This window comes from Isoptericola sp. NPDC056618 (assembly GCF_042792715.1).
Taxonomy (GTDB): Bacteria; Actinomycetota; Actinomycetes; order Actinomycetales; family Cellulomonadaceae; genus Isoptericola; species Isoptericola nanjingensis.
On record NZ_JBHTVZ010000011.1, the window covers coordinates 30,108 to 84,952 of the forward strand.

Genomic DNA, 54,845 nt, shown 5'->3' on the forward strand with positions numbered 1-54,845 from the left:
CCCTTTGTTTGTCCCCGGTGCTGTTTCGGGCCCCCCCCGGCCGGGGGGGGGGGGCGGGGGGGTGGGGGGGGGGGGGGGGGCCGGGGGCGGGCCCCCGGGGGGGCCCCGCCCCGCGAGGACTCACTCGGACTTCTCGGCGGCCTGCTCGCCCTCGGCGGCAGGCGTCTCCTCGGCGGCGGGGGCCTCCTCGGCAGCCGGGGCGGCCTCGGTCGCCTCGGCGGCCGGCGCCTCCTCGGCGGCGGGGGCCTCGGCCTGCGCGGCCTCGGCACCGGCCAGGAGCTCGCGCTCCCACTCGGCCAGCGGCTCGGCCTCGGCGGTCTCCGCGGCCTCGCCCTTCTTGCCGGAGTGGCGCTGCAGCAGGCCCTCGGCCGCGGCGTCGGCGATCACGCGGGTGAGCAGCGTGACGGAGCGGATCGCGTCGTCGTTGCCCGGGATGGCGTAGTCGACGTCGTCGGGGTCGCAGTTGGTGTCGAGGATCGCGACGACGGGGATGCCCAGCTTCTTCGCCTCGTTGACGGCCAGGTGCTCCTTGTTCGTGTCCACGATCCAGACCGCCGAGGGGGTCTTGGCCATGTCACGGATGCCGCCCAGCGTGCGCGCGAGCTTGTCCTTCTCGCGACGCAGGACGAGGAGCTCCTTCTTCGTCAGCGCCGAACCGGCGACGTCGTCGAAGTCGATCTCCTCGAGCTCCTTGAGGCGCTGGAGGCGCTTGTGCACGGTGGTGAAGTTGGTGAGCATGCCACCGAGCCAGCGGTGGTTCACGTACGGCATGCCGACGCGGGCGGCCTGCTCGGCCACGGGCTCCTGCGCCTGCTTCTTGGTGCCGACGAACAGGATGCTGCCGCCGTGGGCGACGGTCTCCTTGACGAACTCGTAGGCGCGGTCGATGTACGACAGCGACTGCTGGAGGTCGACGATGTAGATGCCGTTGCGCTCCGTGAAGATGAACCGCTTCATCTTCGGGTTCCAACGGCGGGTCTGGTGTCCGAAGTGGACACCGCTCTCGAGGAGCTGGCGCATGGTCACGACGGCCATGACACGTCCTTTCGCCGCGTGCGCCGGATCCTCCGGGCTGCACGCGCGTCAGGCGACCGGGCTGCTGCTGCAGGTCTCCGGCCGCGGTACTCGGTTCGTCGGTGACGGGCATCGGGCCCGGCACCCCTGGCGTCACGCCGGGCCGGCACCGTTCCCAGGGGACCCGGGGACGGACCGCTGCCGACGCGGCCGCGCCCTGCACCCGGCGGGCCGGGTCGCGGGGCGCGTACGTGACGCGCGATGTCGACCGGTTCGCGTCCGCTCCCCCGGCCCGGCGAGACCGCAGGACGTCGAGGACGGTCCACGGGATCCACCGGGATGGTTCGGGAAGGCGAGGCACAAGCCGATCGCGGCAGCCAGTCTACCCGACGGTTCCGGGCCTCTCCGCCCACCGGCCATCGCCCGCCTGCCGCCCCGACCGACGCGCCCGGCGCAGCCCTCGTCGGACGACGCGGCGCGCGGCGCCAACGCCCCGAGCCTGCCCCCAGGAGTCCGGCGCCACGGGCGGTCCACAGCGCCTCGGCCCGCTCGCCCAGCGGCCCGCCGGCTCCGCCAGCCTGCTCCCATGAAGCTTCCCGCCTCGACCGTCCGGGCACCGGCCCGCCGTGGCCGGCAGGTCGTTCGTGCCGCCGCGTGCCCCGTCGGGTCGTCCGGCCCCGCCACGACGGTCGCCCGACCCCTCATGAGACTCGTCGTCGGGCTCGTCGCGGTCGGCGTCGTGGGCCTCCTGGCCGCGGCACCGCTCGCCGGCGCGGCGCCTCCGGCACCGGCCCCGCACGCTGACGGCCAGGGATGGACGCGTCCCGTGCCCGGCGACGTCGTGCACCCGTTCGACCCGCCCGCCGAGGAGTGGGCCGCGGGCCACCGCGGGGTGGACCTCGCCGCCGCGACGGGCGAGCGGGTGCGGGCACCGGCCGCGGGAGCGGTGTCGTTCGCCGGGCAGGTCGCGGGCAAGCCCGTCGTGGTGGTCGCGCACCCCGGCGGCCTGCGGTCCACGTTCGAGCCCGTCGCCGCCTCGGTGGGCCTCGGCGACCCGGTGGCCGCGGGCGACGTCGTGGGCACGCTCACTGGGCCGGGGCACTGCGCGCCCGCCGGGTGCGTGCACTGGGGCGTGCTGCGCGGTGAGGTCTACCTCGACCCGCTCGCCCTGCTCGGCCAGGCGCCCCCGATCGTGCTGCTGCCCGGCGGTCCGTGAGCGGAGGCTGCGCGCGGTCGGGCCGACGCCCACGAGCCTGCGCCGACGACCAGGACGGGCGACCAGGGCGTGCGAACGGAACGGGCGAACGGAACGGGCGAACGGAACGGGTGAACGGAACGGGCCAACGGAACGAGCCAACGGGCGCTCGGACCGATCAGGCGCGCGGGAACGCCTGCACGAACACCTGGCGCAGCCGCTCGTCGTCCACGTGGGTGTACCGCTGCGTGGTGCCGAGGTCGGAGTGCCCCAGCACCTCCTGGACGGACCGCAGGTCCGAGCCGCCCTGCAGCAGGTGCGTCGCCGCGGAGTGCCGCAGCGCGTGCGGGGCCACGTCCTCCACGCCCGCCCGGGCCGCGAGCTGGTGCACCGCGTCGCGGACCTGCCGCTGCCCCCAGCGGCCCCCGCGCGCCCCCAGGAGGAGCGCGGCCCCGGACGTCGGCTGCAGCAGAGCCGGCCGACCGTGCGCCAGCCACTCGGACACCGCGCGCGCCGCCGGGACGCCGAACGGCACCACCCGCTCCTTGCCGCCCTTGCCGAGCACCCGCACGAGCCGGTCCGTGAGGTCGACGGCGGGCACGTCCACCTGCACCAGCTCGCCGACGCGGATGCCGCTGCCGTACAGGAGCTCGGCCGCGGCCCACGCGCGCAGCGCCGCGGGGCGATCCTCCGGCTCCGCGGTGTGCGCGACCTCGCGGGCGGTGTCGAGGAGCGTCGCGGCCGCGTCCGCGCTCAGCACCGTCGGCAGGGTCCGCGACACCTTCGGGCTCGCCAACCGCGCCGTCGGGTCCGTCTGCACCAGCCCGACGCGGTACGCCCACCGCAGGAAGGTCCGCGCCGCGGCGCCGCGTCGGGCGATGGTCGCCCGGGCCAGGCCGCGCTCGGCCTGCGCGGCGAGCCAGCCGCGCAGCACGACCACGTCGACCCCCGGCAGGCCGTCGACCCCGTGCCGCACCGCGTACCGCAGGAGCGACCCGACGTCGGCGCGGTACGCACGTCGCGTGTGCGCCGAGTGCCCGCGCTGGACCTCGAGATACTCGTCGAAACGCGCCAGCGCCCCCGCGAGCGGCGCCGGCAGCGGCGGCAGGTCCGGATCGGTGTCCATCCAGGTCAGTGTGCCCCTGAGCCGTCTCAGGACGGGTGAGGCGCCGCGCGTGTCGAGGTCGTCCACCGCCGCGACGCCCCTCGTGCGACCCGACCCGCCACCGCCGGACGACCTCGCGCACCGGCCCGTCGCCTCAGCCGTTCGGCGTCGTCCTGCCCGCCCCGCCGTCGGCGCGTCGGACGCGGCGCCACCGGCCGGCCTCCTGGGCGGCGAGCCCGCGCAGCTCGAGGGCACCGAGCCCGGCGAGCAGCTCGCCCGGCGCGAGCCCGGCCGTCCGCGCCAGCGCGTCCACTGCGGCCGCGCCCCGTGCCGGCAGCGCGTCCCACACCTGGCACGCGCGCTCGCCGAGAGCCTCGACCTCCGCCGGGATGCGCCGGCGCGACAGCGCACGGGCGGCGCGTCCCGGCACGGGAGCCCCCTCGCGGGAGCCCGGCGCAGCGTCGCCGTCGTACGGACCGGCGAGCTCGGCCACCTCGGCGGCGCCCGTCACGCAGACCGCCGCCCCGTCCCGCAGGAGCGCGTGGCACCCGGTCGAGGCACCCGACGTCACCGGGCCGGGAACGGCACCGAGGGGGCGCAGCAGTCGCGTCGCGTGCCGTGCCGTCGACAGCGCCCCCGACCGCCAGGCGGCCTCCACCACGACGGTCGCGCACGACACGGCCGCGATGATCCGGTTACGGGCGAGGAAACGCTGCTTGAACGGCGCCGACCCGGGCGGGACCTCGCTCACCACCGCGCCCGCGCCGTCCGCCAGGCGTCGCAGCAGGTCCTGGTTGCCCGGCGGGTAGAAGCGGTCGACGCCGCCGGCGAGGACCGCCAGGGTGGGAGCACCTCCGGCGACCGCCCCGCGATGGGCCGCGGCGTCGATCCCGTACGCCCCGCCCGACACGACGGCGAAGCCACGGTCCGCGACACCGGCCGCCAGGTCCGCCGCCACGTGGTCCCCGTAGGCGCTCGACGCCCGCGCCCCGACGAGCGCGACCGACCGCTCCGTCAGCGCGGCGAGGTCGGCGTCGCCCCGCACCCACAGGGCGAAGGGCTCTTCCGGTCCCAGCGCGGCGAGCCGCGCCGGCCAGCGCGCGTCCCCGGGCACCAGCAGCGTGCCGCCGAGCCGTTCGAGGACCCGCAGCTCCCGCCGCGGGTCGAGCCGCTCGAGCCGCGGCGCCCACCGGGCGACCCCCTCCATCAGCCGGTCGGCGGCGACGTCGCTGCCCAGCGGCTCGACCGCCGACCCCCGGAGGGCGCGCGCCGGGTCGCGGACCGCGTCGACGACCCACTCCAGCGCCGCCGGAGCGCCGAGGTGCGCGACGAGGGCGCCCGCCACCGCGTCGGCCGGCTCGGCCAACCGGCTCCACGCGGCGCGGGCGAGCACCGGGTCGTCCACCGCGAAGGGCAGCCCTCCGGCGTCGAGCGACCGTGTCGCGGTCAGTGTCGACTCCACGGCCGGCTCCACGCCCGGCTCCGCGACCGGCTCACGCATGGCTCCCCCTCGTGCGCATCGTCACGGCCCTGGAGACGTCGTCGACCGTCGGTGCGGCGCGCCCCGCGAGGTCGGCGTGCGTCCACGCGATCCGCAGCACCCGGTCGGCCCCGCGCAGGCTGAGCACTCCCCGGTCGACCATCTGCTCGATCGGCTGCAGCACCCCCGGTGCTCGCGACCGCTCCCGCAACCACCGCCCGGGCACCTCCGCGTTCGTGGTCCAGGGCGTCCCGGCCAGCCGCTCGCGGGCGGCGGCCCTGGCCTGGGCGACCCGGGCCGCGACCACCGCCGACGACTCCCCCTCCGACCGTGCCGTCCGTTCCGCCCGCGTCACGGGCAGCACCTCCACCTGCAGGTCGACGCGGTCGAGCAGCGGCCCCGACAGGCGACCGAAGTACCGGCGCTTCGCCATGGGCGTGCAGGAGCAGTCCAGCCCCTTGTTCACCGACGCCATCCCGCACGGGCAGGGGTTCGCCGCCAGCACCAGCTGGAAGCGCGCCGGGTAGCGGGCGGCTCCCCCGGAACGGTGCAGCACCAGCTCCCCCTGCTCCAGCGGCTGGCGCAGCGTCTCCAGCACGCGGGACGGGAACTCGGGGGCCTCGTCCAGGAGCAGCACCCCTCGGTGCGCGCGGGAGACCGCGCCGGGCCGGGCCAGGCCGCTGCCCCCGCCGACGATCGCGGCCGGGGTGGCCGTATGGTGCGGGTCCTCGAACGGCGGACGCGTCAGGAGGCCGTTCCCGGGGTCGAACGTCCCGGCCACCGAGTGCACGGACGTCACCTCCACGGCCTCGGAGGGCGTGAGGTCCGGCAGGATGCCCGGCAGCCTGGCAGCCAGCATGGTCTTGCCCGCACCCGGCGGCCCGACCAGGAGCAGATGGTGCCCGCCGGCGGCCGCGACCTCGAGCGCCATCCGCGCCTGCACCTGCCCGACCACCTCCGCGAGGTCCCCCGGCGGCCGGCGCGGCGCGGACTGCCGCGCCGCCCGGACCGGGTCCAGCACCGGCGGCTCGGCGAGCTCGCCGCCGTGGAGCAGCACCACCTCGGCCAGGCTCGACGCCGCGTGGACGCGCGCCCCGGGGACCAGCCGGGCCTCGTCAGCGTCCCCGGTCGCGACCACGACGTCGGGGCAGCCCGCCTCGACGGCCGCGGCGACCGCAGGGAGCACCCCGCGCACGGGCTGGAGGCGCCCGTCGAGGCCGAGCTCCGCCAGGTGCACCACCCGGTCCAGCCCGGCCCGGGGTACCACGCCGTCCCCCGCGAGCACGGCGACCGCGATGGCGACGTCGAACGACGAACCGGACTTGCGCAGCGACGCGGGCGACAGGTTGACGGTGATCTTGCGGTGCGGCCACTTGATGCCGGTGGAGAGCACCGCGGCCCGCACCCGCTCGCGCGACTCGTTGAGCGCCGTGTCCGGCAGCCCCACCAGCGTGAACCCGGGGACGGACGCCGCGAGCTGCGCCTGCACCTCCACGACGTGCCCCGTCAGCCCGGTGAGGGCGACCGCCGCCGTCGTCCCGAGGCCCATCAGAGCACCCCCACGAGATGCTCGACCTGCGCGGCGCCCGCCCGCGGCAGCACCACGGCCACCACGTCGACCCGGATCTCGCGGCAGCGCACGTCCCGGTGCTCCACCAGCCACTGCCCCGTGAGCCGGCGGATCCGGGACAGCTTGGCGACCGTCACCGCCTCCGCGGGGTGGCCGAACGCGGTGCCCCGTCGAGTCTTCACCTCGATCGCGACCAGCACGTCGCCGTCGCGCGCGACGAGGTCGAGCTCGCCTCCCGTGCCGCGCCAGTTGCGCTCGAGCACCTCCATGCCCTGCGCCTCGACGTGGCGCGCGGCCACCCGTTCCCCGTACCGCCCGACGGCGTCCTTCGCCCGCATCGAACCACCTCCGCGGGGAAGCCTCGCGGCCCGGTGCAGGGCCGACGCGCACGCGGACGATGTCCTGTGGACGAGGGGCGCGGGGGGCGGCCTGTGGGCAGCCTCCACGCCTACCGGCGCCTCGTGGCGTCGACAGGGAGCGAGCTACAGGGCGAGCTCGGCCTTCGCGAGCTCCTCCACGTTGACGTCCTTGAACGTCACCACGCGCACCGACTTGACGAACCGCGCGGAGCGGTAGACGTCCCACACCCAGGCGTCGGCCAGCCGGAGCTCGAAGTAGACCTCGCCGGCGGCGGACCGCACCTGCAGGTCCACCTGGTTGGCGAGGTAGAACCGCCGCTCCGTCTCCACGACGTACGAGAACAGGCCCACCACGTCGCGGTACTCGCGGTACAGCGCGAGCTCCATCTCGGTCTCGTAGTTCTCGAGGTCTTCGGCGCTCACAGGGCCATCATCCCATCGGGCGGGTCGAGGGCGAGGGCTGCGGCGGGCGCGCCGGGCGCCGGGACCGCTCCGTCGTCCGCGAGGGCGCGCAGGTTCCACGACCGGCGGTGCTGCGGCGTCGGGCCGAGCCGGCGCAGCGCGTCCAGGTGGGCGGGCGCCGAGTACCCCTTGTTCTGGTCCCACGCGTACGCCGGGTACTGGCGCGCCAGACGCACGAGCAGCCCGTCCCGCTCCACCTTGGCGAGCACGCTCGCGGCCGCGACCGAGGAGCACTGCAGGTCCGCCTTGACGAGGGTGCGCACCCCCGGCTCGGGCGCCTCGGGCCCGAGCGGGTCGAGGGCCGCCGCCTCGAACAGGTCGACGTCGCCCCGGCTCAGCCAGTCGTGCGAGCCGTCGAGGAGCACCACGTCCACGTCGCCGCACGTCCGCCGGACCTGGGCCAGCGCCCGCCGCCCGGCGAGCCGCAGCGCGGCCACGATGCCGTGCGCGTCGATCTCCGCCGGCCCCGCGTGCCCGACGGCCCACGCGACGCCCCAGCGCTGCAGCTGCGGCACCATCGCGACCCGTGCCGCCGGGGTGAGGAGCTTCGAGTCGGTCAGCCCCTGGGGCGCCGTCCGCGTCGCCGCGTCCACGACGACGACCCCCACGCTCACGGGCCCGGCGAGGGAGCCGCGCCCCACCTCGTCCATGCCCGCGACCAGCCGTGCGCCGCCCGTGAGCAGCGCACGCTCCTGGCGCAGCGTCGGGCTCCGGCGCTGCTTGGCACCGACGCCGGCCGTGCGGCGGCGGGGCGGCGTGGGTCGGCGCACCGTCTCCGGCCCGGACGTCGCCCGGACGGGCTCGACGCCGTCCTGCCCTGCGTCCTGCCCTGCGTCCTGCGCGGGGCCGCGCTCGACCAGCGACGTCACGGCTCCGGGACCTTCGCGAAGACGTCGCCCGGGTTGCGCAGGAGCTTCGCGTCGCCCAGCGGCCACACGGTGGCGAACGCCGACCCGACGACGTTGTCCATCGGCACGAACCCGCCGCCGGGCTTGCCCGTGTTGTAGCGGGAGTCCTGCGAGTTCTGCCGGTTGTCGCCCATGACGAACAGGAAGTCGTCGGGCACGACCGTGTCGAACGGGTCCTGGCTCGGCACCGAGCCCGGCTTGATGTACGACTCCTCGTCGATCGGCTCCCCGTTGATGCTCACGCGGCCCTGGTCGTCGCAGCACGTCACGTGGTCGCCGGGCGTCCCGACGACCCGCTTGATCAGGTGGTCGCCCGTCTCCTGCGGCAGGAGCCCCACGAACGTCAGGACGTTCGTCAACGCCTGTCCCACGGGGGTCCGCTCGGGCGGCTCGTACGGCGGCAGCCAGCCGCCGGGGTCCTTGAACACCACGATGTCGCCCCGGTGGACGTCGAACACGTCCGGCACCATCCGCGAGACCATGACCCGGTCACCGATCTCCAGCGTGTCCTCCATCGACCCGCTGGGGATGTAGAACGCCTGCACCAGGAACGTCTTGATGAGCCACGACAGGACCAGCGCGCTGACCACGATGATCGCGGTCTCGCGCAGGACGCCGAGCCCTCGGCTCGGGGCCGGTCCCTCGGCGGGGGCAGGGCGGCCCGCCCCGACCACGGCGTCGAAGCCCTCGACCCCGTCGCCGGAGCCGGTGCCCGCGGGGTCGTGGGGACGGGGATCGCGCGCGCTGGGCCGGTCTGTCACGGGATCGGAGTCTGCCACGCCCTCACTCTTTCACTCGCCACCGTCCACGGCGAAACCGCGACGGGCCCCCGGTCGCGCTCCGGCGGCGGCCCCGGCCGACCCCGGGGACGACGACGGACGGACGGCCCTGCCATCGGCAGGACCGCCCGTCCGGGGGTGCGCGTCAGCGCGTCGCGACGCGGCGCATCACGCCGCGCGGCCTCACTTCGAGGTCGGCGCGGTCTCGCGCTTCTCGCGGATCTTCGCCTTCTTGCCGCGCAGGTTGCGCAGGTAGTACAGCTTCGCCCGGCGGACGACGCCGCGGGAGACGACCTCGATCGAGTCGATGGTCGGGGCGTGCAGGGGGAACGTCCGCTCCACGCCGACGCCGAAGCTGATCTTGCGGACGGTGAACGTCTCGCGGACGCCGCCGCCCTGGCGCGCGATGACGATGCCCTGGAACGCCTGGACGCGCGAGCGGTTGCCCTCGACGACCTTGACGTTGACCTTGACGGTGTCGCCGGCGCGGAAGTCCGGGACGTCGGAGCGCAGCGAGGCTGCGTCGACGGAGTCGAGCGTGTGCATGGTGGTCTCCCCGCCCTGCCACAGGTCAGGAGCAAGATCGTGGCGCGCCCGCAGGGGGCACACGGAATCTGACGTGTCGGTGGGTGCGTCGGCTCCTCGACCAGGCGGGCTGACCAGCAGCCCGTCGTGACCTCCCCTGTGGCAGAGGCCGGGTCGGCGAACGCACCAGCGCCCTATTCTGCCACACGTCCCGGCGCGGACCCCGGCTCGGGCTCCGCCGCGGGACGGAGGCGTCCGTCACGCACCTCCCAGCCGAGGCCGGCGAGGAAGGCGCGGTCCGCCTTGTCCAGCGACGCGGGGTCGAGCGCGGCCACCATGTCGGGGCGCCGTGCGGCCGTCCGCTCCAGCGCCCGGTCGCGACGCCAGCGCTCGATCCGGGCGTGGTGGCCGGACAGGAGCACCTCGGGCACCTCGAGCTCCGCCCACTCCGGCGGCTTCGTGTACACCGGGTACTCCAGCAGGCCGGCCGCGCCGTGCGACTCCTCGACCAGCGAGTGCGGGTTCCCGACGACGCCCGGCAGCAGCCGCCCGAACGCCTCGATCATCACGAGCGCGGCCACCTCCCCGCCGTTGAGCACGTAGTCGCCGATGGACAGCTCACTGACGCGGTGGCCTGCGGCGCGGGTGCGCTCCGCGACGCGCGCGTCGATGCCCTCGTACCGGCCGCACGCGATGACCACGTGCTCCTCGGCCGCGAGCGCCTCGGCGTGCCGCTGCGTGAAGACGTCGCCCGACGGCGTGGGCACGACCAGGTGCCCGCCACCGCCCGCCGGCAGGACGTCGTCGAGCGCCCGCCCCCAGACGTCCGGGCGCATGACCATGCCCGCTCCCCCGCCGAACGGGGTGTCGTCGACCGTGCGGTGCCGGTCGGTGGTCCAGTCCCGCAGGTCGTGCACCCGCAGGTCGAGCAGCCCGGCCCTGCGCGCCTTGCCGACCAGCGACAGGTCCAGCGCGGCGAGGTAGTCGGGGAAGATCGAGACGACGTCGACGCGCACGTCAGGCCTCGTCCTGGGCGCCGTCCGCCCGGTCGACGACGGCGGACTCCGCGTCGCGGGCCAGCAGCCCGCCCGGGGGCGTCAGGACGACCCGCCCGCCGGCGACGTCGACCACGGGCACGATGGCGCGGACGAACGGGACGAGCGTGCGCTCGCCGCCGGTCTCCCGCACGACGAGCGCGTCGTGCGCCGGCAGGTGCTCGAGGCCGGTCACCTCGCCGACCACGGTCCCGTCCTCGAGCTCGGCCCGCAGGCCCTGCAGCTCGTGCGGGTACCAGGCGTCCTCCTCGTCGGAGGCGTCGGCCTCGACGACGAGCTCGACGCCGCGCAGCGCCTCGGCCGCGGTGCGGTCGGCCACCTCCGCGAAGGACACGAGCCAGCGGCCCTGGTGCACCCGCGCGGCCGTCACCGTCAGCGGCCCGGCCTCGGCCGGCTCGGTCGCGAGGGTGAGGCCCACCGCGAGCCGTTCCTCGGGGTTGTCGGTGCGCAGGTCGAGGCCGACCTCGCCCCGGAGCCCGTGCGCCCGCCCGACGCGCGCCACCACCAGCTGCATGACCACTCCTGTCTCGAACTGTTCTCGTGGACCGGTGACCACCGGTCCAGCATGCCTCGCGGCAGACGACGAGGCCCGGCCCCACTCTCGGTGGGGTCGGGCCTCGTCAGTGCTACGGCAGCGGGTGCGGCACGCGTCAGCGCCGGTCGACGTCCACGACGTCGACCCGCACGGGGCCGTCCGTCGCGAGCGCGCCGACCACCGTGCGCAGCGCCTTCGCCGTCCGTCCGCCCCGACCGATCACGCGGCCGAGGTCGTCGGGGTGCACCCGCACCTCGAGCAGGTCGCCCCGGCGCTGCGTCCGCGAAGCCACCCGGACGTCGTCCGGGTTGTCCACGATGCCGCGCACCAGGTGCTCGAGGGCCTCGGCGAGCATCAGGCCTCGGCCTCAGCCTCGGTGGCCTCGGCCGCCGGCTCGTCGGCCTTCTTCTCGGCAGCCTTCGCCTTGGCCTTCTCGGCCTCGGCGGCGACGGCCTCGACCGCGGCGACGCTGTCGGCCTTCGCGGTCTTGGTCTTGAGGGTGCCCTCGGCGCCCGGAAGACCCTTGAACTTCTGCCAGTCACCGGTGATCTTGAGCAGCGCGGCGACCTGCTCGGTCGGCTGCGCGCCGACGCCGAGCCAGTACTGCGCCCGCTCGGACTTGATCTCGATGAACGACGGCTCCTCGGTCGGGTGGTACTTCCCGATCTCCTCGATGACGCGCCCGTCGCGCTTGGAGCGCGAGTCGGCCACGACGACGCGGTAGTACGGGGCCCGGATCTTGCCGAGGCGCTTCAGACGAATCTTGACGGCCACTGTGGTGGTGTCTCCTGGTTCTGGTGGGGCGACCTCACGCGCCGCCGGGTGGGGTCCTGGCGGTGTCCGGAGGTCAGGAACACGACCTGCGCAGGAGAGAGGGGCCTGGGCACGCCGAGTACCCCGCCATTGTGCCAGACCGGGCGCGCCCGCTCCAACCACGGGTGACGCACCTCTCGCGCCCGCGCGGGGAGGTCAGCCGCGGACGACCTGCCCGCGCAGCACGACGGCGGTCGGGTGCCGCAGCACCTCGATGTCCTCGCGCGGGTCGGCGGGGTACACCACCAGGTCCGCGCTGGACCCCTCGACGAGGGCGCCGAAGCCCAGGAGCTCGCGCGCCCGCCAGGTCGCCATCGCGACGACGTCGACGGCGGGGATGCCGGCCGCGACCAGCTCGGCGCACTCGTCCACGACCCGCCCGTGCCCGAGGGTGCCGCCGGCGTCCGTCCCGACGAGCAGCGGGACGCCCGCCTCGTGGAGCGCGCGCACGTGCTCGTACCGACGGGCGTGCATGCGTCGCATCCGCGCCGCGTACTCGGGGTACTTCCCCTCGGCCTGCCGGGCGATCTCCTCGAAGCGGGCCACCTGGAGCAGCGTGGGGGTCACGGGGATGCGCCGCGCCGCGACCTCGTCCACGAGCGGTCCCACGATGCCGGTGCCGTGCTCGATGCCGTCCACGCCCGCGGCGAGCAGGTCGGGCACGACCTCCTCGGAGAAGGCGTGCACCGTCACGCGCGCGGCCTCCGCGTGCGCGGCGGCGACGGCCTCCGTGAGCACGTCGCGCGGCCACAGCGGGCCGAGGTCGCCCGCCTCGCGGTCGATCCAGTCCCCGACCAGCTTGACCCAGCCGTCCGCGCCGCGCGCCTGGGCGCGCACCGCGTCGGGGAGCGCTCCCACGTCGTCGAGCTCCAGGCCGAAGCCCTGCAGGTAGCGCTTGGGGCGGGCCAGGTGCCGGCCGGCGCGCACGAGGCGCGGCAGGTCGGGGCGTTCCTGGACCCAGGACGTGTCCACGGGCGAGCCCGCGTCGCGCACGAGCAGGACGCCGGAGTCGCGATCGGCGACGGCCTGGGCCTCCGCCGTCTCCTGGTCGACCGCGCCGTCCGGGCCGAGGCCCACGTGGCAGTGCACGTCCACCAGACCCGGCAGCACCCAGCCCTCGAGCTCGCGGGTGGCGCTGCCCTGGGGCGACGGCCGCGTCAGGCTGACCCGCCCGTCGCGCACCCACATCTCGCCGACGTCGCGATCGTGACCGAGCAGGACGTGGCCGGTGACGTGCAGCGGGACGTGCGGGGCAGACATGGTCGAAGGCTACCGAGTCGGGGGGCCGGGCCGTGGACGCCGGTCCGTGCGCCTCAGCGTCCGCCGAGCAGCTTGTCGAGCCCGTCCGGCAACTGGAGCTTCGAGAGGTCCTGCTCGGCCGGCTCCGCGCCGCCCATCCCGAACGCGGAGCCCTGGGGGGACGACGTCGCGGCGGGGCCGCCGAGCGCGCGCTGCATGGCCTCGCGTTCCTGCTGCGCCCGCTTCGCGGGGTTGCCCGACTTGCCCTTGACCTTCTTCGACGGCGCCTGCTTGCCGCGCGACTTCTTGCCGCCGCCCGGCATCCCCGGCATCCCGGGGACGCCGCCGGGCATGCCCGGCATGCCGCCGCCCTTGCTCATCTGGCGCATCATCTTCTGCGCCTGCGTGAACCGCTCGAGGAGCTGGTTGACGGCCGTCGTCGTCTGGCCGGATCCCCGCGCGATGCGGGCGCGGCGCGAGCCGTTGATGATCTTGGGGTTGTCGCGCTCGGCGGGCGTCATCGACTGGATGAGGGCCTGGACGCGGTCGACCTCGCGCTCGTCGAAGTTCTCGAGCTGCTCGCGCATCTGCCCCATGCCCGGCATCATCCCGAGCATCTTCTTCATGGAGCCGAGCTTCTTCATCTGCTGCATCTGCACCAGGAAGTCGGACAGCGTGAAGTCCTCGCCCTTCTCCACCTTGGCCGCCATCTTGGCGGCCTCCTCGGCGTCGAAGGCCTTCTCGGCCTGCTCGATGAGGGTGAGCACGTCACCCATGTCGAGGATGCGCGACGCCATGCGGTCAGGGTGGAAGACCTCGAAGTCGGTGAGCTTCTCACCGGTCGAGGCGAACATGATGGGGCGGCCCGTCACCGTCGCCACCGAGAGGGCGGCGCCACCGCGCGCGTCGCCGTCGAGCTTGGACAGGACGACGCCGGTGAAGTCGACGCCCTCCTCGAAGGCCTTCGCCGTGGCGACGGCGTCCTGGCCGATCATCGCGTCGATGACGAACAGGACCTCGTCGGGCTGCACGGCGTCGCGGATGTCCGACGCCTGCTGCATGAGCACCTGGTCGACGCCCAGGCGGCCCGCGGTGTCGACGATGACGACGTCGTGCTGCTTGACCTTCGCCTCGGCGACGCCGTCGCGGGCCACGCCCACGGGGTCGCCGATGACGACGTCCGTCTCCGCACCCTGGTTGCCCGGGTGCGGCGCGTAGACCGGGACGCCGGCCCGCTCGGCGACGACGGAGAGCTGGGTCACCGCGTTGGGGCGCTGCAGGTCGGCGGCGACGAGCAGCGGGGTGTGGCCCTGCTCCTTGAGCGCCAGCGCCAGCTTGCCGGCGAGGGTCGTCTTGCCGGCGCCCTGGAGGCCGGCGAGCATGATGACCGTCGGCGGCGTCTTGGAGAGCTGCAACGGCCGGGTCTGCCCGCCGAGGATCGACACGAGCTCGTCGTTGACGATCTTCACGACCTGCTGCGCCGGGTTGAGCGCGCCGGACACCTCGGCCGACAGCGCACGCTCGCGCACCGCGGCGGTGAACTCGCGCACGACGGGCACGGCGACGTCGGCGTCGAGGAGCGCTCGACGGATCTCGCGCACGGTCGCGTCGATGTCCGCCTCGGAGAGCCGGCCCCGCCCGCGCAGGTTCTTGAACGTCGCGGTGAGCCGGTCCGACAGGGAGTTGAACACCAGGCAGGTCCTTAGGAGAGGTCGTCGTGGGGTGCGGCCACCTAGCCTACCGTCCGACGGCGAGCGCCCGACGGGCCCGCCCCATGAGGTCGTCCACGAGGCTCGCGCGCCACGCCGTCCACCCCGCCGGGCCCAGCGACGACGAGTCCGCCTCCGTGACCACGCGCACCACCTCGAGCAGGTCGCCGCGGTGCTCGAGCGCGTCGAGGAGCTCCGCCACCGTGGCCGGGTCCTCGAGGTCGGCCGTGGTGGCGAGGCGCGCGAGGGTGAGGTGGTGGCGCACGACGAGGCCGACGTCGCGCGCCATGTCGTCGCCGAACCCCGTCCGGAGCACGATGCCGGGCGCGACGCGGGCGCCCTCCACGGAGTGGTCGGGCTCGACGGCGCCGCGGCGCTTGCCGATGTCGTGCAGGAGGGCGCCGAGCAGGAGCTGCTCCGTCGGCGCCGCCGCGACGCCCCCGTCCGCCGCGACCTGGCGGCGCACCCGGACGGCGCGCGCCGCCGTCTCCACCAGGTGCCGGTCCACGGTGTGCCGGTGGACCGCGGCCCGCTGGGGGCGGTTGCGCACGGCCGCCCACTCGGGGATCCAGGTCGTGACGACGCCGGCCAGGTCGAGCGCCTCCCAGACCGGCACCTGGGCCGGCCCCGCGCCGAGCAGCGTGAGCAGCGCGGAGCGCGCGGCGGGCGGCCACGGCGCGGGCGGCGGCGGGGACTCCGCGAGCGACTGCACGGTCACGGGCGAGAGCACGAGACCGGTGCGCGCCGCGGTGGCCGCCGCCCGCAGCGGGAGCAGCGGGTCCTCGGCCGGCTGCGCCCCGACGGCCAGCACGAGCTCGCCGTCGTGCTCCACGAGGCCGTCGCCCACCGACCGCAGCCGCGGCGCGGACCGGCGCCCCCGGACCATGACGGGCCGGCGGACCGCGGGGCGCTGCAGCGCCTGCCGGGCGCGGCGCACGGTGGAGTCCAGCGCGTAGGAGATCTCCCGACCGGCCTCGGCGAGGCTGGCCAGCAGCTCGTCGGGGTCGTCGTACCCGCAGCGGGCGGCCACCTCGTCGAGGTCGGCGAGCAGCAGCTTGGTGGACCGGCGCCGCGTCACGACGTGCACCGCGTCCCGCACGTCCAGCAGGTGCGCGTACGCCCGGTCCACGCGGCCGTGCGGGCGGTCGGTGAGCCACGTGGCCGCGAGCGCCGACAGCAGGACGGCGTCGCGGATGCCGCCCCGTGACTCCTTGAGGTCCGGCTCGATGAGGTACGCCAGCTCCCCCGCGCGCTCGGCCCGGTCGCGGGCGCTGTGCAGCAGCTCGGGCAGTCGGCGGCGCGACGCCGAGCGCCAGTCGGTGAGGATCGCGGAGGCCGCGCGGTGCACGACGACGGCGTCCCCCGCCACGGGCCGCACGTCCAGCCAGCCGACGGCGGCGGGCAGGTCGGTGGACGCGAGCCGACGGGTCTGGCTCAGCGAGCGCACGGCGTGGTCGACGTCGACGCCGGAGTCCCACAGCGGGTACCAGAGCGCGTCGGCGACGCGGGCGAGCTCGTCGGGCTTGTGGGTGCGGCCGTCGTGCACGAGCACGAGGTCGAGGTCCGACAGCGGGCCGAGCTCGCCGCGGCCGAGGCTGCCGACGGCGGCCAGCGCGAGGCCCGTCGGGTCCACGTCGGCCGTGGCGGCCTGGTACAGGGGGGTGAGCCGGTCGGTGACGAGCTGCTGCAGGGCCGTGCGCCGCGCGACCCCCGATCGGCCGGGGCCGGTCAGGCCGTCGGCGGCGGCGAGCAGGTCCGCGCGCAGGGGGCCCACCGCGGGGGTCGTGGTGGGGCCGTCGTCGACGCGCGAACCCCGCACCCCGGCGTCCGGGGTGCGGGGCTCTGTCGCGCCCGGCTGGTCGTCCGGGAGCACTGTCCGCGCCTCCTAGAGGGCCGCGTCGCCGTGCTCGCCGGTGCGCACGCGCACCACGTCGTCGAGCGTCGTGGTCCACACCTTGCCGTCCCCGATCCTGCCGGTCTGGGCGGCCTTGACGACGACGTCCACGACGGTGGACGCGTCCTCGTCCGCGACGAGGACCTCCACGCGGACCTTGGGCACCAGGTCGACCGTGTACTCGGCACCCCGGTACACCTCGGTGTGGCCCTTCTGGCGTCCGTAGCCGCTGGCCTCGCTGACGGTCATCCCACGGATGCCGGCGGCCTCGAGGGCGGACTTCACGTCGTCCAGGCGGTGGGGCTGGACGACCCCGGTGACGAGCTTCATGCGCGGATCTCCCTCTTGATCTGGCCGCTGGCGGAACCCTGCGGGACGGTCTCGTACGCGGACTCGCTGTGCACCGCCAGGTCGATGCCACCGACCTCGGCCTCCTCGGAGACCCGCCAGCCCATGACCGCCTTGAGCGCGATCGCGATGAGGTAGGTGACGATGCCGGAGAAGACGATCGCGACGACGGCGATGATCGCCTGGACCGCGAGCTGGTTCAGGCCGCCGCCGTAGAACAGGCCCGTCTCGGTGGCCAGGAAGCCGATGGAGACCGTGCCCCAGAGGCCGGAGACGAGGTGCACGCCCACGACGTCGAGCGAGTCGTCGTAGCCCAGCTTGTACTTCAGGCCCACCGCGAAGGCGGAGAGCACGCCGGCGATCGCGCCGACCGCGATGGAGCCGACGGGGCTGACGGACCCGGCGGCCGGGGTGATCGCGACGAGCCCGGCCACGACACCCGACGCCGCACCGAGCGACGTCGCGGAGCCGTCGCGCAGCTTCTCCACCAGGAGCCAGCCGAGCACCGCGGCCGCGGTGGCGACCGTCGTGTTGACCCACGCGAGTCCGGCGAAGCCGTCGGCCGTGAAGGCGGAGCCGCCGTTGAAGCCGAACCAGCCGAACCACAGGAGCGCCGCGCCCAGCATGACGAGCGGCAGGTTGTGCGGGCGCATCGGCTCGGAGCCGAAGCCCTTGCGCTTGCCGACCACCAGGGCGAGGACCAGCGCGGCCACACCGGCGTTGATGTGCACCACGGTGCCCCCGGCGAAGTCGATCGGCGTCGCGATGGACGCGAACGGCCCGTCCCCGGACAGCAGGCCGCCGCCCCAGACCATGTGCGCCATCGGGAAGTAGCAGAGGGTCACCCACACGGCCACGAAGACCATCCAGGTACCGAACTTGGCGCGGTCGGCGATCGCGCCGGAGATCAGGGCGACGGTGATGATGGCGAACGTCGCCTGGAAGCCGACGCCCACGATGCCGGGCACGCCGAAGTCGTCGATCGCGAACTCGCCCGCGGCGTCGTAGATCGCGCCCGACAGCCCGAACTGGTCGAACGGGTTGCCGACGATCCCGCCGAGGTCGGCGCCGTAGGACATCGACCAGCCCCACAGCACGTAGACGACGCCGACGACGGCGATCGCGCCGAACGACATCATCATCATGTTCAGCACGGACTTGCCGCGCACCATCCCGCCGTAGAAGAGCGCGAGTCCAGGGGTCATCAGGAGCACGAGAGATGCCGACATCAGCATCCACGCGGTTGCTCCGGTGTCCAGCTCCATGAGTTGTTCCTCCCTCACCAGCCGGGCGGCCGGGTCGGGCACTACCGTGGTCGGGCGGGGTTTCGCCTGGAGTGTTCTGGTGTTTCGCGGGTGTGACAAGGCCCCGTCACGCGTCAACTTTGCGTTAACGGGGCCCTGTCGTGGGGCGCCGCGGGCCGCCGCGGGCCGCCGCGTGCGCGGCGGAGGTCAGCCCAGCAGGCCGTCCACGAACTGCTCGGGGTCGAACGGCGCCAGGTCGTCGGGGCCCTCCCCCAGCCCGACGAGCTTGACCGGCACGCCGAGCTCGCGCTGCACGGCGACGACGATGCCGCCGCGGGCGGTGCCGTCGAGCTTGGTGAGCACGATGCCGGTGACGCCCGCGACCTCGCCGAAGACGCGGGCCTGGTTGAGGCCGTTCTGCCCGGTCGTGGCGTCGAGCACGAGCAGCACCTCGGCGAGCGGCGCTTCCCGGGTGATGACGCGGGTGATCTTGCCCAGCTCGTCCATGAGGCCTGCCTTGTTCTGCAGGCGGCCCGCGGTGTCGACGAGGACGACGTCGGTGCCCTCGGCCTTGCCGCGCTTCACGGCGTCGAACGCGACGGCGGCCGGGTCGGCGCCGTCGCGGTCCGAGCGCACCGTCTCCACGCCCACGCGGGCGCCCCAGGTCTGCAGCTGGTCGGCGGCCGCCGCGCGGAACGTGTCCGCCGCGCCGAGCACCACGGACCGGTCCTCCGCGACCAGCACGCGCGCCAGCTTGCCGACCGTCGTCGTCTTGCCCGTGCCGTTGACGCCCACCACGAGCACGACGGCCGGCAGCCGCGCGCCGTCGTCGCCGACCGGGCCGGTCGTGGCGACCTCGCGGTCCAGCGCCGGGTCGACGACCTTGAGCAGCTCCTCACGCAGCAGGTCTCGCACGGTCTTCGGGTCGCGGACGCCGAGCACGCGCACGCGCGTGCGCAGGGCCTCGAGCAGCTCCTCGGCCGGTCCTGCGCCGATGTCGGCGAGCAGCAGCGTCTCCTCGAGCTCGTCCCAGTCGTCCTCGGTGAGGTGGTCGCGGGAGAGCACGCTGAGCAGCCGCGCGCCGAGCGGCGACCCCGACCGGGCGAGCCGGTCGCGCAGGCGCACCAGGCGCCCGGCCACCGGCTCCGGCGTCTCGAGCGCGGGCGCCGCCGGTTCCGCCGCGGGGGCCGCGTCGACCGACGCTCCCTCCGGCGCGGGGGCGACCGTCGTGGCGCCGTCGTCCCGCTGGTCGACCTGCTGGTCGATCCGCTGGTCGGGGCGCCGGCGGCGCGTCCTCGGGGCGAGCAGTGCGGCACCGCCGCCGACCACGACGACGACGCCGAGAAGGATCCAGAGCCAGAGCTGATCAGTCACGCGGACAGTCTCCCAGAACCGCGCGGGCGTGCCGCCCGGCGAGGATCGCCGCCGGGCCCCCGGACGAGGGGGTCACTCCGGCTTGCGGACGCTCCCCACGTGCCACGAGCTGCGCGCCTGCAGGCGCGCGCGGTGCAGTGCATCGGTGAGCTCCTCCGGGTCGACATAGCCCGGGGCGTCCTCGACCGTCGCGGCGAAGAACTCGTCCATCCCCGTCTCGACGGGGGCTGGGGGCGCGACGCGCTTGCGGCGCAGCCCGGACCGGAAGTCGCGGAGGAAGCGACCGAGGCCGGGGGCCTCATCGTCCTGACCCTCACGACGTTCCATGACGTTGGCCACGAGGAACACCACCGCGGCGAGAACGAGGGACCCGAGGACCCAGAGGACGAACGTGAGCATGGCGTTATTCTCCCCGCGCATCGACGGTCTCGCGCATCCGCTGGGAGATGACGGTCGTCACACCGTCGCCGCGCATGGTCACGCCGTACAGCGCGTCCGCGACCTCCATCGTGCGCTTCTGGTGGGTGATGACGATGAGCTGGGAGTCCTCCTGCAGCTCGCGGAAGATCTCCAGCAGTCGGCCCAGGTTCACGTCGTCGAGCGCCGCCTCGACCTCGTCCATCACGTAGAACGGGCTGGGGCGCGCCTTGAAGATCGACACGAGGAACGCGACCGCCGTGAGCGACCGCTCCCCGCCGGACAGCAGCGACAGCCGCTTGACCTTCTTGCCCGCCGGGCGCGCCTCGACCTCGATGCCCGTGGTGAGAAGATCACCCGGGTCGGTGAGCACCAGGCGCCCCTCGCCACCCGGGAAGAGCCGGCCGAAGACCCGCTCGAACTGCTCCGCGGTGTCGCGGAACGCCTCCGCGAAGACCTGCTGCACCCGCTCGTCGATCTCCTCGACGATGTGCAGCAGGTCCTGGCGCGACTTCTTGAGGTCCGCCAGCTGTTCCGTGAGGAACTGGTGCCGCTCCTCCAGGGCCGCGAACTCCTCCAGCGCGAGCGGGTTGACCGCGCCGATGCGCGCGAGCGCGCGCTCCGCCGTCGCGAGCCGCTTCTCCTGCTCCGCGCGCACGTACGGCACGGGCTCCGGGTCCGGGTCCTCCTCGGCGGCCTCGGTGGGGCGCGCCACCGGCACGTCGCGGTGCGGGCCGAACTCCTCGACCAGGACGTCGGGGTCGCTGCCCAGCTCGTCCACCGCCCGGGCCTGCAGCTGCTCGAGCCGCGCCACCTGCTGGGCGCGCGCGACCTCGTCGCGGTGCGCGACGTCGGTGAGGTCGCGCAGCTCGCGCGCGAGCCGGTCGGCGTCGGTGCGGACCGTCTCGAGCTCCCGCTGCCGCGCGCCGCGCTCCTCGTCGGCGGCCGCGCGCTCGGCCTGGGCCCGCTCGATCGAGCGGGCGAGGACGGCCAGGGCCGTGCCCGCGTCGTCGCGCACCGCGGCCGCCGTCCGCGCCTCGGCCGCGCGCTGCACCGCCCGCCGCTCCGCCTTCTCCCGCGCGGCACGCTCCTGCGCCGCGGCCCGCGCGAGGCCCTGCGCGCGGCCGGCGACGGCGCGCGCCCGCTCCTCGCTGGTGCGCAGCTCCAGCCGCGCCTCGGTCTCCGCCGCGCGCGCCGCGGTGGCGGCCTCCTGCGCCGCCTCCCGGGCCGCCTGCGCCTCGGCCACCTGCTCCTGCGACTGCGCGGGCTCGGCCTCCGCGACCTCGAGGCGCCGGGCCAGCTCGGCGAGCTCCGCCTCGTCGGCCTTCCGCCGCTCGGCGGCCTGGGCGAGCGTCGCGCGGTGCCGCTCGGCCTCCGCGAGCGCGGACCGGTGCGCCGAGCCGAGCGTGCCGAGCTGCTCCGCGACGGCGGCGAGGGCGGCGTCCGACTCGTGCAGCCGGGCGAGGGTGTCGTCGTGGGCGGCCTGCGCGGTCTCGAGACGCTCGCGCGCCCCGACCAGCTCGAAGCGGCAGCGCTCGCCGCGGGCGGCCGCGTCGTCGAGCCCCTCCTTGGCCTCGTCGAGCGCCGACGTCAGGTGCAGCACGCTCGGCGCGGCCGCGGAGCCGCCCCAGGCCCGCGCCGCGCCCAGCAGGTCGCCGGCCCGCGTCACGGCGACGACGCCGGGTGCCTTCTGGACCAAGGCGCGCGCCTGGGCCAGGTCGTCCACCACGACCACGTCGCGCAGCAGCGTGCGCAGCGGGGCGGCCGCGGGTCCGGCCACGGTGACGACGTCGGGCGCCCGGCGCGCGCCGTCGGGCAGGTCGGCGGGGACCGGGGACTCCCCCGGCGCGCCGTCGTCGGCGCCGCCCACGACGAGCCCGGCGCGGCCGGCGTCGTCGTCGCGCAGGCGTCGCAGCGCGTCGACCGCCGCGTCGAGGTCGCGCACGGCCACGGCGTCCGCGACCGGGCCGAGGGCGGCCGTCACCGCGTCCTCGTAGCCCGCCTCGACGCCGAGCAGCGCGGCGACCGAGCCGAGCACGCCGGGCGCGGCGTCCGCGAGCAGGGCGCCCGCGCCGTCCTTGCGGTCCAGGCTGAGCTCGAGGGCCTCGACCCGCGCGCTCCAGGTGGCGCGGTCGCGCTCGGCCTCGGCCGCGCGGGCCTCGAGGTCCTGCACGGCCGTCTGCGCGTCGGCGAGCGCCGTCGTCGCCTCCTCGTGCCGGGCGTCGAGGTCCTCCTCGCCCTCCTCGGCGCCCACGACCTGCACCTCGAGCGCGCCGAACTCGCGCGCTGCCTCCTCGGCCCGGCGCTCCGCCTCCGCGACGACCTCGCGCACGCGTTCCAGCTCCGCGTCACCCGCCTCGACGCGGCTGCGGCGCGCGGCCACCTGCCCGGAGAGCCGGGCGAGCCCCTCGCGACGGTCGGCCACGCCGCGGTGCAGGGTCGCGAGCTCGCGCTCCGCGGCGTCCGCGGCCTTCTCGGCGTCCGTGCGCGCGGCGACCGCGGTCTCGAGCGCGGCGCGCGCGAGCTCGACCTCGCGGGTCAGCTCCGCCTCCGTGGCCCGCGCCCGCTCGGCCTGGGCCTCCAGGGCGGCCGGGTCCTGGCCGCGGTGCTCCGGCTCGGTGGCGCCCAGCAGCCGCACCCGCTCGTCGGCGAGCGTGGCCAGCCCCCGCAGCCGCTCGCGCAGCGCGCTCAGCGCGTGGAAGGCGTCGGCCGCGCGGCCGGCGTCCGCGACCGCGGCGGACGCCGCGACCTCGAGCCTCGCCAGGTGCTCCCGCGCCCGCTCCAGCCCCTGCTCCGTCTCCTGCTGACGCTCGCGCAGCGCCGCCTCGTCGGCCCGCTCCTGGGCCATCTGGGCGGTGAGCTGGGCCAGGTCGTCGGCGAGGAGCCGGGCCTTCGCGTCCCGCAGGTCGGCCTGGACGGTCCGCGCCTTGCGCGCCGCCTCCGCCTGCCGCCCGAGCGGGCCGAGCTGGCGACGCAGCTCCGCGGTGAGGTCCGTGAGGCGGGCGAGGTTGCCCTGCATCGCCTCGAGCTTGCGCAGCGCCTTCTCCTTGCGCTTGCGGTGCTTGAGGACGCCGGCCGCCTCCTCGACGAAGCCGCGGCGGTCGTCGGGGGTGGCGCGCAGCACGGCGTCGAGCTGCCCCTGCCCCACCACGACGTGCATCTCGCGGCCGATGCCGGAGTCGCTCAGCAGCTCCTGGATGTCGAGGAGCCGGCACGAGCTGCCGTTGATCGCGTACTCCGACCCGCCGCTGCGGAACAGCGTGCGGGTGATCGTCACCTCGGTGTAGTCGATCGGCAGCGCGCCGTCGGTGTTGTCGATCGTGAGGGACACCTCGGCCCGGCCGAGCGGCGGGCGGCCGGCGGTGCCGGCGAAGATCACGTCCTCCATCTTGCCGCCGCGCAGCGACTTGGCGCCCTGCTCCCCCATCACCCACGACAGCGCGTCGACCACGTTCGACTTGCCCGAGCCGTTCGGCCCGACGACGCACGTGATGCCCGGCTCGAGGCTCAGCGTCGTCGCCGAGGCGAACGACTTGAAGCCGCGGAGCGTGAGCGTCTTGAGGTGCACCCGGCGAGCCTAACCGCCGGATCCCGCCGATCCGCGGAACTTCGCCGGTCCCGCCCGGAGACGTCCGGACACGCCGACGGCCGGGCCCGTGCGGGCCCGGCCGTGCGACGTCGTGCGTGAGGCGTGCGTGACGTACGAGCGCTCAGAGGTTCGGGAACCAGAGGCCGATCTCGCGGGCCGCGGACTCGGGCGAGTCGGAGCCGTGCACCAGGTTCTGCTGCACCTTGAGGCCCCAGTCGCGGCCCAGGTCGCCGCGGATGGTGCCGGGCGCGGCCTCGGTGGGGTTGGTCGCGCCCGCCAGCGAGCGGAACCCGGGGATGACGCCCTGGCCCTCGGCGACGACGGCGAGTGTCGGGCCCGAGAGCATGAAGTCGACGAGCGGCTGGTAGAACGGCTTGCCCTCGTGCTCCGCGTAGTGCGCGGCGAGGAGCTCGGTCGTGGCCTGCTTCAGCTCGACGGCGACGAGCGTGTAGCCCTTCGCCTCGATGCGCCGCAGCACCTCGCCGGACAGCCCGCGGCGGACGCCGTCGGGCTTGACGAGCACCAGGGTGCGCTCGATGGCGGGCTCGGCGGGCAGGGTCGTGTCTGCGGCGTCGGTCATGGCGGAGAGCCTATCGGCGCCCGCGCCCTGCCCTGTACTCCCGCCCCTCACCCTGCACTGCCTTCCAGCACGCGATCTTTCGCGTCATCGGGCCTTGTCTCGCGAGGAATCGCTTGCTGGAAGGCCAGAGTCACACCGGACGAAGACCGCCCACAGCGCGCCGTCGCGCGACGTTGTCCACAGGTCCGGGCTCGGCGGCGCGACGGGCGTCGTCGGAATGATCGCCTTGCGCGATGCGACCGCTCACCCCACCGCCTCCGGCACTCCTGACGCTGGCCGCGCGACAGGAAGGTCTCGTGACGACGCGCCAGTGCGAGACGGCCGAGATGTCCGCCGACCGGCTGGCACGCATGGCACGGCAGGGGCGCTGGGTGCGGTTGAGCACCGCCGTCTACGACACCGATCCCGTCCCCGTGGACCATCGCGAACGACGAGATCTCTTCGACCATCGCCGCCGCCGTGCCGCGTGGTTCGGGCTGCTTGCCTACGGGCCGTCGGCGATCGCCGTCGGGCAGTCCGCCCTGGCCCTGCACGAGATCCAGGGACTGCCCGTCCACATCACCCCGGAGGTGATGCTCCCGAGTGGATTCCCCAGGGTCTCCCGTGACGGCGTCGCGGTCAGGCAGTACGACGCCGGGCTTGCGACCGAGCTCGTCCGTGGTCGCCGGGTCGTCCCCGTCGTGCACGCGCTCGCCCAGGCGGTGCCACACCTCGGTCGTCGGCACGCCGTCGCCGTCCTCGACAACGCGGTGTACGCCGGCCGCGTCAGCCGTGCCGAGGTCGAGACCGCGCACGACCTCGCCCGAGGACGACGCGGGGTGGAGCGCACCCATCCGTGGTGGCGGCTGGTCGACGGGCGAGCGGAATCACCGCTGGAGACCTGGGCGCGCCTCGAGTGCCTCGACGCCGGTGTCCCGCCCGACGACCTCCAACGGGACTTCCACGCACCGAACGGTCGGTTCATCGGCCGGGGCGACCTCGTGTGGCGCCTCCCGGGCGGACGCTGGTTCCTCCTCGAGATGGACGGCGAGGAGGTCCACGGCTCGCTCGAGGCGGTCTACTCCGACCGCGCACGCCAGAACGCCCTCGTCGCCGACGGCGGGGTCGTCGTGCAACGGGCTACCTCCGAGGACCTGCGGGTGCCCGGTCGGCTCGGGGACGAGGTGGCCGGCCGACTGCGCCGGGCCGGGTGGCGCGCGGCCGACGAACGAACAAGCGATCTGTCGCGTCATTCGGCTGAATGACGCGACAGATCGCTTGGTGAAACGCTGGTCCGGTCAGAGGTTCGGCGCCGTCTCCGGGTGCTCGGCGTCGTACTGAGCGCGCTCGCGGTCGATGCGGCCGCCCAGGCGCAGCGAGACGACCCACATCGCGACGAACACCACACCGACGACGAACATCATCGGCAGCAGCAGGCCCATCGCCAGCACGGGCACCTGCACGACCGTCCCCGCGTAGTACCCCATCGGCGTCCCGACCATGCGGGACATCACCAGGAGCACGACGAACAGCACGCCGATCACGAGCCACAGGGCGAGCGGCGAGTCGATCACCAGGGGGCCGCGCTCGTAGCCGGTGTTACGCAGCCCGTAGAGGGCGACGCCGGCGAACAGCACCACGAACGCCTCCAGCTGCAGCATCATCGACGTGAACTGCACCTTGGCGGGCTTGCGGGGCTTGATGCGGTCCCCCGGGCGGGGACGGTCGTCCTTCTTGCTCACGACCCCACGATATCCGCGCGCTCGCGGGTGCCGGGACCGTCGTCGTCGGAGACCTCCGACACGCCGTCGGCGACCGGCAGCTCGTCGAGCGCCCCGGCCTTGGCCGGGTCCGCGACGGCCTCGCCGCGCGCCACCATGCCGGCGACGTCGGACAGCTTGATCACGGGCAGGAAGAACGCCAGCACGAGGCCGACGAGGACGAGCGGCACGAGGTACCAGAACGACGGCGCGAGGGCGTCGGCGTAGGCGTCGATGATGCCCGACTTGAGCGGCTCGGGCAGCGACTGCACGACGCCCGGCGTGAGGCTCGACTCCCCCGCGCCGCCTGCCCCGGCGGGCGCCCCGGCGAAGACCTCGGTGAGGTTGTCGGTGAGGCGGGTCGTGAAGATCGTCGTGAACAGGGCGGAGCCCACGGCCGCGCCGATCTCGCGGAAGAAGTTGTTGGAGCTCGTGGCCGTGCCCAGCTCGTGCGGGTCGACGGCGTTCTGCACCGCCAGCACGACGGTCTGCATCACGAGGCCCATGCCGGCGCCGAGCGTGAAGATCATCGCGCCGAAGGTCCACATCGACATGTCGCCGGTGAGTCCGGTCAGCCAGACCATCGCCAGGGCGACCACGATCAGGCCGGCCACCGGGTAGGCCTTGTACTTCCCCGTCTTGGAGATCGCGATACCCGAGACGATGGAGGTGAGCATCATGCCGGCCATCATCGGGAGCATCAGCCAGCCCGACTCGGTGACGCCGGCGCCCGTGGACATCTGCAGGAACGTCGGGATCATCGCCATCGCGGAGAACATGCCCATGCCCAGCACGAGCCCGATCAGCGTCGTGATGGTGAACGTGCGGTTCTTGAACAGCCGCAGCGGGATCAGCGGCTCGGCGACGCGCGTCTCGACGAGGATGAACGCGGCCACCGCCGCGAGCGTCAGCACGAGCAGCCCGGACAGGCGCCAGTCGGTCCAGTCGTAGCCGGACGACGACAGCGACTCCCAGCTGGTGACGAGCACGATGCCCGTGGTGGCCACGGCCATCGTGACGATGCCGCCCCAGTCGACCGGGCGCGACGAGCGGTGCGAGGGCAGCCTGAGCGCGAACCAGGCGACGACGAATGCGGCGACGCCGACGGGCAGGTTGATCCAGAAGGTCCAGCGCCAACCGGGGCCCTCGGTGAGCCAGCCGCCCAGGAGCGGGCCGAGGACGGCCGAGATGCCGAACAGGGCGCCGAGCGGGCCCATGTACTTGCCGCGCTCCGAGGCGGGCACGATGTCGGCGATGATCGACTGCGACAGGATCATCAGCCCGCCGCCGCCGAGGCCCTGGAGGGCGCGCCACAGGACGAGCTCGATCATGTTCTGCGACAGCGCGGCGCCCACGGACGCGAGCGTGAACAGCCCGATCGCGACGAGGAACGGCCAGCGCCGTCCCATGAGGTCGCCGAACTTGCCGTACAGGGGCATGCCGATGGCGACGGCCAGGATGTAGGCGGTGACGACCCACCCCTGGTGCTCGACGCCGTTGAGCTCGCCGACGATCGTGGGCATCGCGGTGCCGACGATCGTCTGGTCGAGGGAGGACAGGAACATCGACGCCATCAGGGCGCCGAAGATCAGCCAGACGGTGCGCTGCGTCAGGACGACGACGGGCTTGTCCGGCGCGGCAGCAGGGGCACTGCTCATGGGACACCTCGGATCGGTGGCGCGCGGGGGCGCCGGGGTAGTGACGGGGGCTGGGGTGCTCGGGGGGAGGGCGTGCGGGCGGGGGTGCCCGGCGCTCAGGAGGTGAGGACGGCGGCGAGCTGGCCGACGACGTGCGGCACGTGGTCGCCCACGTCGCCCTCGTGGCCGGTGCGCGCCCAGTCGTCCATCGCCGCCCGCGTGACGACGAAGACGACCATGGCGCACATCTCGGGGTCGGCCGGCAGGGGTGCCGCCTCGTGCCGCCGCTCGAACAGCGCGACGACCTGGGTCTTGTGCCGCTCGAACCACGCGAAGTGACGGCCGAGCAGGCGCGGCTCGAGCTGCAGGATCTCCATCACCTGCTCGCCCTGGTGCTTGCCGGGGCCGGCGAACGCGGAGAGCAACGACCGGACGAGCACCTCGAGGTCCGCCACCAGACGCCCGGTGGGGCCCCCGGCCGCGAACGCCTCGCGGGTCTCGGCGCTCAGCTCGAACGAGCCCTGACCGAGCACCGCGTCGTCCTTCGACTCGAAGTAGTTGAAGAACGTGCGGGGCGAGATCTGGGCCGCCTCGGCGATCTCCTCCACCGTCACGGCGTCCAGGCCGCGCTCGAGCACGAGGCGCTGGGCGGCGTCGACGATCGCGTCCGTGCGGGCGCGCTTCTTGCGCTCACGCAGTCCGAGGTCGCCGGCGGGAGGGGTCACCGGACAATCATGCACCCACTGCAATATTGCACCAAGTGCAATGTCCTGTGAGCGTGGTCACACCTCGCCGAAGCCGCCCTCGATGAGCCCGACGACGGTCGCCACGGCGTCGCGCGCGTCCGCCCCGTGCGCGGACACCTCGACCTCGGTGCCCGCGGCGGTGCCGAGCGCCATGAGCTGCAGCACGCTCGTCGCGTCGACGCCCTGGAGGGTGACCGGCCCGCCGAACGCCGCCGCGGCCCGCGCCACCACCGCGGCCGGGCGGGCGTGCAGGCCCAGCGGGTTGCGGATCACGACGCGGGCGCTGGCCGTCGCGGTGGTCTCGACAGGCTCGACCGACGGATCGGCGGGAGCCTTGGCAGGTGCAGGGGCGGCGGGCGGCGTGGGCGCCCCCGCCCCCTCGGCGGCGGCCAGCACCGCGTCCAGCCCGGCGCCCTGCTGCGACGCCACCGCCGCGGCGACGGCGCCCTCGACGAACGGCGCGTCGGCGAGGCGCACCCGGCCGGCCAGGTCCTCGTCGAGCTCGAGCGCCGTCTCGACGGTCAGCACGGCGGAGCCCAGGTCGGCCAGCACGACGATGCCGTCGACGCGCGGCAGCGCGCGCCCGAGGGCGTCCTGCACGACCTCCAACGACGTGCCCAGGCCTCCCTCGCCGTCGCCCGCCCCGCTCTCCAGGACCACGTCCGGCGCCATCTCGCGGGCCAGCTCGACGGTCCCCTCGGCGAGGCGTGCCGAGTGGGAGACGAGCAGCAGCCCGACGCTCACTCCCCGACCGCCTCCGCCTCGCCCTCGCCCGCCATGGCATCAGGCGTGGCCTCGAGCGCCGCGTCGAGCGCCGCGCGCAGCACCAGCGCCGTCGAGCGGGCGCCCGGGTCCTCGTGGCCGGCGCTCCGCTCCCCCAGGTAGGACGCGCGGCCCTTGGTCGCCACGAGCGGGATCGTGCCCGTCGCGCCGGCGTCGGCCGCGTCGGCGGCCGCCCGCAGCACCTCGACCGGCTCCTGGCCGGCGTCCGCGGCGGCGGTGGCCGCCTCGACCGCGGGGGCGAGGGCGTCGACCATCGTCTTCTCCCCCACCTGCGCCTTGCCGCGCGACGTCACGCCCTCGAGCGCGGCGTCGAGCAGGACGACGACGCCGGACCCGTCGACGCTGGGGCGGGCCGACCGCTTCGCCGCCCGCAGGAACGCCGTCCCGTACAGCGGGCCGGAGGCGCCGCCGACCTTCGACATGAGGGTGGTGGCCACGAGCATGAGGACGTCGCCGACCTCCGTGCGCTCCGCGGCCCCGGGCTCGTCCAGCTTCGCGACCACGGCCTGGAACCCGCGGTGCAGGTTCTCCCCGTGGTCGCCGTCCCCGATCTGCCGGTCGAGCTCCGTGAGCTCGTCCTTCGACCCCGCCACGACGTCGGCGGTGCGCCGCACCCAACGCTCCGCCCATGCCACGTCGAGCCCCATGACCGCACGCCTCCTCGCCTCGGGGCGCCCCGCGACGCCCGTCACCAGTGCAACGCCGCCGTGCGCACCGGCGCGTCCCACAGCTCCCGCAGCTCGTCGTCCAGCCGCAGCACCGTGATCGACGCACCCTGCATCTCCAGCGACGTCACGTAGTTGCCCACGAGCGACCGGGAGACGGTGACACCGCGCTCCTCGAGCAGCCCGCGCGCTCGACCATAGACGACGTACAGCTCGGACAGCGGCGTGCCGCCCATCCCGTTGACGAACAGCAGCACGTCGTCGCCGTCGGTCAGGCGCAGGTCGTCGGCGACCGGGTCGAGCAGGCTGCGCGTGATCTCCGTGGCGCCCGCGAAGGGGATGCGGTGCCGGCCGGGCTCGCCGTGGATGCCGATGCCGATCTCGACCTCGTCGTCGGGCAGGTCGAACGACGGCTTGCCGACGTGCGGCACCGTGCACGCCGTGAGCGCGACGCCCATGGTGCGCACGTTCGCCACGACGCGCCCGGCGACCTCGGTGACCGCGCCGAGGTCGTCGCCGCGCGTGGCGGCGGCGCCCGCGATCTTCTCCACGCAGACGGTGCCGGCGACGCCGCGGCGGCCGGCCGTGTACAGGGAGTCCTCGACGGCGACGTCGTCGTTGACGAGGATCGTCGTCACCTGCGACCCCTCCGCCTCGACGAGCTCCACGGCCGTCTCGAAGTTGAGCACGTCGCCCGTGTAGTTCTTGACGATCGCCACGACGCCGGCGCCCGAGTCCGCGCCCAGGATCGCCGGCACGATCTGGTCCGGCGTGGGCGACGTGAACACCGCGCCCGGCACCGCCGCGTCGAGCATCCCGTCGCCGACGAACCCGGCGTGCAGCGGCTCGTGCCCGGAGCCGCCGCCGCTGACCAGCCCCACCTTGCCCGGCACGGGCCCGCCGGCCCGCGACACGTACACGGGCTCGTCGTGCACCTCGACCAGGTCGGCATGGGCGAGCCCGAATCCCGCGAGCGAGTCGGTCACCGCGTCCGCGGGGTCGTCGAGCAGCTTCTTCATGTCGTGCCTCCTCGCCTGGCACCGCCCTGCACCGAGGCGGCCTGCCCCCATCCAACACCCGGGCGCCACGCCACGCAGCACCCCCGCGGGGTGTCGGCGGGTGATCGTGCGTGCGCCCTCCCGACGTCCCGGACGGGCGCGTCAGCCGCGGCCGAGCAGGATCCGCGCGTCGGCGACCGTGATCACCGAGCCGGTGACGAGCACGCCGCGGCCGGTGCCGACGCCCACCTGGTCGCCGCTCTCGGCGAGGTCGGCCGCCACCTGCAGCGCCTCGTCGAGGCGTGCGGCCGTGCGGACCCGGTCCTCGCCGAAGATCTCCTGGGCCACCTCGAGCAGGTCCTCGGGGTCGGCCGAGCGGGCCGACGAGTTCTTCGTGAGGACGAGCTCGGTGAGCGCCGGCTCCAGGGTCGCGAGCAGCCCTTCGACGTCCTTGTCCGCCATCACGGCGACGACGCCGACCAGGCGCGGGAGGTCGAACTCCTCCTCGAGCGCGTCGACGAGGGCCTGCGCCCCGTGCGGGTTGTGCGCCGCGTCCACCAGCACGGTCGGGCTGGAGCGCACCACCTCGAGGCGCCCCGGCACGACGACGTCGGCGAACGCCGTCTCGACCACCCCGCCGTCCAGGGCCCGGCCGCCGAGCAGCGCCTCCACCGCGGCGAGCGCGAGGAGCGCGTTGTGAGCCTGGTACGCGCCGTGCAGGGGCACCAGGACCTCGGTGTACAGGCCGGCGGGGGTGCGCAGGTCGACGAGCTGCCCGCCGACGGCCACCCGCCGCCCGGCGACCTCGAGCTCCACGCCCTCGCGCAGCAGGTGCGCCGAGACCTCCGCCGCCCGCTCGCGCAGGATCTCGTCGACGACGACGTCCTGCTCGGCGCTGACGACCGTGGCGCCCTCCTTGACGATGCCGGACTTCTCCGTGGCGATCTCGGCCAGCGTGGAGCCGAGCCAGCGCTCGTGGTCGATGCCGACCGGGGTGAGCACCGCGACCTCGCCGTCCACGACGTTGGTGGAGTCCCACCGACCGCCCATGCCGACCTCGACCACCGCGACGTCGACCGGGGCGTCCGCGAAGGCGGCGATCGCCATGACGGTGAGCACCTCGAAGAAGCTGAGACGCGGGCCGCCCGCCTCCTGCGACTCGCGGTCGACGACGCCGATGTACGGCGCGACGTCCTCCCACACCTCGACGAACCGCGCGGCGCCGAGCGGCTCGCCGTCCACCTGGATGCGCTCCGTGACGCTCGTGAGGTGGGGCGAGGTGAACAGGCCGGTGCGCAGCCCGTGCTCGCGCACCAGGCGCTCGGTCATGCGCGCCGTCGACGACTTGCCGTTCGTGCCCGTGAGGTGGATGGCGCGGAACGCCTGCTGCGGGTCGCCGAGGAGCTCGAGCACCCGCCGGACGCGGTCGAGCGTCGGGTCGATGTCGTGCTCCGGCGCCCGCGACATGATCTCCGCGTAGACCTCGCGCAGCGACTCCTGCGCCACGGCGTCCTCCGCCGCCGCGCGGGCGGCCTGGCGCTCGGCCGTACGGGCCTTGCGCGCGGCGGACGAGGGCTTGTTCTCAGCGTCGGGGGTCACCCCCGAAGGATAGGCGGTGCGCGCCCGTCGACGACGGCCGGTCAGCGCGGGGCGAGCACCACGACCGGGGTCTCCCCGGCGCGGTGCGCGGCGAACCGGTCGATCTCGCCCCAGCCCTGGTGGCGGCCGACGAGCGCCCACAGCCGGTCGCGCTCCTCGCCCTGCGCCGCCGTCGCGCGCACGGTGCGCGGCCCGTCGACCGTGTCCACCTCGGCGTCCGGGTGCGCCCGCAGGTTGAGCCACCACGCCGGCGGCGGGTCGCCCCAGCCGTTCATCGCGAGAGTGACGTACCGGCCGTCGTCCTCGACGTACCCGAGGATCACGGCGCGCTCCTGGCCGCTGCGGCGTCCCACGACGCGCAGGCGCAGCATGCCGAACTTGCCGCCGGGGGCGGGCCGGCGCAGCGGCCACCGCCCGCCGCTGATCCGGTAGCCGGCGCGCTGGACCGCCCACGCCGACCGGACGAACCAGCGCGGCGGGACGAAGGGGCGCTTCTCGCGGGCGGGTGTCGCAGCCATGCGGACTCCTCGCAGGGGTCGGCGCCGACGCGCCGGGGAGCACCAGCGTAGTCGGCCGCACGGGGGCAGCCCAGGCCCGGGCGTCTCCGCCGGTCAGGAATCCGCGGGTGAATCCTGACCGACGGAGACGCTCGGCAGGCGGGTCAGCGCTTGGCGACCCGGACGACGCGCTCGCCGTCTCCCGCCGCCAGGACGACGTCGAGGGCGAGGGTCTCGCGCGCGATGAGGTCGCGGTGCGACTCCACCGCGGCGACGTGCTCGGCCGGGACGTCGAGCTCCAGCGCGATGCGGTCGCTCACCTCGAGCCCCGCGGCCTTGCGGGCGTCCTGCACGTCGCGGATGACGTCGCGGGCGTAGCCCTCGGCGCGCAGCGCGTCGTCCAGCGCGAGGTCGAGGACGACGAACCCGCCGCCGGGCAGCACGGACGCGGCGACGTGCTCCCCGGCCGCGTCGCCCACCACGGTGGTCAGCTCGTACTCCGCCTCGCGCAGCGGCTCGTCGCCGGTGTCGGTCGTGACGACGACGGCGCCGTCCTCGTCGCGGCGCCACGCGCCCGCCTTCGCCGCCTTGATCACGGCCTGGACGCCACGGCCCAGGCGCGGGCCCGCGGCCCGGGCGTTGACCGCGAGCCGCTCGGTGATGCCGAACCGCTCCGACGCGTCGGCGTCCGCCGCGACGAGGTCGACCGCCTTGACGTTGAGCTCCGACGTCAGGAGGCCCACGTAGTCCGCGAGCGCCGCGGGGTCGGGGACGGCCACCGTGAGGCGGGCCAGCGGCTGCCGCACGCGCAGCTGGTGGGCCTTGCGCAGCGCGAGCGCGCTGGACACGACGGCGCGCACCTCGTCCATCGCCGCGACGAGCTCGTCGTCGCGCACGAGGGCGGCGTCCACGACGACGTCCCCGCTGTCGGCCACCGCAGGCCAGTCCGTGAGGTGCACGGAGCGGCCGCCGGTGAGGCCTCGCCAGACCTCCTCGGTGAGGAGCGGCGCCAGCGGCGCCATGACGCGGGTCAGCGTCTCGAGCGCCGTGTACAGCGTGTCGAAGGCGTCGGCGTCCTCCGCCCAGAACCGGTCGCGCTGGGTGCGCACGTACCAGTTGGTCAGGACGTCGAGGTGCTCACGCACGGACTCGCAGGCGCCGGAGATGTCGTAGGCGTCGAGCTGCGAGGTGACCGTCGCGACCAGGTCGTGGGTGCGGGCCAGCAGGTACCGGTCGAGGGCGGGCAGGCCGGGGACGCGCTCGGCCGTGACGGGCTTCGCCGTGTAGCCCGCGCCGTCCGCGGCGCTGTTCGCGTACAGGGTGAAGAAGTAGTACGTGCTCCACAGCGGCAGCAGCACCTGGCGCACGGAGTCGCGGATGCCCTCCTCCGTGACGACGAGGTTGCCGCCGCGCAGGATCGGGCTGGCCATGAGGAACCAGCGCATCGCGTCGGAGCCGTCGCGGTCGAAGACCTCGGAGACGTCCGGGTAGTTGCGCAGCGACTTGCTCATCTTGCGCCCGTCGGAGCCCAGCACGATGCCGTGCGAGACGGCGGTGCGGAACGCCGGCCGGTCGAACAGCGCCGTGGCGAGCACGTGCAGCAGGTAGAACCAGCCGCGGGTCTGGCCGATGTACTCGACGATGAAGTCGCCCGGGTAGTGGTGCTCGAACCAGTCCGCGTTCTCGAACGGGTAGTGCACCTGCGCGTACGGCATGGAGCCGGAGTCCATCCACACGTCCATGACGTCCTCGACGCGGCGCATCGTGGACTTCCCCGTCGGGTCGTCGGGGTTGGGGCGGGTGAGCTCGTCGACGAACGGGCGGTGCAGGTCGGGCTCGCCGTCGGGGCCGAGCGGCAGGCGGCCGAAGTCGCGCTCGATCTCCTCGAGCGAGCCGTACACGTCGAGGCGGGGGTACGCCGGGTCGTCGCTCTTCCACACCGGCACCGGGGAGCCCCAGAAGCGGTTGCGGCTGAGCGACCAGTCGCGGGCGTTCGCGAGCCACTTGCCGAACTGGCCGTCCTTGATGTGCTCGGGCGTCCAGGAGATCTCCTGGTTGAGCTCCACCATGCGCTCCTTGAACTTCGTCACCTCGACGAACCACGACGAGACGCCCATGTACATCAGCGGCTGCCGGCAGCGCCAGCAGTGCGGGTAGGAGTGGGCGTACGACTCGCGGCGCAGCAGCACCGTGCCGGCGGTGACGGACCCGGCGTCGACCTCCCCGCGGGTGCGCGCCTTGAGGTGGTCGATGATCGGGAGGTTCGCGTCGAAGACCTGCAGTCCGGCGTACTCGTCGACCGGGTGCGTGAACTTGCCGTCGGCGCCCACGGGCATCACGGAGGCGACGCCCTCGCGGTCGCAGACCACCTTGTCGTCCTCGCCGAACGCGCCGGCGCTGTGCACCAGGCCGGTGCCGTCCGTCGTCGTGACGAAGTCCGCCTCGACCACGCGGTGCGCGCGCTCGCGGCCCTCGTAGTAGGAGAACGGCGGCACGTAGGAGGTCTGGAGCAGCTCGCGGCCGGTGAGGCGCCCGACGACGCGCGGGGCGTCCTCGTCCTCGTCCGTGAGCTCGCGCGCGTACGCGTCGACGCGGGCCTCGGCGAGCACGTACCGCTGCGGCGACCCGGTGAAGGACGACTCCACCACGGCGTAGTCGATGTCCTCGCCGACCATGACGAGCAGGTTGGAGGGAAGCGTCCAGGGCGTGGTCGTCCAGACGAGGAGCTTGTCCCCCGGGCGCACGACGTCCTGTCCGGCGGGCACGGTCGCGACGTCGAAGCCGACGGTCACGGCCGGGTCCTGGCGCGTCTGGTAGACGTCGTCGTCCATGCGCAGCTCGTGGTTGCTCAAGGGCGTCTGGTCGTTCCAGCAGTACGGCAGCACGCGGAAGTCCTCGTACACCAGGCCGGCGTCGTAGAGCTTCTTGAAGCCCCACAGCACCGACTCCATGTAGGTGACGTTGAGCGTCTTGTAGTCGTGGTCGAAGTCGACCCAGCGCGCCTGCCGGGTGACGTAGTCGCGCCACTCGGACGTGTACTTCAGCACCGACGAGCGGCAGGCGGCGTTGAACTTCTCGATGCCGAGCTCGAGGATCTCGTCCTTGGTCTTGATGCCGAGCTGGCTCATCGCCTCGAGCTCGGCGGGCAGGCCGTGCGTGTCCCAGCCGAACCGGCGCTCCACGTGCTTGCCGCGCATCGTCTGGTAGCGCGGGACGACGTCCTTGGCGTACCCGGTGAGGAGGTGCCCGTAGTGGGGCAGGCCGTTGGCGAACGGCGGGCCGTCGTAGAAGACGAACTCGTTGGAGCCGTTCTCCCCCGCCGGGTTCTTCGCGACCGACGCGCGGAACGTGTCGTCGGCGGCCCAGAAGTCCAGGACCTCGCGCTCGATCGCCGGCAGCTCCGGGGACGCCGGGACGCCGGCGATGCCGAAGGCGGCGCCCTGTCGGTCTGCCTGCGACGAGGGGTCGGACGAGCGGTGCTGCGGATAGGCCATGGGTGGGCTCCTGTGCGAACGAGCTGGCGGTCGGTGGTACGACGTCGGTGCTGCTGTGCGAGGACGACGCCCCCGCCCCGAAGGGCGCGGGTCCCGCGGTACCACCCCGCTTGCGGACGCCGAATCGTGCTGACGTCCGCCGCTCGTTCACGGCTGTGACGGGCCTACCCGTCCGGTTCTACTAGGGGTGCGTGTGCGCCCTGTTCTTCCGGAGGCTCACCGGTGATGGCCGGGTCGATGCCTGTGCGTCCATGGTAGCCAGCCGCGCAAGTGCGATCGTGGCGACACCGCCCCGTGGCCCGATCCCGGCCTCGTCAGCCGGCACGGTCGACGGCGATGCGCTCCAGGACCTCGCCGGTCGACGCGTCCACGACTGTCGAGATGCACCGTGACTGCGGGCCTGGGCCATGTCCGAGAATCGGGTCGGCCCGCCGCACGACCAGGCTGGTGCAGTCCGTGGACGTCCGCTCACGCTCGGTTCGTGCCATGCCACACTCGGTGCCATGAGCCCTCTGACCAGCCCGGACGCCCTCCGTGCTCTGTATCTCGAGGCCGCCACGAGGGCCGCTGCCCTGCTCCGGGACCCGCATGTGGCGGACGCGTGGGGTGACGGGTCGATCTTGGAGGGCATGACGGTCGGCGCGCTCGCCGGCCATCTTGCGCGCAGCGTGTTGCAGGTGGAGTGGTTCCTCGACGGGCCGCTCGACCAAGGTCTCGAACCCACGACCGCGGTGACCTACTACGCGCGCATCGTGGACGCCCGGGATCCGGGTTCGGCGCTCAATCGTGGTGTGCGCGCGCGCAGCGAGGAGTCCGCGGCGGCGGGCGCTGTCGCCGTGGCGAGTGACACCGCGGCGGCACTCGACCGCCTGCGCGCCCGGCTCCCGCACGAGCCTGCCGGTCGCCGCGTGGCGATCCTGCACCGGCCGGGTGAGGAGATGCTCCTCGACGAGTACCTGCGCACCCGGTGCGTCGAGCTGGCCGTGCACACCGACGACCTCGCCCTCAGCGTCGGCGTGGACGCGCACGCGCCCGAGGGGGCGACGGCGGTCGCGATCGACCTGCTCGTCGCCGCCGGTGCTGAGCGGCATGGTGGGCTCGCCGTCCTGCGCGCCCTCAGCCGCCGTGAGCGAGACGACGTCGGGGCGCTGCGCGTGCTGTGAGTCCGGCCCCACTGTCCGGGCCCCAGTGCCGCACGATGTCGGACCCATCGACCGGTTCAAGACCGACCGCTTCTGACGCGGCCGCCCCGCGCGCTCGACGCGCGGGCGACACGCCACGCATGCCGACGACGACGAGCGAGTCCTGCGGTCCACGGCGCAGCCGCAGGGTCGACCAGGCGGTGCCGGGCCCGCACAGGTACCGGCCCCGAAAAGCCCGGGCGCGATCGTGGCGGCTCTCGCGATGATGGCGGGCATGGACGAGGCGAAGGTCGAGGTCGTCGTCGCCCACAGCCAGCGGGCGACGCTGCGCGTGGGCGACGTGTTCCTGAAGATCGACGGCGACCCGGCGCACGCCGAGCGCGAGGCGCGGGCGATGGCCCTGGCGCCGGTCCCGACCCCAAAGGTTCTGTGGCGCGAGCCGCCCGTCCTCGCGATCGCCGCCGTGCCGGGCGAGGCGCTCGGCGTCCTCGGCGAGCCGTCGCCGCAGTCGCCGGCGGCGTGGGCGGCGGCGGGTGCGGCCGTCCGGCGGCTGCACGACGCGCCGGTGCCGCCGTGGCCGGGACGCAGCCTCGACGACGTGGCGGCGGAGCTCGACCGCGAGTGCGCGTGGCTGCTCGCCCACGACGTCGTGCCCGCCGAGGTGGTCCGGAAGAACCGCGCGATCGCCGAGGCCGCGCTGCGGCCGTGGACGCCGGTGTTCGTCCACGGCGACCTCCAGCTCACGCACGTGTTCGTCGACGGCGACGAGGTCACCGGCGTCATCGACTGGTCCGAGGCCGCGCCCGGCGACGCGATGTTCGACCTCGCCATCCTGACGCTCGGGCACGAGGAACGCCTGGACGACGTGCTGGCCGGCTACGGCCCCGGCGCGGACCGGGCCGTGATCCGCGCGTGGTGGTCGCTGCGCAGCCTGGCGGCGTCGCGCTGGCTGATCGAGCACGGCTTCGACCCGGACGCGCCGGGAGCCGAGCTCGACGTGCTCCGAGCCCGGATGCGGGAGTCTTGAGGACCGTGGACGTCGAGCGCCCCGGGTGGTGAGCGTCGGAGGCTACGTCGGCGCCTCGACCCGGCGCGAGATCGAGTACGCCCGGACGACGGGCAAGGCCATCAGCTCCGTGGACCCCGCTCTCGGCTGGTGATCATCGCCGCGCCGCCAGACCGATCGCGAGCCGGACGGCCTCGGCGAACGCGGCGGGACGGTCCGTGGCGAGCTGGTGACCACCGCCGTCGACGATCTGCAGCCGCGATCCGCCGATGGCTCCGGCGAACCGGTGCGCCGCCGGAAGGTTGGGTCTGTCCTTGCTCCCGCACAGCACGACCGTCGGCGCGGCGATCCGGGACAGGTCGGGTGTCAGGTCGACGCGGACGCCCAGGATGTCGAGCAGGTCCTTCTTCGACATCCCGTCCGGCAGGCCCAGGTGACGCTCCGGGACGGCACCGAGCACCAGTCGCTGGACCCCCATCATCACCCCGGGGCGGCCTGACCTGGCCGCCGGAGAGCACGAGCGACGCGACGGGGTGCAGGGAGGCGTACCGGGCGGCGATCATCGCCCCGATCGACAGACCGACCACGGTCACCGATCGCGCTTCGGTCTCCCTGACGTGGCGGTGTAGGGACGCGACGGCCTCGTCGAACACGAAGGGCGTCGCGAGGTCCAGGGCCCCGAACGCCACCGACCGCACCGGACCGAGCAGGTCACGCTGGGCGTCCCACACCGACGCGGGCTCTCCGGCGCCGGCCAGGAAGATGACGAGATCGGGCACCAGCGCATGGTAGCGATCCGCGGCGCCGGGCTCACACGCCGTGGCGGGCCGCCATGGCCTCGAGCACGGCGAACGGCGCGGGACTCTCGAAGCGCCCGCGCAGGGACGGCTCGTACGCGGCGAGCGGCCGCACCTGGAAGAACCTCGCCAGTGCAGGGTCGTCCGGCTCGACGCCCAGCTCCGGGGCGGGCACGAACCCGAAACGGGAGTAGTACGCCGGATCACCGACGAGGACGACGAGCGGCTCCCCCAGCGCGTCGGCGGCGCCCAGCACCGTGTGCACCAGCGCAGAGCCGACGCCGCTCCCCTGCTGCTCGGGGTGCACGCTCAGCGGCCCGAGCACGAGGGCCGGCGCATCGCCCACCCGGGCCCGCGTGCACACGACGTGCCCGACGACGTCGCCCCCCGTGCAGGCGACGAACGCGAGCTCCGGGATCCAGCACGGGTCGGCCCGCAGGAGGCCGACGAGCGTCGCCTCCCCGGGCGCGCCGTCCGGTTCGACGGGCGGCGCCGAGTACGGCGCGCCCGCGAAGGCGGCGGCGGTGACGGCGCGGACGGCGGCGGCGTCGGCCGGGAGCTCGCGGCGGATCAGCATGCGCCGATGGTGGCACCGACCCGCCGTGGTGTCTCCGGTTTTCCCGCGTCCGCCGCGGCGGACGTCACGTCTACAGTCCCTCGCATGCGCCGCGGACCGATCGTCGCCCTGGCCGGGGTCACCGGGCTGGCCGCCGTGCTGGCCTGGAGCGAGTGGCTGAACCGGCGCTGGTCGCGCACCCTCGTGGCCGACGCCGCCGGGCCGACGCAGGCCGTCGTCGTCCTGGGGTTCCGCAACCCCGGTCCGGCGGCGAACGTCGTCAACCGCTGGCGGGTGCGCGCGGGCCTGCGGTCGATCGACCCGGCGGCACGCGTGCGGCTCGTGCTCAGCGGGGGTGCGACGACGTCCGGGCGCTCGGAGGCCCGGGTCCTGGCCGACCACGCCGTCGGCGTGCTCGGCTACGACGGTCCGCTCGCGCTCGAGGAGGAGAGCAGGACCACCCGGGAGAACGTCGTCCGGGTGCTGCCGCTCGTCGAGGACGCCGACCGCATCACGATCGTCTCGCAGCCGGCGCACGCGCTGAAGGCGCGCGTGTACGTCGCGCGCCAGCGCCCCGACCTGGTCGGTCGCCTGACGCGCGGCGCCGACCACCGCTGGGGCGAGTGGCTGCTGCTCAAGCCCGCCCTCGCCGCGTACGGGCTGTGGACGCTGCGGGGCGTCCGGCGCGACCTGCGCCGGCGGTGACGCCGCGCCGCCCGGGTCGTATCGTGACGCCGTGACCGTCCTCCAGGCGCTGCTCGCCTTCGCGCTCGTCGCGGGGCTCCTGACCCTCGTCCCCGGCCTCGACACGGCGCTCGTGCTACGCAGCACCGTGACCCGCTCGCGCTCGCACGGCTTTGCGGCGCTGGGCGGCATCCAGGTCGGCACCCTCGTGTGGGGTGCCGCCGCCGCGGGCGGCGCGGCGGCCCTGCTCGCCGCCAGCCAGACGGCGTACCGCGTGCTCACCCTGGCGGGCGCGGCGTACATGGTGTGGATGGGGGCGTCGATGCTCTGGCGCTCCGTCCGCGAGCCGCGCGACGGTGCCGCCGAGGTGGACGCGCCGCTGCCGACCGGCGGCCGCTGGCGCGACTTCGGCCTGGGGCTCAGCACCAACCTCATGAACCCGAAGGTCGGCGTCTTCTACGTCGCCGCGATCCCCCAGTTCGTGCCCGACGGCGTCAACCCGCTGCTCATGGGCCTCCTGCTCGCCCTGGTGCACTGCGTGCTCGGCACGGCCTGGCTGTCGCTCGTGGTCCTCGGGGCGGGGTGGTTCGGGGCCCGGCTGCGCCGCTCCGGCGCCGTGCGGTGGGTGGACCGCGTCACCGGCGGCGTGCTCGTCCTGTTCGGCGCGCACCTCGCGGTCGGCGCCCGCGTCTGACGTCCCCGCGCACGCAGGACGGCATCAGATGAACGCCAGCCCGTCGACGATGCGTCGTGCGGCCGCCTCCGGGTCGGCCGACGCGTCGAGCAGGTCGGAGCCCGTGAAGGCCCCCTCCCGCCACAGCGAGGCGAAGCCGTGCACGACCGACCACGCCGCCAGCTGCGCGGCCGCGGGGTCGGCGACGCCCTCCAGCCGCCCGACCCCGTCGCGCAACGCCTGCCCGGACCGCCGGCGGGCGCTCGTCAGCCCCGGGTCGTCGGCCCGGACCAGGTCGGACCGGAACATCACGGCGAAGTGCCCCGGCCGGGTGAGCGCGAACCGGACGTAGGCCACGGCCACGTCCCGCAGGTCGTCGCCGACTGTCTCGAGCTCCTCCGCCAGCAGGTCGAAGCCCTCGGTCGCGAGCGCGGTGAACAGGCCCTGCCGGTCACCGAAGTGGTGCGCCGGCGCCGCGTGCGACACCCCGGACCGCTGCGCCAGACCACGCAGCGAGACCCGGTCCACGCCGTCGTGCGCGATCTGGTCGGCCGCGTGGCGAAGCACGACCGACCGCAGGTCGCCGTGGTGGTACGCGTCCGCCATCAGACCTCCATCTAGCCATTGACTAGTCCGCACCGCGGACCTAACTTGTCACTGTCAAGATCCACCGTAGCCGATCCGGGAGAGCGCCATGGCACCCCTCGTCGTCCTCGTCACCGTCACCCTCGAGGCACGCGGCCTCGGCGCCCTCGCGATCGACCCGCTGGGCACCTGGCCGGCCGCCGTGACGGCCGGCCTCGTGGCCATGCTGCTCGTCACCGCGAGCGCTCACTTCGCGCAACCCCGGCGCGCGGCGCTCGTCGCCATGGTGCCGCCGCGGCTCCCGCGACCCGCGCTCCTCGTGACCGTCACGGGGGTGCTCGAGATCGTCGGCGCCGCCGGGCTCCTGCTGCCGGCCACCCGGCCGGCGGCGGGGATCTGCCTCGCGCTGTTGTTCGTGGCGATGTTCCCGGCCAACGTGCACGCGGCCCGAGCCTCCACGGGCCTGCGCACCATGCCGCTGCCCGCGCGGACCGCGCTCCAGGTCGTCTTCGTCGCCGCGTGCCTCGTCGCCGCGTTCGCGGGGTGATCCGGTCGCATCAGGCGATCGTCAGCTCGATCGTGTGCCAGCCGGTCGCGCCGTCGGGCGCGGGCGGGGCCTCCGCCTCGACCTGGAGGTTCCCGTCGGCGTCCGTCGCGCGGACCGCGACGAGGTGGTCGCCGGGCGTCGCGTCCCACTCCAGCCGCCACTGGCGCCACGTGTCCGCGCCGACGGTGTCGGCGAGGTCGGCCGCGACCCAGTCGCCGTCGTCGACCCGCACCTCGACCCTCTCGATGCCGGTGTGCTGCGCCCAGGCCACGCCCGCGAGCGTCACCGCGCCGGCGGGCAGGTCGTCCCCCGGGCGCGGGACGTCGATGCGCGAGGACAGCTTGATCGGGCCCAGCGCCGACCAGCCGCGCGGCGTCCAGTAGCCCTGCTCGTCGGCGAACCGGGTGACCTTGAGCTCGGTGACCCACTTGGTGGCCGACACGTACCCGTACAGCCCGGGCACCACGAGGCGGGCGGGGAAGCCGTGCTCGGTGGGCAGCGGCTCGCCGTTCATGCCGACCGCGACGAGGCAGTCGCGGTCGGCCTCCTGCAGCACCTCCAGCGGTGTGCCCGCGGTGAAGCCGTCGGTGCTGCGGGAGAGCACCATGTCCGCGCCCCCCTGCGGCTTCGCCCGGGCCAGCAGCTCCCGGACGGGGTAGCCGAGCCACAGCGCGTTGCCGATGAGGTCGCCGCCCACCTCGTTGGAGACGCACGCCAGGGTGACGTGGTGCTCCTCGAGCGGCAGGGCGAGCAGCTCGTCCCAGGTGATCGTGAACGGCTCGTCCACGAGGCCGGTCACGGTGAGCGACCAGTCGTCCGGGTCCACCTGCGGCACGACCAGGGCCGTGTCGATGCGGTAGAACTCCGGGTTCGGCGTGACGTACGGGGCCGCGCCCTCGACGCCGAGGTCCGCGCCCGCGGGCACCGCGGCCGCCGTCGTCGCCGGCCGCGGCAGGCGGATCGCCTCGCGCGCCGCCGTCACCGCGCGGCCGCCCGCGGAGACCACGCGCGAGACGCCGAGCACGACGACGGCGCCCGCCGCGGTGACGCCGGTCCACTGCAGGAAGCGGCGCCGGTCGATCGCGTACCGCCGGTCGGCGCCGGGCCGCTCGCCCTCGGCGAACCACGACTCGACCCGGCGCAGCAGGGCGCTGAGCAGGGCGATCGCGGCCACCACGCCGAGCAGGCTCGGCAGAGCCCACGCGATGTTGGCCCCGGGGCGACCCGCGGCCACGACGGCGGCCACCACGCCCACGGCGCCGAGCAGGACGGCGCCCCACGGCGGGCGCCGCCGCTCGAGGACGCCCGCGAGCGCCGCGCCCGCCAGGGAGACCACGCCCATCGTCGCGAGCAGCACCGCCTTGTCCGCCGTGCCGAACCAGGACACCGCGAGGTCCTTCAGCCAGCCGGGGACGCCGTCGACCACCGCGCCGCCGACAGCCACGACCGGGCTCGACGACGGGTCGACGAACGCCGCGACCAGCTCCGCCACGGCCAGCCCCGCCGCCGTCGCGACCACCCCCGCGAGCGCCGACCACCACCCGTCCCGCGGCCTCGGCTCGGCCGGGACCGCGGACTCGACGTCCCACGGCGCCTCGTGGCTCATGCCCTCAGCGTCCCACCGCGGGCTCGACGGGGGCACCCGGGTCGGGCCAGCCGGCGAGGTGCCCGAGCCACGCGACCGCGAGCCACGACCCCTCGACGACGAGCTCCGTCCCGGGGGTGGCGAGCGTCGCGGTGCAGGGCGCGTCCAGCGTCCACGGCCCGTCGTGGCCCGGTGCGAGGGCGAGCGAGCGGAGCGCCAGGGTCGAGCGGTCCAGCTCGACGTCGGCCGCCTCGCCGGGCAGCTCGACCCACGTCCGTGACCGCGCGGCCCACAGGTGCGCGCCCTCCGTGCCGGCGGGGAGCCAGGCCGCGGTACCGCCGACGACGACGCACGGCAGCTCGGCGACGGGCTCGGCCGGGTCGCGCGGCACCCGCGGCGGCTCGTCGCCGAGGCTCGACACGTCGCCCGCGGGCGCGTTCCCGTTCGCGATCGACAGCGCGAGGTCCACGGCGGCCCGCACGAGGCCCGTCGCCGCGCCGGCGCTCTCCCGGGCCCCGCGCCGCCGCCGGCGCGGCCGCCGCCACGAGATGGCGTCCTGGACCCGGGGAGTCGTCATGCCGTCGAAGGCTAGCGCCACCGACCGCCGTCACGCCCTCGCGGGAGCAGGATCCGGCCGGGGCACGTGCGCGAACACCGACTGACCCAGCCACCGCGGCACCCGGCGCCGCAAGCCCTCCGGGCCCTCCAGCACCACCTCGCGCGAGCGCAGCGCGCTCGCCCAGGTCACGTCGCCCCGCCACAGCCGGGTGAGGGCCCGCAGCGGCGTCGTCACGACCACCGCCGCGTCGTAGCCGGGGTCGTAGTCGCACACCTCGACCTGGCCGTCGCGGACGACGATCCACCACCGGGACACCCGGGGGGCCACGTCGGTGAGCACGATCGCCAGGACGGTGCGCTCGCGGGGCCACGCGTCGACGTCGATCGTGCGGCGCATGTCCCACAGCAGCAGGTGCGGGTCGAGGTCGGCCTCCCCGAGCCCGCCGACCCATCGCGTGCCCCAGGCTCCGAGCGCCTCGACGAGCGGCCGCAGCTCCTCGCCCGCGGGGGTGAGGAGGTAACGGACGTGCCCCTCGGCGCCGGCACGGCGCACGATCCCCGCGCGCTCCAGCGTCCGCAGCCGCTTGGACAGCAGCGTGGGCGACATCTTCGGGTTGCCGCGCCGCAGCTCGTTGAACCGGGTGCTGCCGAGCAGCAGCTCCCGCACGACGAGCAGCGTCCACCGCTCGTCGAGCACCTCCATCGCCTTCGCGACGGGGCAGAACTGGCCGTAGCCCGCCATCCCCCCAGTGAACGCCCGCCGGGCGGGACGCCGCCAGTACAGATCCAGGACTTCGCCCGGTCCAGATCCGGCACTGGACCGGCGGCGGCGCTCGGCGGAGCGTGAAGGGGTCAGCACAGCCCGCAGGAGTGAAGGAGCCCCTCATGAGCACCACCGATTCCCGGACCGTCGCCGTCGACCTGCTCGAGACGGTCCGCACCAAGCACCGCGCCGTCTGGGAGTCCGGCGACTACCCCGCGGTCGCGGACCAGGTCATCCCCTCGCTGGGGGCCGTCCTCGTGGAGGCGTGCGACGTCGGGCCCGGCGACCGGGTGCTCGACGTGGCGGCCGGCTCCGGCAACGCGTCGATCCCCGCCGCGCTGGCGGGCGCCGACGTCGTCGCCTCCGACCTCTCCCCCGAGCTGCTCGCGGCGGGTCGCCGGCGCGCCGCGGACCAGGGCGCCACGCTGCGGTGGGAGCCGGCCGACGCGCACGCGCTCCCGTTCGACGACGGCGCGTTCGACGTGACCCTGTCGTGCGTGGGCGTGATGTTCGCGCCGTTCCACCAGCTCGCGGCGAGCGAGCTGGCCCGCGTGACCCGGCCCGGCGGCACGATCGGGAACGTCGCCTGGACGCCGACCGGGTTCATCGGCGAGATGTTCGCGACCCTCAGGCCGTACGCGCCCCCGCCCCCGCCCGGCGCGCTCCCGCCGCCGCTGTGGGGCACCGAGGAGCACGTGCGGGTGCTCCTGGGCGACCGCGTCACCGACGTCCGGGCCGAGGTGCGCGGGCTCGTCGTCGACCGGTTCGCCGACGGCGCCGCGTTCCGCGACTTCTTCAAGGCCACGTACGGCCCGACGATCGCCACCTATCGGCACCTCGGGGACGACGACGCGCGCGCCGCGGAGCTCGACGACGCCCTCGCCGCGCTCGGCGACCGGCACCTGCGCGACGACGGCACGATGGTCTGGGACTACCTCCTGGTGCGCGCGACGCGGGCGTGAGCCCGCCCTCGCCCGCCGCTCAGCCCGCGTCGAGGAGGCGGCGGCGGACGCGGTCGAGCTCCGCGTCCGTCACGCCGTGCGCGCGCAGGTAGCGCTCCGGGTCCACGCCGTCGAGGAACTCCCCGAGGGCGGCGGCGACGGCGTCGCACCAGGCCACGAGCTCGTCCGGCCCGCGGTGCGGCTCGCCCCACCCCGGCTCGGTGACGGCCCGGTCGTTGTTCGCGCGCACGGCCACCAGGTAGTCGTCGACGACGACCGGGCGGGGGACGCCGACGAGGGTCAGCAGGAGCGCGGTGATCATGCCGGTCCGGTCGCGCCCGCCCGCGCAGTGGTAGACGACGGCCCCGTCGGGGGCGGCGGCGATGGTGCGGAAGACGTCGGCGACGAGGTCGGGCCAGCGCTCGAGCACGGTCGCGTAGTAGCGCGGGGTGTCGAGGTGCGGCGCCCAGGCGGCCATGAACGCGGCGTCGTCGGGGTCCTCGACCGGGCGGTGGTGGCGCGTCACCGACGGCGGCAGGTCCAGCGGCACGATCTCGGCCGCGTTGCGCAGGTCGACGACGGTGCGGACGCCGGCGTCGGCCATCGCCGCGAGACCGTCGGGGCCCGCCGCGTCGAGCCGCGACGTCCGGTAGAGGCGCCCGGCGCGGGTGCGGCCGCCGTCGACGGTGGGCAGGCCGCCCAGGTCGCGCGCGTTCGGCAGCGCGCCCCAGCGCACCGCGCGGGGGTCGGGACCGGTCGGCGCGGGGGCCGCTTCCGCGGGCGAGGTACGGGTCGGGACGGTCACGGACGCCAGGCAACCACACGGGGTCGGCGGGGCGTACTAGGCTCGACGCCGGATCACGGGCACGACTCTGGCCCGTCGGCGCGACCCGGGCTGTGGGCCGCGGTTCCACCGGCGCGAGATGGCGCGCCGTCGGACGACACCACCGACGACGACCCCTGGAGCTTTCTCGTGCCCCGCCTCCCCCGCGCCGCCATGCCCGGCGCCGCCCTGCTCGCCCTGTCCGTCGCCGTCCTCGCGGGCTGCGCGCAGGATCCCGCCGACGCCGCGCCGTCGGCGGCCGCCTCGTCCGGCGGGTCCTCGGACGGCACCGCCTACCCCCTGACGCTCGACAACTGCGGCGTCGAGACCACGGTCGACGCCGCGCCGCAGCGCGTCGTGACGATCAAGTCGAGCACCACGGAGATGCTGCTCGCGCTCGGCCTCGGCGACCGCATCGTCGGCTCGGCGTTCCTCGACGGGCCCGTGCCGGACTCGCTGGCCGACGCCGCCGCCGACGTGCCCGCCGTCGCCGCGCCCATGGCCGAGCAGGCGCCCGGCGCGGAGGCCGTGCTCGGCCTGGAGCCCGACCTCGTCTACGCCGGCTGGGAGTCCAACCTCACCGCCGACGGCGCGGGCGACCGCGCCACGCTGGCGAAGCTCGGCGTCGCGACGTACGTCTCCCCCGCCGCCTGCAAGGCGCCGGAGTACATGCCGGACCCGCTCACCTTCGACGACGTCTTCGCCGAGATCGACGAGGTCGGCGAGGTCTTCGACGCCGCCGACGCCGCCGACGACCTGGTCGCCACGCAGAAGGACGCGCTCGCGGCCGTCGCCCCCGACGACCGGGGCCTCACCGCGCTCTGGTACTCCTCGGGCGACGACATCCCCTACGTCGGGGCCGGCATCGGCGCGCCGCAGATGATCATGGACGCCGTCGGGCTGAAGAACGTCGCGGCCGACGTGCACGACACCTGGACGTCGTTCTCGTGGGAGCAGGCGATCGAGGCGGACCCGGACGTCATCGTGCTCGTCGACGCGACCTGGAACAGCGCGGACCAGAAGATCGAGCGTCTCGAGTCGAACCCGGCCACCGCGCGCATGACCGCCGTGCGCGAGGGCCGCTACCTCACGGTGCCGTTCCCCGCGTCGGAGGCCGGCGTGCGCAACGTCGACGCCGTCGTCGACCTGTCCGCGCAGCTCGACGGGCTGGACGGGCTCGAGCCGTGACGGCGACGGCCCGGCCGGTCGGGCCACCCGCGACGGCCGCAGCGACGACGGGCCGCCGCGGCGCCGCCTGGTGGCTGCCGGCGTCCGTGGTGGTGCTGGTCGCGACCGTGCTGGTGGCGGTGACGGTCGGGCCGGCCGACCTGTCGGTCGCGGACGTGTGGCGCTCGATCGCGACGCACGTCGGGCTCGGCGGCGCGCTGGGCCTCGAGCCGCTCGACGCGCTGCCCGACGGCATGGTCTGGGAGCTGCGGCTGCCGCGCGTGCTGACCGCCGCGGCGGTCGGGGCCGGGCTCGCGGTGTGCGGCGTCGTCATGCAGTCCCTGACCCGAAACCCGCTGGCCGACCCCTACCTGCTGGGGCTGTCGTCCGGCGCGTCGCTGGGCGCCGTGCTCGTGCTCGTCGCCGGGCTCACCGTGCTGCTGCCGGTCGCGGCGTTCGGCGGGGCCGTCGCGGCGCTCGCCGCCGCCCTCGGGCTCGCCGGGGCGATCGGCACGATCACGCCGACCCGCACGGTGCTGGCCGGGCTCGCGGTGAGCCAGCTCGCGGCCGCGGCGACCAGCTTCGTCATCTTCTGGTCCGCGACCGGTGACTCGTACCGCGAGATCCTGTCGTGGCTCATGGGGTCGGTGGCCGGGGCGACGTGGACGTCGGTCGCGATCACGGGCGTCGCCGTCCTGGTGCTGGGCGCCCTGCTCGCCTCGACCGGCTCGATCCTCGACGCGTTCACCTTCGGCGACACGGCCGCCGCCGCGCTCGGAGTGCCCGTCGCGCGCGTGCGGTGGCTGCTGCTGGTGGGCGTCGCGCTGCTCACCGGCGCGCTGGTCTCCCAGAGCGGGTCGATCGGGTTCGTCGGGCTGATCCTGCCGCACGCCGTGCGGCTGCTGACCGGCGCGCGGCACCGCCTGCTGCTGCCGCTGTCCGCGCTGTGCGGGGCGTCGTTCCTGGTGTGGGCGGACACCCTGGCGCGCACCGTCTTCGCCCCGCGCGAGGTGCCCGTCGGCATCGTCACCGCCGCGATCGGCGCGCCGGTGTTCGCCCTGCTGCTGTGGCGCGGACGGAGGGTCGCATGACCACCGAGACCCGCGCCGAGTCACGCGCCGACACCCCCGCCCGGGGCACCTCGCGGAGGACCAGGGGGCCGGCAGCCGACCGCCTGGACGCCGCCCGCGTCTCCTGGTCGGCGTCCGGACGGCTGATCCTCGACGGCGTGGACGTCACCGCCCCCGCGGGCGCGGTGACCGGGCTGCTCGGCCCCAACGGGTCGGGCAAGTCGACGCTGCTGCGCGTCCTCGCCGGGGTGCAGGCGCCGTCGGAGGGCGGCTCGGGCAGCGGTGCCCGCGTCGCCTTCGCGGGCGCCGACCTGCTCGCCCTGCCGCGGCGCCGTCGCGCGCGGACGCTCGCACTCGTCGAGCAGGAGGCGTCCACCGACCTGCCCGTCACCGTGCTCGACGCCGTCCTGCTCGGCCGCATCCCGCACCGCTCCCTGCTGGCCGGGGACTCCGCGGACGACCGCGCCGCCGCCCGCCGCGCCCTCGACGCCGTCGGGGCGGCCCACCTCGCGGACCGCGAGGTCACGACCCTCTCCGGCGGCGAGCGCCAGCGCGTGCACATGGCGCGCGCCCTCGCCCAGGAGCCCGCGCTCATCCTGCTGGACGAGCCGACCAACCACCTCGACATCGCCGCCCAGCTCGACGCGCTGCGCATCCTGCGGGAGCTCGCCGACCGTGGCGTCACCGTGCTCGCCGCCCTGCACGACCTGCAGCTCGCGGCCCAGCACTGCGACCACGTGGTGCTGCTGTCCGGCGGCCGTGTCGCCGCGGCCGGCGACGTGCGCGACGTCCTCGTGCCCGACGTCCTCGACCCCGTCTACGGCGTGCGCACCGAGGTGCTCACCCACCCCCGCACCGGGCGGCCGGTGCTGACGTTCGAGCCGGCCGGCTGATCCGCCGGGTCAGTCCCGCGGCCGCCGCCCGAGCTCGATGGCCGGGCAGCGGTCCATCACCATGTCGAGGCCGGCGGCGCGCACGCGGGCGGCGGCGTCCTCGTCGATGACGTCGAGCTGGAACCAGACCGCCTTGGCACCGATGGCGATCGCCTCGTCGGCGACGGCCCCGGCGAGCTCGGAGCGGACGAAGACGTCCACGACGTCCACCGGGAACGGGATGTCGGCCAGGCTCGCGTAGCCCTGCTCGCCGTGCACGGTCTCGGCGCTCGGGTGCACGGGCACGATCCGCTTGCCCGCGCGCTGCAGCACCCCCGCGACGCCGTAGGCGGCCCGCGCCGCGTTCGTGGACAGCCCGACGACGGCCCAGGTGCTGGTCTTGTCGAGGACGCGGTCGATGGTGGCCTCGACGTCGGTGGTGGTCTCGGTGGCCTCTGGCGTGCTCATGCCTCGTGCAACCGGCACCTCGATCGGCCTGTTCCAGTCCCGCGGGTCCCTGATCCTCATGCGTGCGCCTCCTGTCGGTACGGTCGTCCGAGCCGCCGTCCCGCGGTCATACCAGCGCCAGCGCCACGCCCGCGAGCGCGCACGCCGCGGCGCAGGTGACGGTCCGCACGTGGTTGAGCCGGCTCCAGGGCCGGTCGAAGGCGGCCCACCCGGCGGCGTCGCGGTGCGCCATCACGTGGTTGTTCAGCGGCACGTTGCCCGCCGCCGTCACCCCGAGCATGCCCACGACCACCAGCACGGCGCTCGCCACGACCAGCCACGCGCCGTCGTACCCGCCGACGAGACCGACCACCGCCGAGCCCGCCGGCACGACCACGGCCGCGCCGAAGAGGGTCATGAACGGGGGCCGGACGGCGTCCTCGTTGATCGCCGCGATCGCGGCGGCCGCGGCCGCGGGGTCGAGCCTGCGCAGCCCCGCCACGACGAAGGTCGAGAACGCCGCGAACACCCCGCCCGCGAGGCCGGTGACCAGCACGGTCAGCACGAGGAGCACGTCCCAGAGATCCATGGGCCCATCCAACCAGCGGAACCTCCGCCCGCGCAGCAGGATGGAGCCATGCCCGCACCGCCCGCCGTCGTCGCGGCAACCAAGCGCCTCAACCCGTACGCCCTCAAGGTCAGCTCGCGGGTGCCGCCGTGGGTCACCCTGCACCACGTGGGCCGCAAGAGCGGCCGCGAGTACCACACGCCCGTGGTCGCGTTCGCCGCCCGGGCGCCCATCGACACCCGGGTCGCGCAGGCCGGGGACCCGGTCGAGATCGGCGAGTACCGCGACATCCTCGTGCTCACGCCGCTGCCCTGGGGCGCGGACGTGGACTGGTGCCGCAACGTGCGCGCGGCGGGCGCGTACCGCCTCACCCGCAAGGGGATCGACTATCGCGCGGACCGGCTGCGCGTCGTGGACGCCGACCACGCCCGCGGGATGCTGGGTGGCTTCGTCGGCGCGGCCTCGGGGCTGGTCGGCATCGAGTCGTTCCTCGTCGGGCGGCTGAGCCGCTGGCCGGTCAGCGCGCCAGAGCGCGGCTGACGAACTCGACGACGCCGCCCGCCGTCTCGGCCTGCGGCGCGAGGTCGCCCGTCCGGGCCGGGGCCGCGCGACCGGCAGGGGCTTCGGCGTAGGGGAACCCCCCGGGAGGCCGCGACGCGGCCAGGGTCCCTTTCAGGGGCGTCCCGGTTCTGTGACACAGGTCACCGACCCTACGTTCGACGACATGATCGCAGCACAGGGTCTGTCCAAGCACTACGGGAACAAGACCGCCGTCGACCGCATCACCTTCGCGGTGCGGCCCGGCGTCGTCACCGGCTTCCTCGGCCCCAACGGGGCGGGCAAGTCCACCACCATGCGCATGATCATGGGTCTCGACCGGCCCACCGCGGGCTCGGTCACCGTCAACGGCCGCCCGTACGCGGGGCACCGGTCCCCGCTCACCGAGGTGGGCGCGCTGCTCGAGGCCCGGGCGGTGCACCCGGGCCGGACCGCGCGGGCGCACCTGCGCGCCCTCGCCGCCACGCACGGCATCCCCGACCGGAGGGTCGACGAGGTCATCGAGATGACCGGCCTGGCCACGGTGGCCCGCAAGCGGGTCGGCGGCTTCTCCCTCGGCATGGGGCAGCGGCTCGGCATCGCGGTGGCGCTGCTCGGCGACCCGCCCACCCTCATCCTCGACGAGCCCGTCAACGGCCTCGACCCCGACGGCGTGCTGTGGGTGCGCCACCTCGCCCGCTTCCTGGCAGGGGAGGGCCGCACCGTCTTCCTGTCCAGCCACCTCATGAGCGAGATGGCGCTCACCGCCGATCACGTCATCGTCATCGGGCGCGGCCGCATCCTCGCGGACGCGCCCGTGAGCGACGTCGTCGACGCGGCGTCGCGGCGCGCGGTCACCGTCCGCACCCCGGGCCCGTCGACGCTGCGCACCGCGCTGGAGCGCGCGGGCGGCGCCGTGGTCGTGCCCGACGTCGCCCACGGCGGCTCGCTGGAGGTCACGGGGCTGGACGCCGCGGCGATCGGCGAGATCGCCCTCACGGCCGGCGTCGCGCTGCACGAGCTGACCCCGGTGGCCTCGACCCTCGAGGACGCCTACCTGGAGCTCACGGCCGACGCCGTCGAGTACCGCACCGACGACCCGACCGGCGACCTCACGGCCGCCGGCACGACGAGCACGGGAGACCGGTCATGACCGCCACCACCGCCCTCGTCCCGGACCGTGCCCCGGCCGGCGACGCCCCCGTGACCTTCGCCCGCGTGCTGCGGTCGGAGTGGCTCAAGCTCTGGTCGCTCCGCTCGACCTGGTGGGGCGGCGCGCTGACGGTGCTGCCCATGGCGGGGCTCGCGGTGCTCATGGCCGCGACGCTCGGGTCGGCCACGACGTCGCCCGAGCTGCAGGAGACCATGAGCGCCGACCCGCGGCTCGCCGTCCCGACCGGCGCCGTCGCCGTGACGTTCGGGTACGGGTTCGCGCAGCTCACCGTGGCGGTGCTCGCCGTGCTCACCATCACCGGAGAGCACTCGACCGGCATGATCCGCGCGACCTTCGCCGCCGTGCCCCGCCGGCTGCCCGTCCTGTGGGCGAAGCTGGCCGTCGTCGCGGCGACGACGGTGCTGCTCGCCGTCGTCGGCCTGGCCGCGGCGTGGCTCGCGACGGCGTCCTCGCTGTCCGCCGACGGCCTCTCGCTGGACTTCTCCGACGGCGAGCACCTGCGCGCCCTGGGCGGCGCGGTCGCCTACCTGGTGGCCGTCGCGGCGCTCTCCCTGGGCATCGGCGCGCTCTGGCGGAGCACCGCGGCCGGGATCGCCACCACCCTCGCCCTGCTGATGGTCCTGCCGCTGCTGTTCCAGGGGCTCGCCGGCTCGGCCGCGTGGGCGCAGGACGTCTACGCCTACCTCCCGACCGTGGCCGGCGAGCGCCTCGTCGCGACCGGTCCCACGCCCGACGGTCTCCTCTCCCCCGGCGTCGGGTTCGCCCTGCTCGCCGGGTACGCCGCGCTCGTGCTCGCCGCGGCAGCCGTCGCCGTCCGGCGTCGCGACGCCTGACGCCGGCACCCGACAATGGCGGGCATGACCACCGTCTCGGGAGACTTCGACCTCACCATGGACGAGCTGCGGGGCGTGGCACGTTTCGTCGCCGAGAGTGCCGAGGCCGCCCTGCCCGTCTTCGCCGAGGAGCACCCCGAGGATCCCCGCCCCCGTGCCGCCCTCGCCGCGGCATGGGAGTTCGTCGAGGGCGCGCCGCGCACGCGCCTGCAGCGCGTCACCTCCCTCGACGCGCACCGGGCGGCGAAGCAGGCGGGCACCGAGGCGGCCAGGCTCGCCGCCCGTGCGGCCGGAGACGCCGCGGCCTCCGCCTACCTCCACCCGATCGCGCGGGCGACGCAGGTGGGCCACATCCTTCGGGCGGCCGCGAGCGCCGCGCGGATCACCGAGCTCCGCGCGGGCGACGACCCGGAGGCCGGGCTGCGCGCGATCACGGAGGCGCGGGCGAGGGCGACGCCGGTGCTCGTCGACGTCCTGCGACGCTATCCGCCGGCGCCCACCGGGCGCAGCCGCGTCGCGGCGCTGATGTCCCTCCTGGACGCGGACCTGCGGCGCATGCCCTGAGCCGCGTCCCGGCGCGCCCTGGCCCCTCGCCCTCGGGCATGATGGCCGCATGAGCACCCCGCTGTGGATCACCGGCGACCCCGAGACGGACGCGCTGCTGAGCGACGACATGTTCGCGCTGCTCGTGGGCATGCTGCTCGACCAGCAGTACCCGATGGAGCACGCGTTCGCGGGCCCGCGCAAGATCCGCGACCGGCTGGGCAGCATCGACCCGCACGCCGTGGCGGACGCCGACCCGGACGAGTTCGTCACCCTCGCCACCACTCCCCCCGCCATCCACCGGTACGGGCGGTCGATGGCCGGCCGCGTGCAGGCGCTGGCGCGGGCGATCGTGGACGACTACGACGGCGACGTCGCGAAGCTCTGGACGACGCCCGGCGCCGAAGGGCCCGCCACCGGCGCCGAGGTGCTGGCCCGTCTGCGGGCGCTTCCAGGCTTCGGCGAGCAGAAGGCCAAGATCTTCCTCGCCCTGCTCGGCAAGCAGCGCGGGATCCGGCCGGCCGGCTGGCAGGAGGCGGCGGGGCACTACGGCGACGAGGACTCGCGCCGCTCCATCGCGGACGTCACCAGCGCCGAGTCGCTCGCCGAGGTGCGGACCTTC

The 54,845-nt window shown here is 75.0% G+C and carries 56 protein-coding genes (1 of these 56 only partly in view); 16 read left to right on the forward strand and 40 right to left on the reverse strand.

All coding sequences use genetic code 11. The features are described from left to right. Positions 1–120: 120 nt before the first annotated feature. Entirely contained in the window at positions 121–1,035 is a 915-nt protein-coding gene (gene rpsB, locus ACFQ8T_RS13840; RefSeq protein ID WP_429762281.1) for a 30S ribosomal protein S2, read from the reverse strand. A gap of 682 nt (positions 1,036–1,717) precedes the next feature. Between rpsB and ACFQ8T_RS13845 the strand changes: the two genes are divergently transcribed. Further along, the gene (locus ACFQ8T_RS13845; protein ID WP_430547101.1) at positions 1,718–2,230 is read left to right on the forward strand and encodes a murein hydrolase activator EnvC family protein; all 513 of its coding nucleotides are present in this window, start codon (positions 1,718–1,720) and stop codon (positions 2,228–2,230) included. 157 nt (positions 2,231–2,387) lie between these two features. Here ACFQ8T_RS13845 and ACFQ8T_RS13850 read toward each other — a convergent pair whose 3' ends face one another. The 21 genes from ACFQ8T_RS13850 to ndk all read right to left on the reverse strand — a co-directional run bounded on the left by ACFQ8T_RS13850 (position 2,388) and on the right by ndk (position 24,194). Further along, on the reverse strand, positions 2,388–3,335 hold the full coding sequence (locus tag ACFQ8T_RS13850) for a tyrosine recombinase XerC (protein WP_430547102.1): 948 nt from the start codon (positions 3,333–3,335) through the stop codon (positions 2,388–2,390). A 133-nt stretch (positions 3,336–3,468) separates the two neighbouring features. After that, entirely contained in the window at positions 3,469–4,815 is a 1,347-nt protein-coding gene (gene dprA / locus ACFQ8T_RS13855) for a DNA-processing protein DprA (protein WP_430547103.1), read from the reverse strand. Beyond that, complete coding sequence (locus ACFQ8T_RS13860) at positions 4,808–6,343, reverse strand: YifB family Mg chelatase-like AAA ATPase (protein ID WP_430547104.1); 1,536 nt, start codon at positions 6,341–6,343, stop codon at positions 4,808–4,810. Before ACFQ8T_RS13860 ends, dprA begins: the two co-directional genes overlap by 8 nt. Continuing rightward, complete coding sequence (locus ACFQ8T_RS13865; protein ID WP_430547105.1) at positions 6,343–6,702, reverse strand: YraN family protein; 360 nt, start codon at positions 6,700–6,702, stop codon at positions 6,343–6,345. Before ACFQ8T_RS13865 ends, ACFQ8T_RS13860 begins: the two co-directional genes overlap by 1 nt. 144 nt (positions 6,703–6,846) lie before the next feature. Next, positions 6,847–7,146 carry a DUF2469 domain-containing protein gene (locus ACFQ8T_RS13870; RefSeq protein WP_013838354.1) on the reverse strand — a complete coding sequence of 100 codons (300 nt, stop codon included), beginning with the start codon at positions 7,144–7,146 and terminating at the stop codon, positions 6,847–6,849. Next, positions 7,143–7,955 carry a ribonuclease HII gene (locus tag ACFQ8T_RS13875; RefSeq protein ID WP_430547195.1) on the reverse strand — a complete coding sequence of 271 codons (813 nt, stop codon included), beginning with the start codon at positions 7,953–7,955 and terminating at the stop codon, positions 7,143–7,145. Before ACFQ8T_RS13875 ends, ACFQ8T_RS13870 begins: the two co-directional genes overlap by 4 nt. A 95-nt stretch (positions 7,956–8,050) precedes the next feature. Continuing rightward, on the reverse strand, positions 8,051–8,872 hold the full coding sequence (gene lepB, locus ACFQ8T_RS13880; protein ID WP_430547106.1) for a signal peptidase I: 822 nt from the start codon (positions 8,870–8,872) through the stop codon (positions 8,051–8,053). A gap of 183 nt (positions 8,873–9,055) precedes the next feature. After that, positions 9,056–9,418, reverse strand: a complete 363-nt coding sequence (gene rplS, locus ACFQ8T_RS13885) for a 50S ribosomal protein L19 (RefSeq protein WP_429762293.1) — start codon at positions 9,416–9,418, stop codon at positions 9,056–9,058. 173 nt (positions 9,419–9,591) lie between these two features. Next, complete coding sequence (gene trmD, locus ACFQ8T_RS13890; RefSeq protein ID WP_430547107.1) at positions 9,592–10,413, reverse strand: tRNA (guanosine(37)-N1)-methyltransferase TrmD; 822 nt, start codon at positions 10,411–10,413, stop codon at positions 9,592–9,594. Between the two features lies 1 nt (position 10,414). Then, positions 10,415–10,966, reverse strand: a complete 552-nt coding sequence (gene rimM / locus ACFQ8T_RS13895) for a ribosome maturation factor RimM (RefSeq protein ID WP_430547108.1) — start codon at positions 10,964–10,966, stop codon at positions 10,415–10,417. A gap of 136 nt (positions 10,967–11,102) precedes the next feature. After that, positions 11,103–11,342, reverse strand: coding sequence for an RNA-binding protein (locus ACFQ8T_RS13900; RefSeq protein ID WP_429728397.1), 240 nt, complete (start codon positions 11,340–11,342; stop codon positions 11,103–11,105). Next, positions 11,342–11,761 (reverse strand): 30S ribosomal protein S16, encoded by a 420-nt coding sequence (gene rpsP, locus ACFQ8T_RS13905; RefSeq protein WP_430547109.1) that lies wholly within the window; start codon positions 11,759–11,761, stop codon positions 11,342–11,344. Before rpsP ends, ACFQ8T_RS13900 begins: the two co-directional genes overlap by 1 nt. Positions 11,762–11,956: 195 nt before the next feature. Next, a complete protein-coding gene (locus ACFQ8T_RS13910; protein WP_430547110.1) occupies positions 11,957–13,060 on the reverse strand; it encodes an amidohydrolase family protein in 1,104 nt (367 codons plus the stop codon). Between the two features lie 53 nt (positions 13,061–13,113). After that, positions 13,114–14,730, reverse strand: a complete 1,617-nt coding sequence (gene ffh / locus ACFQ8T_RS13915) for a signal recognition particle protein (RefSeq protein WP_430547111.1) — start codon at positions 14,728–14,730, stop codon at positions 13,114–13,116. A gap of 46 nt (positions 14,731–14,776) precedes the next feature. Then, positions 14,777–16,621, reverse strand: a complete 1,845-nt coding sequence (locus ACFQ8T_RS13920) for an HD domain-containing protein (RefSeq protein WP_430547112.1) — start codon at positions 16,619–16,621, stop codon at positions 14,777–14,779. A gap of 12 nt (positions 16,622–16,633) precedes the next feature. Further along, the gene (locus ACFQ8T_RS13925) at positions 16,634–16,972 is read right to left on the reverse strand and encodes a P-II family nitrogen regulator (protein ID WP_429728391.1); all 339 of its coding nucleotides are present in this window, start codon (positions 16,970–16,972) and stop codon (positions 16,634–16,636) included. Beyond that, the gene (locus tag ACFQ8T_RS13930; RefSeq protein WP_430547113.1) at positions 16,969–18,255 is read right to left on the reverse strand and encodes an ammonium transporter; all 1,287 of its coding nucleotides are present in this window, start codon (positions 18,253–18,255) and stop codon (positions 16,969–16,971) included. The genes ACFQ8T_RS13925 and ACFQ8T_RS13930 overlap by 4 nt, the downstream gene beginning before the upstream one ends. 186 nt (positions 18,256–18,441) lie before the next feature. Beyond that, positions 18,442–19,608: a signal recognition particle-docking protein FtsY gene (ftsY, locus tag ACFQ8T_RS13935; RefSeq protein WP_430547114.1), complete on the reverse strand. Its 1,167-nt coding sequence runs from the start codon at positions 19,606–19,608 to the stop codon at positions 18,442–18,444. Between the two features lie 72 nt (positions 19,609–19,680). Further along, complete coding sequence (locus tag ACFQ8T_RS13940) at positions 19,681–20,007, reverse strand: hypothetical protein (RefSeq protein WP_430547115.1); 327 nt, start codon at positions 20,005–20,007, stop codon at positions 19,681–19,683. A 4-nt stretch (positions 20,008–20,011) separates the two neighbouring features. After that, complete coding sequence (gene smc / locus ACFQ8T_RS13945; RefSeq protein ID WP_430547116.1) at positions 20,012–23,593, reverse strand: chromosome segregation protein SMC; 3,582 nt, start codon at positions 23,591–23,593, stop codon at positions 20,012–20,014. 142 nt (positions 23,594–23,735) lie between these two features. Next, a complete protein-coding gene (ndk, locus tag ACFQ8T_RS13950) occupies positions 23,736–24,194 on the reverse strand; it encodes a nucleoside-diphosphate kinase (RefSeq protein WP_430547117.1) in 459 nt (152 codons plus the stop codon). 233 nt (positions 24,195–24,427) lie between these two features. Between ndk and ACFQ8T_RS13955 the strand changes: the two genes are divergently transcribed. Continuing rightward, positions 24,428–25,438, forward strand: coding sequence for a type IV toxin-antitoxin system AbiEi family antitoxin domain-containing protein (locus ACFQ8T_RS13955; protein WP_430547118.1), 1,011 nt, complete (start codon positions 24,428–24,430; stop codon positions 25,436–25,438). 33 nt (positions 25,439–25,471) lie between these two features. Here the strand turns inward: ACFQ8T_RS13955 and ACFQ8T_RS13960 are convergent, their stop codons facing one another. The 9 genes from ACFQ8T_RS13960 to ileS all read right to left on the reverse strand — a co-directional run bounded on the left by ACFQ8T_RS13960 (position 25,472) and on the right by ileS (position 36,352). Beyond that, positions 25,472–25,915, reverse strand: coding sequence for a DUF4233 domain-containing protein (locus ACFQ8T_RS13960; protein ID WP_430547119.1), 444 nt, complete (start codon positions 25,913–25,915; stop codon positions 25,472–25,474). Beyond that, complete coding sequence (locus ACFQ8T_RS13965) at positions 25,912–27,591, reverse strand: MDR family MFS transporter (protein ID WP_430547120.1); 1,680 nt, start codon at positions 27,589–27,591, stop codon at positions 25,912–25,914. The genes ACFQ8T_RS13960 and ACFQ8T_RS13965 overlap by 4 nt, the downstream gene beginning before the upstream one ends. Positions 27,592–27,686: 95 nt before the next feature. After that, positions 27,687–28,295 (reverse strand): TetR/AcrR family transcriptional regulator, encoded by a 609-nt coding sequence (locus ACFQ8T_RS13970; protein ID WP_430547121.1) that lies wholly within the window; start codon positions 28,293–28,295, stop codon positions 27,687–27,689. 57 nt (positions 28,296–28,352) lie between these two features. Continuing rightward, positions 28,353–29,060 (reverse strand): dihydroxyacetone kinase phosphoryl donor subunit DhaM, encoded by a 708-nt coding sequence (gene dhaM, locus ACFQ8T_RS13975; RefSeq protein WP_430547122.1) that lies wholly within the window; start codon positions 29,058–29,060, stop codon positions 28,353–28,355. Then, on the reverse strand, positions 29,057–29,746 hold the full coding sequence (gene dhaL / locus ACFQ8T_RS13980; protein ID WP_430547123.1) for a dihydroxyacetone kinase subunit DhaL: 690 nt from the start codon (positions 29,744–29,746) through the stop codon (positions 29,057–29,059). The genes dhaM and dhaL overlap by 4 nt, the downstream gene beginning before the upstream one ends. Before the next feature lie 41 nt (positions 29,747–29,787). Beyond that, a complete protein-coding gene (dhaK, locus tag ACFQ8T_RS13985) occupies positions 29,788–30,783 on the reverse strand; it encodes a dihydroxyacetone kinase subunit DhaK (RefSeq protein ID WP_430547124.1) in 996 nt (331 codons plus the stop codon). 141 nt (positions 30,784–30,924) lie between these two features. Then, the gene (locus ACFQ8T_RS13990; RefSeq protein WP_430547125.1) at positions 30,925–32,361 is read right to left on the reverse strand and encodes a bifunctional folylpolyglutamate synthase/dihydrofolate synthase; all 1,437 of its coding nucleotides are present in this window, start codon (positions 32,359–32,361) and stop codon (positions 30,925–30,927) included. Between the two features lie 41 nt (positions 32,362–32,402). Next, a complete protein-coding gene (locus ACFQ8T_RS13995) occupies positions 32,403–32,879 on the reverse strand; it encodes a nitroreductase/quinone reductase family protein (protein ID WP_430547126.1) in 477 nt (158 codons plus the stop codon). A gap of 143 nt (positions 32,880–33,022) precedes the next feature. Then, complete coding sequence (gene ileS, locus ACFQ8T_RS14000; RefSeq protein WP_430547127.1) at positions 33,023–36,352, reverse strand: isoleucine--tRNA ligase; 3,330 nt, start codon at positions 36,350–36,352, stop codon at positions 33,023–33,025. Between the two features lie 503 nt (positions 36,353–36,855). On the opposite strand from ileS, the gene ACFQ8T_RS14005 reads away from it, so the two are divergent. Together ACFQ8T_RS14005 and ACFQ8T_RS14010 are read left to right on the forward strand one after the other, a co-directional pair. Next, the gene (locus ACFQ8T_RS14005) at positions 36,856–37,515 is read left to right on the forward strand and encodes a maleylpyruvate isomerase N-terminal domain-containing protein (protein WP_430547196.1); all 660 of its coding nucleotides are present in this window, start codon (positions 36,856–36,858) and stop codon (positions 37,513–37,515) included. A gap of 253 nt (positions 37,516–37,768) precedes the next feature. After that, complete coding sequence (locus tag ACFQ8T_RS14010) at positions 37,769–38,521, forward strand: phosphotransferase family protein (protein WP_430547128.1); 753 nt, start codon at positions 37,769–37,771, stop codon at positions 38,519–38,521. 133 nt (positions 38,522–38,654) lie between these two features. Here ACFQ8T_RS14010 and ACFQ8T_RS14015 read toward each other — a convergent pair whose 3' ends face one another. Together ACFQ8T_RS14015 and ACFQ8T_RS14020 are read right to left on the reverse strand one after the other, a co-directional pair. Then, the gene (locus ACFQ8T_RS14015) at positions 38,655–38,978 is read right to left on the reverse strand and encodes an alpha/beta fold hydrolase (protein ID WP_430547129.1); all 324 of its coding nucleotides are present in this window, start codon (positions 38,976–38,978) and stop codon (positions 38,655–38,657) included. Between the two features lie 332 nt (positions 38,979–39,310). Further along, positions 39,311–39,874 carry a GNAT family N-acetyltransferase gene (locus tag ACFQ8T_RS14020; RefSeq protein ID WP_430547130.1) on the reverse strand — a complete coding sequence of 188 codons (564 nt, stop codon included), beginning with the start codon at positions 39,872–39,874 and terminating at the stop codon, positions 39,311–39,313. A gap of 84 nt (positions 39,875–39,958) precedes the next feature. On the opposite strand from ACFQ8T_RS14020, the gene ACFQ8T_RS14025 reads away from it, so the two are divergent. Together ACFQ8T_RS14025 and ACFQ8T_RS14030 are read left to right on the forward strand one after the other, a co-directional pair. Beyond that, the gene (locus ACFQ8T_RS14025; protein ID WP_430547131.1) at positions 39,959–40,558 is read left to right on the forward strand and encodes a YdcF family protein; all 600 of its coding nucleotides are present in this window, start codon (positions 39,959–39,961) and stop codon (positions 40,556–40,558) included. A gap of 31 nt (positions 40,559–40,589) precedes the next feature. Next, positions 40,590–41,231: a LysE family translocator gene (locus ACFQ8T_RS14030; RefSeq protein WP_430547132.1), complete on the forward strand. Its 642-nt coding sequence runs from the start codon at positions 40,590–40,592 to the stop codon at positions 41,229–41,231. 24 nt (positions 41,232–41,255) lie between these two features. Here the strand turns inward: ACFQ8T_RS14030 and ACFQ8T_RS14035 are convergent, their stop codons facing one another. Further along, complete coding sequence (locus tag ACFQ8T_RS14035; RefSeq protein WP_430547133.1) at positions 41,256–41,816, reverse strand: TetR/AcrR family transcriptional regulator; 561 nt, start codon at positions 41,814–41,816, stop codon at positions 41,256–41,258. Between the two features lie 88 nt (positions 41,817–41,904). Here ACFQ8T_RS14035 and ACFQ8T_RS14040 point away from each other — a divergent pair, with 88 nt between their 5' ends. Further along, on the forward strand, positions 41,905–42,342 hold the full coding sequence (locus ACFQ8T_RS14040; protein WP_430547134.1) for a DoxX family protein: 438 nt from the start codon (positions 41,905–41,907) through the stop codon (positions 42,340–42,342). A 10-nt stretch (positions 42,343–42,352) separates the two neighbouring features. Here the strand turns inward: ACFQ8T_RS14040 and ACFQ8T_RS14045 are convergent, their stop codons facing one another. From ACFQ8T_RS14045 to ACFQ8T_RS14055, 3 genes are read right to left on the reverse strand one after another with little or no spacing between them, the layout of a single operon-like run. Beyond that, on the reverse strand, positions 42,353–43,948 hold the full coding sequence (locus tag ACFQ8T_RS14045; protein WP_430547135.1) for a molybdopterin-dependent oxidoreductase: 1,596 nt from the start codon (positions 43,946–43,948) through the stop codon (positions 42,353–42,355). A gap of 4 nt (positions 43,949–43,952) precedes the next feature. After that, positions 43,953–44,504: a hypothetical protein gene (locus ACFQ8T_RS14050; RefSeq protein WP_430547136.1), complete on the reverse strand. Its 552-nt coding sequence runs from the start codon at positions 44,502–44,504 to the stop codon at positions 43,953–43,955. Positions 44,505–44,534: 30 nt separating this feature from the next. Further along, entirely contained in the window at positions 44,535–45,227 is a 693-nt protein-coding gene (locus ACFQ8T_RS14055; RefSeq protein WP_430547137.1) for a winged helix-turn-helix transcriptional regulator, read from the reverse strand. A gap of 143 nt (positions 45,228–45,370) precedes the next feature. On the opposite strand from ACFQ8T_RS14055, the gene ACFQ8T_RS14060 reads away from it, so the two are divergent. Next, positions 45,371–46,210 carry a class I SAM-dependent methyltransferase gene (locus ACFQ8T_RS14060; protein WP_430547138.1) on the forward strand — a complete coding sequence of 280 codons (840 nt, stop codon included), beginning with the start codon at positions 45,371–45,373 and terminating at the stop codon, positions 46,208–46,210. 19 nt (positions 46,211–46,229) lie between these two features. On the opposite strand, the gene ACFQ8T_RS14065 is transcribed toward ACFQ8T_RS14060, so the two are convergent. Then, positions 46,230–46,994 carry a tyrosine-protein phosphatase gene (locus ACFQ8T_RS14065; RefSeq protein WP_430547139.1) on the reverse strand — a complete coding sequence of 255 codons (765 nt, stop codon included), beginning with the start codon at positions 46,992–46,994 and terminating at the stop codon, positions 46,230–46,232. Positions 46,995–47,186: 192 nt separating this feature from the next. Here ACFQ8T_RS14065 and ACFQ8T_RS14070 point away from each other — a divergent pair, with 192 nt between their 5' ends. Genes ACFQ8T_RS14070 through ACFQ8T_RS14080 form a run of 3 tightly spaced genes read left to right on the forward strand, consistent with a single transcriptional unit; the run spans position 47,187 to position 50,142 of the window. After that, positions 47,187–48,200 carry a putative F420-0 ABC transporter substrate-binding protein gene (locus ACFQ8T_RS14070; protein WP_430547197.1) on the forward strand — a complete coding sequence of 338 codons (1,014 nt, stop codon included), beginning with the start codon at positions 47,187–47,189 and terminating at the stop codon, positions 48,198–48,200. Beyond that, on the forward strand, positions 48,197–49,270 hold the full coding sequence (locus tag ACFQ8T_RS14075) for a putative F420-0 ABC transporter permease subunit (RefSeq protein ID WP_430547140.1): 1,074 nt from the start codon (positions 48,197–48,199) through the stop codon (positions 49,268–49,270). The genes ACFQ8T_RS14070 and ACFQ8T_RS14075 overlap by 4 nt, the downstream gene beginning before the upstream one ends. Beyond that, positions 49,267–50,142 carry a putative F420-0 ABC transporter ATP-binding protein gene (locus ACFQ8T_RS14080; RefSeq protein WP_430547141.1) on the forward strand — a complete coding sequence of 292 codons (876 nt, stop codon included), beginning with the start codon at positions 49,267–49,269 and terminating at the stop codon, positions 50,140–50,142. The genes ACFQ8T_RS14075 and ACFQ8T_RS14080 overlap by 4 nt, the downstream gene beginning before the upstream one ends. Positions 50,143–50,151: 9 nt before the next feature. Here ACFQ8T_RS14080 and ACFQ8T_RS14085 read toward each other — a convergent pair whose 3' ends face one another. Both ACFQ8T_RS14085 and ACFQ8T_RS14090 read right to left on the reverse strand, forming a co-directional pair. Next, the gene (locus ACFQ8T_RS14085) at positions 50,152–50,589 is read right to left on the reverse strand and encodes a CoA-binding protein (RefSeq protein WP_430547142.1); all 438 of its coding nucleotides are present in this window, start codon (positions 50,587–50,589) and stop codon (positions 50,152–50,154) included. A gap of 106 nt (positions 50,590–50,695) precedes the next feature. Further along, a complete protein-coding gene (locus tag ACFQ8T_RS14090; RefSeq protein ID WP_430547143.1) occupies positions 50,696–51,157 on the reverse strand; it encodes an anthrone oxygenase family protein in 462 nt (153 codons plus the stop codon). A gap of 48 nt (positions 51,158–51,205) precedes the next feature. Between ACFQ8T_RS14090 and ACFQ8T_RS14095 the strand changes: the two genes are divergently transcribed. From ACFQ8T_RS14095 to ACFQ8T_RS14115, 5 genes are all read left to right on the forward strand, one after another. After that, entirely contained in the window at positions 51,206–51,676 is a 471-nt protein-coding gene (locus ACFQ8T_RS14095; protein ID WP_430547144.1) for a hypothetical protein, read from the forward strand. 184 nt (positions 51,677–51,860) lie between these two features. After that, on the forward strand, positions 51,861–52,826 hold the full coding sequence (locus ACFQ8T_RS14100; RefSeq protein ID WP_430547145.1) for an ATP-binding cassette domain-containing protein: 966 nt from the start codon (positions 51,861–51,863) through the stop codon (positions 52,824–52,826). Continuing rightward, positions 52,823–53,680, forward strand: a complete 858-nt coding sequence (locus ACFQ8T_RS14105; RefSeq protein WP_430547146.1) for a hypothetical protein — start codon at positions 52,823–52,825, stop codon at positions 53,678–53,680. The genes ACFQ8T_RS14100 and ACFQ8T_RS14105 overlap by 4 nt, the downstream gene beginning before the upstream one ends. 24 nt (positions 53,681–53,704) lie before the next feature. Beyond that, complete coding sequence (locus ACFQ8T_RS14110; protein ID WP_430547147.1) at positions 53,705–54,244, forward strand: putative immunity protein; 540 nt, start codon at positions 53,705–53,707, stop codon at positions 54,242–54,244. Between the two features lie 49 nt (positions 54,245–54,293). Further along, a protein-coding gene (locus tag ACFQ8T_RS14115; protein ID WP_430547148.1) for an HhH-GPD-type base excision DNA repair protein crosses the window boundary here: on the forward strand, positions 54,294–54,845 show its 5' portion. It continues 45 nt past the right edge of the window; 552 of the gene's 597 nt are visible here — the first part of the coding sequence; its start codon is at positions 54,294–54,296; its stop codon lies beyond the right edge, outside the window.

Excerpts from the sequence above, each read along its gene's own strand:
- ACFQ8T_RS14105 (WP_430547146.1), top strand. The coding sequence starts at position 52,823 with ATGACCGCCACCACCGCCCTCGTCCCGGACCGTGCCCCGGCCGGCGAC.
- ACFQ8T_RS14085 (WP_430547142.1), bottom strand. The coding sequence starts at position 50,589 with ATGAGCACGCCAGAGGCCACCGAGACCACCACCGACGTCGAGGCCACC.
- ACFQ8T_RS13995 (WP_430547126.1), bottom strand. The coding sequence starts at position 32,879 with ATGGCTGCGACACCCGCCCGCGAGAAGCGCCCCTTCGTCCCGCCGCGC.
- ACFQ8T_RS14070 (WP_430547197.1), top strand. The coding sequence starts at position 47,187 with ATGCCCGGCGCCGCCCTGCTCGCCCTGTCCGTCGCCGTCCTCGCGGGC.
- ACFQ8T_RS14010 (WP_430547128.1), top strand. The coding sequence starts at position 37,769 with ATGGACGAGGCGAAGGTCGAGGTCGTCGTCGCCCACAGCCAGCGGGCG.
- dhaL (WP_430547123.1), bottom strand. The coding sequence starts at position 29,746 with ATGGGGCTCGACGTGGCATGGGCGGAGCGTTGGGTGCGGCGCACCGCC.
- ACFQ8T_RS14100 (WP_430547145.1), top strand. The coding sequence starts at position 51,861 with ATGATCGCAGCACAGGGTCTGTCCAAGCACTACGGGAACAAGACCGCC.
- ACFQ8T_RS14110 (WP_430547147.1), top strand. The coding sequence starts at position 53,705 with ATGACCACCGTCTCGGGAGACTTCGACCTCACCATGGACGAGCTGCGG.
- ACFQ8T_RS13900 (WP_429728397.1), bottom strand. The coding sequence starts at position 11,342 with ATGCTCGCCGAGGCCCTCGAGCACCTGGTGCGCGGCATCGTGGACAAC.
- ACFQ8T_RS13910 (WP_430547110.1), bottom strand. The coding sequence starts at position 13,060 with ATGTCTGCCCCGCACGTCCCGCTGCACGTCACCGGCCACGTCCTGCTC.
- ileS (WP_430547127.1), bottom strand. The coding sequence starts at position 36,352 with ATGGCCTATCCGCAGCACCGCTCGTCCGACCCCTCGTCGCAGGCAGAC.
- ACFQ8T_RS14090 (WP_430547143.1), bottom strand. The coding sequence starts at position 51,157 with ATGGATCTCTGGGACGTGCTCCTCGTGCTGACCGTGCTGGTCACCGGC.
- rpsB (WP_429762281.1), bottom strand. The coding sequence starts at position 1,035 with ATGGCCGTCGTGACCATGCGCCAGCTCCTCGAGAGCGGTGTCCACTTC.
- ACFQ8T_RS14080 (WP_430547141.1), top strand. The coding sequence starts at position 49,267 with ATGACCACCGAGACCCGCGCCGAGTCACGCGCCGACACCCCCGCCCGG.
- ACFQ8T_RS14050 (WP_430547136.1), bottom strand. The coding sequence starts at position 44,504 with ATGACGACTCCCCGGGTCCAGGACGCCATCTCGTGGCGGCGGCCGCGC.
- ACFQ8T_RS14020 (WP_430547130.1), bottom strand. The coding sequence starts at position 39,874 with ATGCTGATCCGCCGCGAGCTCCCGGCCGACGCCGCCGCCGTCCGCGCC.
- ACFQ8T_RS13955 (WP_430547118.1), top strand. The coding sequence starts at position 24,428 with ATGCGACCGCTCACCCCACCGCCTCCGGCACTCCTGACGCTGGCCGCG.
- ACFQ8T_RS14005 (WP_430547196.1), top strand. The coding sequence starts at position 36,856 with ATGAGCCCTCTGACCAGCCCGGACGCCCTCCGTGCTCTGTATCTCGAG.
- ACFQ8T_RS13845 (WP_430547101.1), top strand. The coding sequence starts at position 1,718 with ATGAGACTCGTCGTCGGGCTCGTCGCGGTCGGCGTCGTGGGCCTCCTG.
- ACFQ8T_RS13865 (WP_430547105.1), bottom strand. The coding sequence starts at position 6,702 with ATGCGGGCGAAGGACGCCGTCGGGCGGTACGGGGAACGGGTGGCCGCG.
- ACFQ8T_RS14040 (WP_430547134.1), top strand. The coding sequence starts at position 41,905 with ATGGCACCCCTCGTCGTCCTCGTCACCGTCACCCTCGAGGCACGCGGC.
- ACFQ8T_RS14045 (WP_430547135.1), bottom strand. The coding sequence starts at position 43,948 with ATGAGCCACGAGGCGCCGTGGGACGTCGAGTCCGCGGTCCCGGCCGAG.
- ACFQ8T_RS13965 (WP_430547120.1), bottom strand. The coding sequence starts at position 27,591 with ATGAGCAGTGCCCCTGCTGCCGCGCCGGACAAGCCCGTCGTCGTCCTG.
- ACFQ8T_RS14060 (WP_430547138.1), top strand. The coding sequence starts at position 45,371 with ATGAGCACCACCGATTCCCGGACCGTCGCCGTCGACCTGCTCGAGACG.
- ACFQ8T_RS13940 (WP_430547115.1), bottom strand. The coding sequence starts at position 20,007 with ATGCTCACGTTCGTCCTCTGGGTCCTCGGGTCCCTCGTTCTCGCCGCG.
- dprA (WP_430547103.1), bottom strand. The coding sequence starts at position 4,815 with ATGCGTGAGCCGGTCGCGGAGCCGGGCGTGGAGCCGGCCGTGGAGTCG.
- ACFQ8T_RS14025 (WP_430547131.1), top strand. The coding sequence starts at position 39,959 with ATGCGCCGCGGACCGATCGTCGCCCTGGCCGGGGTCACCGGGCTGGCC.
- ACFQ8T_RS14015 (WP_430547129.1), bottom strand. The coding sequence starts at position 38,978 with ATGGGGGTCCAGCGACTGGTGCTCGGTGCCGTCCCGGAGCGTCACCTG.
- ACFQ8T_RS13925 (WP_429728391.1), bottom strand. The coding sequence starts at position 16,972 with ATGAAGCTCGTCACCGGGGTCGTCCAGCCCCACCGCCTGGACGACGTG.
- dhaK (WP_430547124.1), bottom strand. The coding sequence starts at position 30,783 with ATGAAGAAGCTGCTCGACGACCCCGCGGACGCGGTGACCGACTCGCTC.
- ACFQ8T_RS14055 (WP_430547137.1), bottom strand. The coding sequence starts at position 45,227 with ATGGCGGGCTACGGCCAGTTCTGCCCCGTCGCGAAGGCGATGGAGGTG.
- ACFQ8T_RS14035 (WP_430547133.1), bottom strand. The coding sequence starts at position 41,816 with ATGGCGGACGCGTACCACCACGGCGACCTGCGGTCGGTCGTGCTTCGC.
- rplS (WP_429762293.1), bottom strand. The coding sequence starts at position 9,418 with ATGCACACGCTCGACTCCGTCGACGCAGCCTCGCTGCGCTCCGACGTC.
- rimM (WP_430547108.1), bottom strand. The coding sequence starts at position 10,966 with ATGCAGCTGGTGGTGGCGCGCGTCGGGCGGGCGCACGGGCTCCGGGGC.
- ACFQ8T_RS13850 (WP_430547102.1), bottom strand. The coding sequence starts at position 3,335 with ATGGACACCGATCCGGACCTGCCGCCGCTGCCGGCGCCGCTCGCGGGG.
- ndk (WP_430547117.1), bottom strand. The coding sequence starts at position 24,194 with ATGACCGACGCCGCAGACACGACCCTGCCCGCCGAGCCCGCCATCGAG.
- ACFQ8T_RS13860 (WP_430547104.1), bottom strand. The coding sequence starts at position 6,343 with ATGGGCCTCGGGACGACGGCGGCGGTCGCCCTCACCGGGCTGACGGGG.
- ACFQ8T_RS13930 (WP_430547113.1), bottom strand. The coding sequence starts at position 18,255 with ATGGAGCTGGACACCGGAGCAACCGCGTGGATGCTGATGTCGGCATCT.
- ACFQ8T_RS14095 (WP_430547144.1), top strand. The coding sequence starts at position 51,206 with ATGCCCGCACCGCCCGCCGTCGTCGCGGCAACCAAGCGCCTCAACCCG.